This is a genomic window from Rhizobium hidalgonense (assembly GCF_005862185.2).
In the GTDB taxonomy this organism is placed as follows: domain Bacteria; phylum Pseudomonadota; class Alphaproteobacteria; order Rhizobiales; family Rhizobiaceae; genus Rhizobium; species Rhizobium hidalgonense.
This window is the reverse complement of sequence record NZ_CP054028.1, coordinates 967,203-1,024,873: the sequence shown is the minus strand read 5'-3', so window position 1 is coordinate 1,024,873 and position 57,671 is coordinate 967,203. Positions and strand designations below refer to the sequence as shown.

At 59.4% G+C, this 57,671-nt stretch carries 54 protein-coding genes and 4 pseudogenes (2 of these 58 cut by a window edge); 26 read left to right on the top strand and 32 right to left on the bottom strand.

The annotated features are described in order from the left end of the window. Both FFM81_RS26035 and FFM81_RS26030 read left to right on the top strand, forming a co-directional pair. Positions 1-678, top strand: the 3' portion of a protein-coding gene (locus FFM81_RS26035; RefSeq protein ID WP_138386194.1) for a cytochrome c oxidase assembly protein. It extends 204 nt beyond the left edge of the window; the window shows 678 of its 882 coding nt (coding positions 205-882); its start codon lies beyond the left edge, outside the window; it ends in the stop codon at positions 676-678. A 46-nt stretch (positions 679-724) separates the two neighbouring features. Next, on the top strand, positions 725-1,078 hold the full coding sequence (locus tag FFM81_RS26030; RefSeq protein WP_173883883.1) for a c-type cytochrome: 354 nt from the start codon (positions 725-727) through the stop codon (positions 1,076-1,078). A 5-nt stretch (positions 1,079-1,083) separates the two neighbouring features. Here FFM81_RS26030 and FFM81_RS26025 read toward each other — a convergent pair whose 3' ends face one another. The 3 genes from FFM81_RS26025 to FFM81_RS26015 all read right to left on the bottom strand — a co-directional run bounded on the left by FFM81_RS26025 (position 1,084) and on the right by FFM81_RS26015 (position 4,068). After that, positions 1,084-1,929 (bottom strand): c-type cytochrome, encoded by an 846-nt coding sequence (locus tag FFM81_RS26025; protein WP_246401253.1) that lies wholly within the window; start codon positions 1,927-1,929, stop codon positions 1,084-1,086. Between the two features lie 244 nt (positions 1,930-2,173). Next, positions 2,174-2,701: a DUF4142 domain-containing protein gene (locus FFM81_RS26020; RefSeq protein ID WP_138386191.1), complete on the bottom strand. Its 528-nt coding sequence runs from the start codon at positions 2,699-2,701 to the stop codon at positions 2,174-2,176. A gap of 776 nt (positions 2,702-3,477) precedes the next feature. Then, positions 3,478-4,068, bottom strand: a complete 591-nt coding sequence (locus FFM81_RS26015; protein ID WP_138386190.1) for an SOS response-associated peptidase — start codon at positions 4,066-4,068, stop codon at positions 3,478-3,480. Positions 4,069-4,376: 308 nt separating this feature from the next. Between FFM81_RS26015 and FFM81_RS33350 the strand changes: the two are divergent. Then, a pseudogene (locus tag FFM81_RS33350) lies at positions 4,377-4,830 on the top strand (SOS response-associated peptidase family protein). Here FFM81_RS33350 and dinB read toward each other — a convergent pair. The 18 genes and pseudogenes from dinB to FFM81_RS25925 form a co-directional block, all read right to left on the bottom strand. After that, positions 4,827-5,915: a DNA polymerase IV gene (gene dinB / locus FFM81_RS26010; protein WP_138386189.1), complete on the bottom strand. Its 1,089-nt coding sequence runs from the start codon at positions 5,913-5,915 to the stop codon at positions 4,827-4,829. The pseudogene FFM81_RS33350 and the gene dinB sit on opposite strands and share 4 nt — an antisense overlap. 136 nt (positions 5,916-6,051) lie before the next feature. Further along, on the bottom strand, positions 6,052-6,330 hold the full coding sequence (locus FFM81_RS26005; protein ID WP_138386188.1) for a hypothetical protein: 279 nt from the start codon (positions 6,328-6,330) through the stop codon (positions 6,052-6,054). Between the two features lie 9 nt (positions 6,331-6,339). Continuing rightward, the gene (locus FFM81_RS26000; RefSeq protein ID WP_138386187.1) at positions 6,340-6,636 is read right to left on the bottom strand and encodes a DUF982 domain-containing protein; all 297 of its coding nucleotides are present in this window, start codon (positions 6,634-6,636) and stop codon (positions 6,340-6,342) included. Positions 6,637-6,709: 73 nt separating this feature from the next. Next, a complete protein-coding gene (locus tag FFM81_RS25995; RefSeq protein WP_138386186.1) occupies positions 6,710-7,183 on the bottom strand; it encodes an Hsp20 family protein in 474 nt (157 codons plus the stop codon). Between the two features lie 460 nt (positions 7,184-7,643). After that, a pseudogene (locus tag FFM81_RS25990) lies at positions 7,644-7,781 on the bottom strand (aldo/keto reductase); the annotation flags it as partial. Between the two features lie 85 nt (positions 7,782-7,866). Further along, positions 7,867-8,457, bottom strand: coding sequence for a cysteine hydrolase family protein (locus tag FFM81_RS25985; RefSeq protein WP_138386184.1), 591 nt, complete (start codon positions 8,455-8,457; stop codon positions 7,867-7,869). A gap of 54 nt (positions 8,458-8,511) precedes the next feature. Next, positions 8,512-10,104, bottom strand: a complete 1,593-nt coding sequence (gene ggt, locus FFM81_RS25980; protein WP_138386183.1) for a gamma-glutamyltransferase — start codon at positions 10,102-10,104, stop codon at positions 8,512-8,514. 33 nt (positions 10,105-10,137) lie between these two features. After that, entirely contained in the window at positions 10,138-10,830 is a 693-nt protein-coding gene (locus FFM81_RS25975) for an ABC transporter permease (protein WP_138386182.1), read from the bottom strand. Continuing rightward, the gene (locus tag FFM81_RS25970) at positions 10,827-11,540 is read right to left on the bottom strand and encodes an ABC transporter permease (protein WP_097535927.1); all 714 of its coding nucleotides are present in this window, start codon (positions 11,538-11,540) and stop codon (positions 10,827-10,829) included. Before FFM81_RS25970 ends, FFM81_RS25975 begins: the two co-directional genes overlap by 4 nt. 74 nt (positions 11,541-11,614) lie before the next feature. Continuing rightward, positions 11,615-12,466, bottom strand: coding sequence for a transporter substrate-binding domain-containing protein (locus FFM81_RS25965; RefSeq protein ID WP_138386181.1), 852 nt, complete (start codon positions 12,464-12,466; stop codon positions 11,615-11,617). A gap of 92 nt (positions 12,467-12,558) precedes the next feature. After that, positions 12,559-13,230, bottom strand: a complete 672-nt coding sequence (locus FFM81_RS25960) for a GntR family transcriptional regulator (protein ID WP_138386180.1) — start codon at positions 13,228-13,230, stop codon at positions 12,559-12,561. Positions 13,231-13,329: 99 nt separating this feature from the next. Further along, a complete protein-coding gene (locus FFM81_RS25955) occupies positions 13,330-15,000 on the bottom strand; it encodes an amidohydrolase (protein WP_343073720.1) in 1,671 nt (556 codons plus the stop codon). Positions 15,001-15,058: 58 nt separating this feature from the next. Beyond that, positions 15,059-16,546 (bottom strand): aldehyde dehydrogenase family protein, encoded by a 1,488-nt coding sequence (locus FFM81_RS25950; protein WP_138386179.1) that lies wholly within the window; start codon positions 16,544-16,546, stop codon positions 15,059-15,061. After that, positions 16,546-17,934, bottom strand: coding sequence for an NAD(P)/FAD-dependent oxidoreductase (locus tag FFM81_RS25945; protein ID WP_138386178.1), 1,389 nt, complete (start codon positions 17,932-17,934; stop codon positions 16,546-16,548). The genes FFM81_RS25950 and FFM81_RS25945 overlap by 1 nt, the downstream gene beginning before the upstream one ends. Next, positions 17,931-18,728: an ABC transporter permease gene (locus FFM81_RS25940; RefSeq protein ID WP_138386177.1), complete on the bottom strand. Its 798-nt coding sequence runs from the start codon at positions 18,726-18,728 to the stop codon at positions 17,931-17,933. The genes FFM81_RS25945 and FFM81_RS25940 overlap by 4 nt, the downstream gene beginning before the upstream one ends. After that, positions 18,725-19,576, bottom strand: a complete 852-nt coding sequence (locus FFM81_RS25935; RefSeq protein WP_138386176.1) for an ABC transporter permease — start codon at positions 19,574-19,576, stop codon at positions 18,725-18,727. Before FFM81_RS25935 ends, FFM81_RS25940 begins: the two co-directional genes overlap by 4 nt. A gap of 4 nt (positions 19,577-19,580) precedes the next feature. Next, entirely contained in the window at positions 19,581-20,621 is a 1,041-nt protein-coding gene (locus FFM81_RS25930) for an ABC transporter ATP-binding protein (protein WP_138386175.1), read from the bottom strand. 70 nt (positions 20,622-20,691) lie between these two features. Then, complete coding sequence (locus FFM81_RS25925) at positions 20,692-21,798, bottom strand: ABC transporter substrate-binding protein (protein WP_138386174.1); 1,107 nt, start codon at positions 21,796-21,798, stop codon at positions 20,692-20,694. Between the two features lie 154 nt (positions 21,799-21,952). On the opposite strand from FFM81_RS25925, the gene speB reads away from it, so the two are divergent. The 12 genes and pseudogenes from speB (at position 21,953) to FFM81_RS25870 (ending at position 35,419) form a co-directional block, all read left to right on the top strand. Beyond that, a complete protein-coding gene (gene speB, locus FFM81_RS25920; protein ID WP_138386173.1) occupies positions 21,953-22,999 on the top strand; it encodes an agmatinase in 1,047 nt (348 codons plus the stop codon). A 94-nt stretch (positions 23,000-23,093) separates the two neighbouring features. Further along, positions 23,094-24,017 (top strand): LysR family transcriptional regulator, encoded by a 924-nt coding sequence (locus FFM81_RS25915; RefSeq protein ID WP_173883849.1) that lies wholly within the window; start codon positions 23,094-23,096, stop codon positions 24,015-24,017. A 145-nt stretch (positions 24,018-24,162) separates the two neighbouring features. Continuing rightward, on the top strand, positions 24,163-25,110 hold the full coding sequence (locus tag FFM81_RS25910) for a LysR family transcriptional regulator (RefSeq protein ID WP_246401251.1): 948 nt from the start codon (positions 24,163-24,165) through the stop codon (positions 25,108-25,110). Positions 25,111-25,208: 98 nt separating this feature from the next. Beyond that, positions 25,209-26,396: a polyamine ABC transporter substrate-binding protein gene (locus FFM81_RS25905; RefSeq protein ID WP_246401249.1), complete on the top strand. Its 1,188-nt coding sequence runs from the start codon at positions 25,209-25,211 to the stop codon at positions 26,394-26,396. 54 nt (positions 26,397-26,450) lie between these two features. Further along, positions 26,451-27,491, top strand: coding sequence for an ABC transporter ATP-binding protein (locus FFM81_RS25900; protein WP_246401246.1), 1,041 nt, complete (start codon positions 26,451-26,453; stop codon positions 27,489-27,491). A 5-nt stretch (positions 27,492-27,496) separates the two neighbouring features. Continuing rightward, a complete protein-coding gene (locus FFM81_RS25895; RefSeq protein WP_246401244.1) occupies positions 27,497-28,387 on the top strand; it encodes an ABC transporter permease in 891 nt (296 codons plus the stop codon). A 2-nt stretch (positions 28,388-28,389) separates the two neighbouring features. Next, complete coding sequence (locus tag FFM81_RS25890) at positions 28,390-29,187, top strand: ABC transporter permease (protein ID WP_138386170.1); 798 nt, start codon at positions 28,390-28,392, stop codon at positions 29,185-29,187. Between the two features lie 121 nt (positions 29,188-29,308). Next, positions 29,309-31,765, top strand: coding sequence for an aminotransferase class III-fold pyridoxal phosphate-dependent enzyme (locus FFM81_RS25885; RefSeq protein ID WP_425504978.1), 2,457 nt, complete (start codon positions 29,309-29,311; stop codon positions 31,763-31,765). Positions 31,766-31,776: 11 nt separating this feature from the next. Further along, the gene (locus tag FFM81_RS25880; protein ID WP_138386168.1) at positions 31,777-32,748 is read left to right on the top strand and encodes an acetylxylan esterase; all 972 of its coding nucleotides are present in this window, start codon (positions 31,777-31,779) and stop codon (positions 32,746-32,748) included. Between the two features lie 724 nt (positions 32,749-33,472). Further along, positions 33,473-34,309: an alpha/beta fold hydrolase gene (locus FFM81_RS25875; RefSeq protein WP_138386166.1), complete on the top strand. Its 837-nt coding sequence runs from the start codon at positions 33,473-33,475 to the stop codon at positions 34,307-34,309. Between the two features lie 167 nt (positions 34,310-34,476). Beyond that, positions 34,477-34,617 (top strand): annotated as a pseudogene (locus FFM81_RS32875) (RidA family protein); the annotation flags it as partial. 88 nt (positions 34,618-34,705) lie between these two features. Next, a complete protein-coding gene (locus FFM81_RS25870; protein WP_138386165.1) occupies positions 34,706-35,419 on the top strand; it encodes a gamma-glutamylcyclotransferase in 714 nt (237 codons plus the stop codon). A 65-nt stretch (positions 35,420-35,484) separates the two neighbouring features. Here the strand turns inward: FFM81_RS25870 and FFM81_RS25865 are convergent, their stop codons facing one another. After that, on the bottom strand, positions 35,485-36,384 hold the full coding sequence (locus FFM81_RS25865) for a LysR family transcriptional regulator (protein ID WP_138386164.1): 900 nt from the start codon (positions 36,382-36,384) through the stop codon (positions 35,485-35,487). A gap of 116 nt (positions 36,385-36,500) precedes the next feature. On the opposite strand from FFM81_RS25865, the gene FFM81_RS25860 reads away from it, so the two are divergent. The 7 genes from FFM81_RS25860 to FFM81_RS25830 all read left to right on the top strand — a co-directional run bounded on the left by FFM81_RS25860 (position 36,501) and on the right by FFM81_RS25830 (position 43,651). Then, positions 36,501-37,433, top strand: coding sequence for a VOC family protein (locus tag FFM81_RS25860; protein WP_138386163.1), 933 nt, complete (start codon positions 36,501-36,503; stop codon positions 37,431-37,433). Positions 37,434-37,743: 310 nt separating this feature from the next. Further along, positions 37,744-38,433: a hydrolase gene (locus FFM81_RS25855; RefSeq protein WP_003567821.1), complete on the top strand. Its 690-nt coding sequence runs from the start codon at positions 37,744-37,746 to the stop codon at positions 38,431-38,433. Between the two features lie 64 nt (positions 38,434-38,497). Continuing rightward, positions 38,498-38,785, top strand: coding sequence for a XapX domain-containing protein (locus tag FFM81_RS25850; protein ID WP_003567820.1), 288 nt, complete (start codon positions 38,498-38,500; stop codon positions 38,783-38,785). Next, positions 38,785-40,767 carry an amidohydrolase gene (locus FFM81_RS25845; protein ID WP_138386162.1) on the top strand — a complete coding sequence of 661 codons (1,983 nt, stop codon included), beginning with the start codon at positions 38,785-38,787 and terminating at the stop codon, positions 40,765-40,767. Before FFM81_RS25850 ends, FFM81_RS25845 begins: the two co-directional genes overlap by 1 nt. Before the next feature lie 161 nt (positions 40,768-40,928). Further along, the gene (locus FFM81_RS25840) at positions 40,929-41,372 is read left to right on the top strand and encodes a DoxX family protein (RefSeq protein WP_138386161.1); all 444 of its coding nucleotides are present in this window, start codon (positions 40,929-40,931) and stop codon (positions 41,370-41,372) included. Beyond that, complete coding sequence (locus FFM81_RS25835; protein ID WP_138386160.1) at positions 41,369-42,967, top strand: MFS transporter; 1,599 nt, start codon at positions 41,369-41,371, stop codon at positions 42,965-42,967. The genes FFM81_RS25840 and FFM81_RS25835 overlap by 4 nt, the downstream gene beginning before the upstream one ends. A 387-nt stretch (positions 42,968-43,354) precedes the next feature. Beyond that, positions 43,355-43,651, top strand: coding sequence for a type II toxin-antitoxin system TacA family antitoxin (locus FFM81_RS25830; RefSeq protein WP_138386159.1), 297 nt, complete (start codon positions 43,355-43,357; stop codon positions 43,649-43,651). 118 nt (positions 43,652-43,769) lie between these two features. On the opposite strand, the gene FFM81_RS25825 is transcribed toward FFM81_RS25830, so the two are convergent. Continuing rightward, complete coding sequence (locus FFM81_RS25825) at positions 43,770-45,050, bottom strand: DUF3422 domain-containing protein (protein ID WP_138386253.1); 1,281 nt, start codon at positions 45,048-45,050, stop codon at positions 43,770-43,772. 545 nt (positions 45,051-45,595) lie between these two features. Here FFM81_RS25825 and FFM81_RS25820 point away from each other — a divergent pair. After that, positions 45,596-47,023: an aldehyde dehydrogenase family protein gene (locus FFM81_RS25820; protein ID WP_173883847.1), complete on the top strand. Its 1,428-nt coding sequence runs from the start codon at positions 45,596-45,598 to the stop codon at positions 47,021-47,023. On the opposite strand, the gene FFM81_RS25815 is transcribed toward FFM81_RS25820, so the two are convergent. Next, positions 47,017-47,946 (bottom strand): LysR family transcriptional regulator, encoded by a 930-nt coding sequence (locus tag FFM81_RS25815; RefSeq protein ID WP_003567812.1) that lies wholly within the window; start codon positions 47,944-47,946, stop codon positions 47,017-47,019. The two genes, FFM81_RS25820 and FFM81_RS25815, sit on opposite strands and share 7 nt — an antisense overlap. Before the next feature lie 286 nt (positions 47,947-48,232). On the opposite strand from FFM81_RS25815, the gene argE reads away from it, so the two are divergent. The 3 genes from argE to FFM81_RS25800 are packed head-to-tail and all read left to right on the top strand — an operon-like array spanning position 48,233 to position 50,673. Further along, positions 48,233-49,357, top strand: coding sequence for an acetylornithine deacetylase (argE, locus tag FFM81_RS25810; RefSeq protein ID WP_097536560.1), 1,125 nt, complete (start codon positions 48,233-48,235; stop codon positions 49,355-49,357). A 9-nt stretch (positions 49,358-49,366) separates the two neighbouring features. Further along, positions 49,367-50,290 carry a 2-hydroxyacid dehydrogenase gene (locus FFM81_RS25805; protein ID WP_138386158.1) on the top strand — a complete coding sequence of 308 codons (924 nt, stop codon included), beginning with the start codon at positions 49,367-49,369 and terminating at the stop codon, positions 50,288-50,290. Positions 50,291-50,319: 29 nt separating this feature from the next. After that, complete coding sequence (locus tag FFM81_RS25800; RefSeq protein ID WP_003567805.1) at positions 50,320-50,673, top strand: cupin domain-containing protein; 354 nt, start codon at positions 50,320-50,322, stop codon at positions 50,671-50,673. Positions 50,674-50,958: 285 nt separating this feature from the next. Here FFM81_RS25800 and tnpC read toward each other — a convergent pair. The 8 genes and pseudogenes from tnpC to FFM81_RS25760 form a co-directional block, all read right to left on the bottom strand. Next, a pseudogene (gene tnpC, locus FFM81_RS25795) lies at positions 50,959-52,546 on the bottom strand (IS66 family transposase). Between the two features lie 51 nt (positions 52,547-52,597). Next, complete coding sequence (gene tnpB, locus FFM81_RS25790; protein ID WP_003584440.1) at positions 52,598-52,951, bottom strand: IS66 family insertion sequence element accessory protein TnpB; 354 nt, start codon at positions 52,949-52,951, stop codon at positions 52,598-52,600. After that, complete coding sequence (gene tnpA / locus FFM81_RS25785) at positions 52,932-53,363, bottom strand: IS66-like element accessory protein TnpA (protein WP_104827070.1); 432 nt, start codon at positions 53,361-53,363, stop codon at positions 52,932-52,934. Before tnpA ends, tnpB begins: the two co-directional genes overlap by 20 nt. 253 nt (positions 53,364-53,616) lie before the next feature. Next, a complete protein-coding gene (locus tag FFM81_RS25780) occupies positions 53,617-54,060 on the bottom strand; it encodes an Lrp/AsnC family transcriptional regulator (RefSeq protein WP_003567803.1) in 444 nt (147 codons plus the stop codon). A gap of 19 nt (positions 54,061-54,079) precedes the next feature. Then, positions 54,080-54,865: a homoserine kinase gene (locus FFM81_RS25775; protein ID WP_138386157.1), complete on the bottom strand. Its 786-nt coding sequence runs from the start codon at positions 54,863-54,865 to the stop codon at positions 54,080-54,082. Positions 54,866-54,894: 29 nt separating this feature from the next. After that, positions 54,895-56,292, bottom strand: a complete 1,398-nt coding sequence (locus tag FFM81_RS25770; RefSeq protein ID WP_025418501.1) for an aspartate ammonia-lyase — start codon at positions 56,290-56,292, stop codon at positions 54,895-54,897. 11 nt (positions 56,293-56,303) lie between these two features. Continuing rightward, on the bottom strand, positions 56,304-57,182 hold the full coding sequence (gene dapA / locus FFM81_RS25765; protein ID WP_138386156.1) for a 4-hydroxy-tetrahydrodipicolinate synthase: 879 nt from the start codon (positions 57,180-57,182) through the stop codon (positions 56,304-56,306). Positions 57,183-57,232: 50 nt separating this feature from the next. After that, positions 57,233-57,671, bottom strand: the 3' portion of a protein-coding gene (locus FFM81_RS25760; protein ID WP_138386155.1) for an aldehyde dehydrogenase family protein. The gene runs 974 nt beyond the window's last position; only the last 439 of its 1,413 coding nucleotides appear in the window; its start codon lies off the right edge, out of view; it ends in the stop codon at positions 57,233-57,235.

Sequence of the window (57,671 nt, the reverse complement as noted above, 5' to 3'; positions counted from 1 at the left end):
CGTATCGTTTGTTATTTCGCCGGTTTGTTAACACTGACTGTCGCTCTGGTCTCACCGATCCATTGGCTGGGAGAGCACCTCTTCACCTTTCATATGGTCGAGCACGAGATCATCATGGCCATAGCGGCTCCTCTTCTCGTGCTTTCTCGACCCGCTGCAATGTGTGTGTGGTCGTTGCCAAGGTTCGCCCGGCGCTGGACATCGCAGGCATTCAATGCTTCTCCGGTCCGTGGGCTTTGGAGTCGGTTTACCGGCGGGGTCACCGCCACGGTCGTACATGCGGTTGCAATATGGGCTTGGCATGTGCCGATGCTGCTCGACGTATCGGTGACGAATATCGCGATGCACAGGCTCCAGCACCTCTCCTTCTTCATCACCGCGCTTATATTTTGGTGGGCGGTCATATGGCGTAGCGAACGAGGTGCTGCTGCGTGGCATCTGTTCGTTACGATGATGCACACCAGCGTACTCGGAGCTTTGATCGCTCTCTCCCCCCGGGTCCTTTATGTCGCGCAGACAGCCAGTGCACCCGAATGGGGATTGACGCCGTTGGAGGATCAGCAGATGGCCGGAATGTTGATGTGGATCCCCGCTGGCACGGTCTATGCGGGCGCGGCGATCTTCCTGCTGTCAATGTGGATCAGGGATTCGGGAAGGGGAGGTGCCAAACTTGTCTAAGACCTCATACCTTACAGCGGTCGGCGCAATCGCCCTGCTCGTCTCGATGGCGACCGGATTTTTAACGACGCAATATCTCAGTAGCCGCAGCATCCGGTATCAAAGTGCAATTTCGATGACTGGCGGGGATCCTGAGCGATCGCCCATGATATTTCGCCGATACGGTTGCACGGGCTGCCATACCATTCCCGGAGTGCCGGGTGCCGATGGACTGGTCGGGCCTGCGTTGTCCGGTCTGTCGGGGCGGGTCTATATTGCCGGCGTGCTGCCGAATACGGCGGACAATCTCGAACGCTGGATTGTTTCACCGCAAGAGTTTTCGCCACGTACCGCGATGCCGGCGACTGGGATAAATTCCACGGAGGCCAAAGATCTTGCCGCCTATCTTTACACGAATTGAGATCGCTAAGGGTGCGGCGTGAGCCTTGGCGCGAGCGACTTGATATAGCGAGCTATCGCTTTTCGGTCGCTTTCGGGAAGGCTCTTGGTGTTGATGACGACATCGGCCATGGACGATCCCACGCGCCCATGTGTCGGCGTATTGCCGGTCGTCAGCATCTCTTCGATCTCCGCCTCCGACCAGCGGCCAATTCCAGCGGGAGTAATATTTGGTATGTACCCGGTCCCTTGTTGCTCGGGACCACCGGCAAAACGAGTATCGGATTTTATTGCACCGAGCATATTTCGGGTGGAATGGCATTCGGCGCAGTGAGAGAGCGTTTCGACGAGATACCCACCCCGATCGTGAACGGCATCACCCGTGAGGTTTGCGTTCGACGCCCCTTCTCGGAAGAATAGAATTTTCCAGAAGCCAATCGAGCGGCGGACTGCGAAGAGGATTGTTGGATGGTGGGGTGGCGCGCGTCCGGTCACCGCAGGAAGCGACTTGAGGTAGGCATAGAGATCCTTGATGTCTGCGACGGTCATTCCGGTGTAGCTTGCATACGGGAATGCCGGATAATAGTGCTTGCCGTCTGGAGATACCCCAGCAATAAGCGCGTTTCCCAGATCCGCGACATCCCAGTTCCCGATCCCGTCGGTCGGGTCCGACGAGATATTTGGCGGTCGAAATGTCCCAAATGGCGAAGCCAGCGCCAACCCACCACCCAGTCGAAGGCGATCAGGTTGTCCGGGCGTTGCATGGCATGAAGCACAGTCTCCGGCGGCAAAAACATCCTTGCCTCGCCCGGCATCTCCAACTCCCGCCAGCCGGGGATCGTTCGCGGAGAAAATTGGCGCGGGAGCTGTCATGACCCACGCCACCGCAGTCCCTAAGGAGGCAGCGCATAAGATCGCGGTTATCCAGAGAGCGATCCTCATGATGGTCCCGATTTCACTTTAGCAGGCTTGCCGGCAATGAAAGTTGAACCGATGTAAGTGCATCGAGGCTCCGATACAGGTACCGCCAGACGGTGTTCTTCGAGATTGGGTTTTTCGATTCCGACTGGCGGCGAACCGGCGTTCAAGAGTCGAAAACACCGAAGCCCCATCTGACCTATTTGTTGAGCTCGTTCGCCATCTGCAGATGATGCTCCAGAGCAGGTCGCGTACTTGCAGCCCATGCCTTCAGCTCCGGGTTGTCCCCTTCGTCGCCATAGCGCTTGAACAGATCGACCGCGTCTTCGTGGGCAGCTTCCTGGTCTGAGTGATATTGCTTGTTGAAGTCGTCCCCCTGCAGGCCGTTCAGCTTGTCGAGCATGCTCTGCTGATCGGACGTCATTGCGCTCGGAAGCGTGGCTTTGACCTTGCCGCCGGACACCAGCGCCTTGAGCTCGTCGGTGGTCTTCTGGTGGTCGGTGACCATTTGCTGGGCGAACGCCTTGGTCGCATCGTCGCCGCGCTCGACGGCAAGCTTGCTGGAGGCAATTTCAAACATATCGCTGGTGGCTGCCTCCTTGACGAAATCCTCGGTTTTTGGCGGGACGCCGATTAGGGAATTGACGCCGGTTTTTTCGGCTGCCGATTGTGCGAAGGCGGGAACGGCAAGCGAGAGAGCAAGCGAGACGATAGTAAGGCGGTTCATCGAGGTCTCCTTGGTTTGTCTACCGCTAACTTTTAGATCGTCTGAGAGTTCCCGTTGTCAGCCCGAATTCCACGTCTTGACGACGCTGATGTTGTTGTTCGCTCAAAGATGGCACATTTAGTGCTAACGTTGGGCCGCAGTAACACTCACCGCTCGTTTGGAGCCTACGAAAAATCTGCTCAAGATGGGTTCGTGCGGCAGGAATAGATAGGTCAGAGTGTTCTGGCGTTCGGGAACAATGCGCTCTCGCGGCGTAAGCACACTGGGGCGTGCGGAATTTGTGAGACAGCCATGCACTTCGGTAGTCAACCTCTGTGCGGCTCACTGACTGGTTGCAATCGTCAGACAGGCGACCACGATACTTCGTCTAACGCGGTCAGGCGCGGATCGACCCCGCGCCTGAAACCTGCTCGCAAGAGAGCCTCAAAGAGGCCGAACGGTCTACTTAGTATTCTTGTGGCTCTGCTCGCCTGCCTTTACATGCTGCTCATGGCTGCCGCCCTGCTTGCCAGAGGAGCTTGAACTCTTTTCCGACGCGCTTTTGCTGCTGGCGCCCGACTTCGAGCCGCCTTTTGACTGTGATCCGCTTGTAGATGGCATTTTACACTCCTCCGTACGAGATCGGGCTTGATCTCGAGTAGTCAACTTCAAATCTGTTAAACTGTTCCGCGTCTCCAAACGCGGCGGGAGCGTTTCCAATCTCGGCAAGTCGGCGAAGCTGAGCGCATGGTGGAGGCGCTGCGCGCGCACGATCGTCGCATTCGCGCTGTTCTCGCTCAGCCGACCTGCTCCACAGAAAGGCTTCCCAGGGGGAGGGGCTTGATCAACGATCTGGCGGAGACCGCTGGATCGAGCCACGCTCGCCATGCGTCGCGTTCCAGAATGACAATCTGACGGTCATGGTATGGCGCAATGTCCGGTCCCGGCTCCATCGTTAGCATGGTGAAGGCTTGGCCCACCTCCGGCGTGTCGCGCCAGATGCCGGCTACGCAGAAGATCGGCTCGTCATTCTTGGTGAACAGCCACTTGTCCTTGCGCTTCTTTTTCGGATCCTTGGAATCTGTGAACTCATAGAAGCCATCGGCGACGATAAGACAGCGATTGGACGTGAACTCCCGACCTTCCGATCGAAAATTGTAGACCGGCCGCTTGTTCGGCCCCGGCCAGCTCCAGCGCCGCTGCACGAGCTCGGCCTCGTCCTGGGCTCCCTCGATCGTCCGGACGATAGGACCGAAATCGGTGATCTTGATGTCCTCTCGAGCCTGGAGGTTCGGCGTCCCTTCGCCGGAGCGGATATTGATCTTCAGGTCGGCGAACTCCTCGACAACCGAGGCGACATCCACCATCAGCCGATAGTCATTGCACATTGCTCTTTCCTTCGAATGAAATCTCATCCTCGCAGCTGAGCCGCGTCAGATGCAATATGTGCTTGGATTGCACGCTCTCCAGCAGGACGAGCAGATCCGCGGCGTTCTTTGTCGGCAGGCCGCAAGCGGCCAACCTTGTGATTAGCGTGGTTTGGCGCCGAGGATTGCGGCTCCATCTCGAGCGTGTCGCATGGCCATCTGAAGTTCGGTCTCACCGACGCGCATTCAAGGAGATTAAACAGCTTTCCATCATTGGCACGATCATCAGATTTGTCCAACGAATTTGTTCTTGATATGTTTCATCCGTTATGAAAGCGACGGTTTTCCAGTCCGATGCACCTCGATGAGCGCCGCATCATCGTCGAACGCGTGACGAAGATGTGGAGATGGTGGAACTGCCTTGGCAGTTGCGCCCCCGCGATGGCGGACTGCGTGCCGAGAACATCGTCCGGATAAAAGCGTGAGCGTTTCGCCCCACCGCTTCCTGGTGCCGGCTTCGGAGTTTCGCCACAAGAAGTCCAGTTTTTCGCTTGCCAATAGCGACCGGTTCTTTTTTGGGAATCTGGCGGCACGCGAATGAGAACTGGTCGGAAGGGCCTATGCCATCCTGACGGTCGGGGCGAATGTTGACATCGCGCCGTTCCACGATCGGCAGATGGCGGTGCTCAACGGCCCGGCCCGAAATCCTCCGGCCCCTGTTGGCAGGGACGTTCCGAGTGAAGCACCACGCGGGCCGGCGCTCCGCCGATGCTGGCGGTCTAGAGGGCTAACCGCAACTGCGGCTCCGCGACAGGTGCTCGCCGTTCCAGCGAGGACAGGGTGACGCCGAGCAGACGGATGCCCTTGCGCGGCGGGAAGATCGGCGCGAGCAGCACGCCGATTATATCCTCGAGATCGGTGATTGCCGGCAGGGGTACTACAACCGTCTTGCTGCGGGTGATCTGCGTGAAGTCGGCATATTTTACTTTTAAAGTCACCGTCTTGGCGCCGATTTCATTGGCCTCGCAATAACCCCACACCTTTTCGATCAGCGGCCGAAGCCCTTCGCGGGCCGGCTCATAAGCGTGGACGTCCTGCGAGAAGGTATCTTCCGCGCCGACGGATTTGCGCACCCGGTTCGGCTTGACCTGGCGCTCGTCGATGCCGCGGGCAATGCCATGGAAATACGGTCCCGACTTCCCGAAATGTTCGACGAGGAACTCGAGCGTCTTCGCCTTGAGGTCGGCACCGTTATCGATGCCGAGCCGATGCATCTTCTCGGCCGTAGCCGGTCCAACGCCATGGAATTTCTTGACGGGCAGGGCCTCGACGAAGGCCGGCCCGTTCTTCGGCGTGATCACCGCCTGGCCGTTCGGCTTGTTCAGGTCGCTGGCCATCTTGGCGAGGAACTTGTTGTAGGAAATCCCGGCCGAGGCATTGAGCCCGGTCACCTGCTTGATCCTGGCCCGGATTTCCGTCGCGATTTCGGTGGCGATCTCCATGCCTTTGAGATTCTGCGTCACGTCGAGATAGGCTTCGTCGAGCGACAGCGGCTCGATCATCGATGTATATTCGGCGAAGATCTGGAGGATCTGCTGCGACACCGCCTTATAGACGTCGAAGCGCGGCGGCACGAAGATCAGCTCCGGACACTTTCTCTTCGCAGTCACCGATGGCATCGCCGAGTGGACGCCGAATACGCGCGCCTCGTAGCTCGCTGCTGCCACCACGCCGCGGGCGGCCGATCCGCCGACGGCAATCGGTTTGCCGCGCAATTCCGGATTATCGCGCTGCTCAACCGACGCATAAAACGCATCCATGTCCACATGAACGATTTTTCGGACGCGGGTCGAGTTCATATCGTTCATGGCGGCTTCAGCGATGGCGATGGCATCGGCTATTCATGCCGAAACAAAAAGAGAACATAGCAGGCTTCGCCATGATTTCAACCGGCAATCAAACGGCTCACAAAGGCGAAACGGGCCGCGTAGGTACGCGGCCCCATCAGATTTCGTAGCGCCGGTCGAGTTCCTCAAGCGCAGAGCAAACGTCATCGATCGAAACGGGCTCGGGCGTTCCTGGAATATGACGCAACGCCGGTCTTGAATCGAGCGCGTAAAAGTCCGATGCCCATGCCGCGAGGATTGCTCGCTTGTCGTCGGCTGAAATCGCAGGCGCATTCACCACATCCATTGGCCGCCGAAAATTCAGCCCTTGCGGCATGAGGACTGTCGGTCCCGTTGTGACAGCGCTGTTGATGATCTCCTGCACCACGGCAATCATCGGTACACCTCAACGCACGTGAGGGTCCCTGTCGCGCCGCAGACGGGAGAGTCCGATGGCGTCGACATCTGGTGCCAGCAGATCGTGTTTTTCGGCAAAAGCGGCGAACAGGCCACGCGCGGTTTCTGCTTCGATTTCACCCCGCAACGCAGCGCCGCATGCTTTGAGCGCTATGGAATGCGCGGTGTCTCTCTGCGCCGCCGGCCATTCGCTCAGATGTCGGTAGGCGTCCATCACTGAACGCACTTTTGCCGGAAAACCAAGACCGACAAGAATGGATATAGGCTCTCTGAACATATCGGACATCGCTCTCTCCTTCCTGAACCCGGATGTCGATGGGTGCCGTCGCAACGGCGCCCTTTTCAGTGGACGGCGTGGATTAAGCCGCTTTCTGCGCTTCGATCTGAGGCGTCGCTTCGGACCTCAGTGCCGCCGCACTTTGGATGGAGATTTTCCGCGGCTTTAATGCCTCGGGAATCTCGCGAACCAGATCGATCGAGAGGAGGCCGTTGCGCAAATCGGCTCCGTCGACGCGGACATGATCGGCAAGCTCGAACCGGTGCTCGAACGGCCGGGCGGCAATGCCGCGGTGTAGGTAGCCGTCCGCAGGAGCTTCCGGCTTCTTGCCGGTCACTGTCAGCAGATTGGACTGGTAGGTGATGTCGAGATCGTTCTCGGCGAACCCGGCCACCGCAATCGAGATCCGGTAACTATCATCGCCGGTCTTGACAATGTCATAGGGTGGCCAATCGCTGATTGAGCGGGCGCGCTGGGCGTTCTCGAGAAGATTGAAGACCCGGTCGAAGCCGACGCTCGACCGGAACAGCGGTGCGTAGTCGTAAGATGTTGCCATAGCCATATCCTCCTTGAAGCAACATGGGTACGGAAGCGCCGAAAGTCGGCGCTCCCAGCAAGGCCAGCCCTGTCGTCAGCGGTTGGCGGCAAACGATTTGGTTTCCGGAAATGTCGGTTTCAAGAGTGTCGTTGGAAAAAATTTCGACTTGCTTTCAGCGACCGCTGCTCAACCCAGCGGCGCCCACGACAATTGCAGCCGACTCCACGACCGGCGCCGTCGCATCCGCCGTGGTTTAGGGCGCAAAGGCGGTTTATAACAACAGCCTGTTCAAAATGCCTGATCCGAATGGTCGCCTCAGGCATGATGAGCACTTCCGTCAGAATTGTTATCGGCAAAGCAGAAGATGTTAGCATACGGACCTCGCTTTTGCGGTTGACTTCAACGCTGCACGGCTGGTGCCGGATTCGCTTGAGCCTGTTCGAGGCTTCTGCGACGCATTCGTGCCGGAGCGCGGTATCGCCGTGTCGATGGCGTTGAAACCGTGATCGACAAAGGCATCGAGCAGACGAAATCCTGTCTGCTCATCGACGTTCCAGCCGAAAACATTGCCGCCAAATACCAGGGGAGCGATGGAAAGGCCGGGTTGGCCAAGCATGCATTTGATTATGACCTTTTCTGACGTGGATATGAGTTTCGGACTTCGACGGCGTGGCCGACCGACCGCACTTCCTGCTAGTTGGTTAGATTTCTCGTGCGGCAAGCGATTCCGCTGTGGTCATGACTCTTGCGAAGCCCGCGGACAGTGTCGCGGTTGTGCCTGCCTTAATTGCCTCCTGCGTCGCCGTTTCCGACAGGTCGGGGCATCCGGTCGCATCGAGGAGGAAATCGACGAAGAAGTCGAGATCGTGGCCGTGCCTCGCCGTGGCCTCGCAGCAGAAGTTGGTCATGAACCCGGTCACGACGATCCGGTCTATCGACCGTTCCCGCAGCATTCGGTCGAGGCCCGTGCCGACGAAGCTGGAATAGCGTTGCTTGCTGATCGTCACGACACCGGCGGGAATCTTGAGCCGCGGGTCGTCCTCGACCTCTTCGGTGCCAGCGGCGAATCCAAGCTCGCCGGTCTCGCCGGTGAAATCGAACATGCGGCCGGCATCCGAGCCATCGGCGCGATGGACGTGGCGGATATGAACGACGAGATCACCCGCGGCCGCAGCCGCTGATATGATAGCATTAATGTTGGAAATCACTTCGGCATTGCCTGCGCAGTGCAAGGGCGAAGTTGGGTCGGTATAGACTTTCTGAACATCAATCACGAGAATTGCACGCGCCATACCTTTTTCCTTCTTTAGCCTGAGCCTATTCCATCCGCGCCGGGACGGTAACGTCTAAATTCCAAGCGCAATTCCGTCTTTCCGCGACTCCGATGCGCCGGTCAGGGTGCCATTCTCCCAGTCGATTCGGATCGCTTGCGCGCCGCCGATTGGGTCTTCTGCGGGCGAGAAGGTAAAGCCCCGCCGTTCGAGCTCGGCTTTGATCGCGCCATCAATCGTGTGCTCGGCCTCCACACGTGTTCCATCGGATGTCGGCATCACGCGTGGCAGATCGATTGCCTCCTGCATGTCCATGCCGTAATCGAGGACCTTGGAGATCAGGTGGGCATGGCCGAGTGCCTGATAGTAGCCGCCCATTACGCCGAACGGCATCTCCACCCGGCCGTCACGCGTCACCATGCCTGGGATGATCGTGTGCAGCGGGCGCTTCGCGGGTCCGACACGGTTCGGGTGGCCAGGTTTGAGCGAGAAGCTTTGGCCGCGATTGTGCAATATGACGCCGGAGCGTGGGGCGACGAGGCCAGTGCCGAAACTGTCGAAGATCGAGTTGATGAAGCTTACGGCATTGCGGTCGCGGTCGACGACCGAGATATAGACGGTGTCTCGGTGAAGTGGCATTTCGAACGGCGGCAGGTCGATCAGCGCCCTCTCCAGGTCGATCATTGCCGCGAGCCTGTCGGCCAGCGCGTCCGAGAGTAGCTCGTCTACCGGGACATCCGCCTTGTCCGGATCGGCGATCCAGGCATCACGGGCAGCATAGGCGAGGCGCGTCGCCTCGATCTCGATATGCAGCCGATCCGGCGATTGCGGGTCGCCCTTAGCGTCGAAGCGGCTGAGGATGTTGAGGATCAGGAGCGCGATGATGCCCTGGCCGTTCGGCGGGCATTCGTGGATGGTATAGCCGCGAAAATCGGTGGTGACCGGGGTCACGTATTCACCACGCGCATTGGCGAAGTCCTCCATCGTGTGGAGCCCGCCGAGCGAATTCAAATATGACACCATGTCCTGGGCAATCGGACCTTCGTAGAATGCCGCACGACCCCCTGCAGCAATGCGCTTTAGCGTTTCCGCCAGTTCCGGCTGTCGATGCACCTCGCCGATGGCAGGCGCACGCCCGCCTGGGAGGAAAATCCGTGCTGCCGTCGGGTCGGCGGCCAGCACGTTTTCCTCGATTGACCAGTCGCGATGAACGCGGGGCGTGATCGCGTACCCTTCCTCGGCAAAGCGGATAGCCGGTGCCAGCACGTCGCCGAGGGGAAGCCGACCGTGATCGGCGTGGAGACGTGTCCAGGCATCGATCGCTCCCGGGATCGTTACTGCTGCCGGCGACTGGCGTGGAACCGCCGTCAATCCGCGCTCTTCGAACCAGCCCGCTGTCAACGCCGCAGGCGTACGCCCCGAGCCGTTATAAGCGATAACCTTGTCCGATCCGTTGGCTGCATAGAGCACGAAACAATCACCGCCGATGCCAGTCGAGCCCGGTTCTACGACGCATTGCACCGCGCAGGCGGCAATCGCGGCATCCATGGCATTGCCGCCAGCCTCCATGATCTGCAGTGCCGCAAGCGTTGCTGAAGGATGCGACGTCGCCGCCATGGTATTCCGCGAGACTGCAACAGACCGTGTCGGCTTCTCGAAGTTGCGCATTTGGTTCATTCTCCTTGCCATTGTTGGTATGACTCAGGCCCGCGCCCGGTAAGGCGTAAGCCAGGCTTCGATCGCATTGAGCGCCGAGATGATTGTAAAGTTGAGGGTGAGATAGATGGCGCCGGCTGTGACGAAGACCTCGACGGCACGATAGGTCTGCGAAATCAGCCCTTGGGCGATGCCGGTGACTTCCACGAGCGTAATAATCGATGCAAGCGACGTCCCCTTGACCATCAGGATGATCTCGTTGCTGTAGCTCGGGATCGCCTGGCGCAGGGCCAACGGCAGGACGACGAGACGCAACGTGAGGTACCGTGACATGCCGGAAGCTGTAGCAGCCTCGACAAGGCCGCGCGGCACACCCTGTATCGCGCCGCGCAGGATCTCGCTTCCATAGGCGGCTGTATTGAGGCTGAGCGCAATGATGGCGCACCAATAGGGCTCGCGGAACAGCCACCAGAGCCCGATCGCCTGGAGCGTTAGCCGAAACTGGCCGAGGCCATAATAGATGAGGAAGATCTGCACCAGTAGAGGCGTACCGCGAAAGACCGCGACGAAGGCGCGGATGGGCCAAACCACGAACCGGTGATTGCCTTGCTGGGCAAGCGCCAACAGCAGCGCCATGATGAAGCCGATGCTGATCGAGGACGCGGCAAGCTGCAGGGTAAGCGGCAGGCCGGCGAGCAGGGCAGGGATGATTTCAAGAAAGAACGCGAGGTCGATCATGCGTGGACCATGCCCCGCCAAGCCCGGGCCTCGCCATAGCGGAAGACCGAGGCGGTCACGACGGCGATGACGAAATAGAGCCCGGCCGCCGCAATATAGAAGATGAACGGCTCTCGCGTCGAACCTGCGCCGATCTGCGCCTGGCGCATCAGCTCGACCAGTCCGATCACCGAGATCAAGGCCGAGTCCTTCAGCACCAACTGCCAGACATTGCCGAGCCCCGGTAGGGCATGACGCATCAACTGCGGCACGACGACGAGGCGCAGCGATTGAAACCCGGACAGGCCAAGCGCCTTGCAGGCGTCGAACTGGCCGAGATCCACAGCCTGGTAGGCGCCGCGATAGACCTCTCCCTGATAGGCGCCGGATATGATGCCAATCGCCAGGACGCCTGTCGCAAAGGTGGGCAGGCCGACGAAGCCGGCGCTGCCAAAGAACTTGCCAATCTGCGTGAGGGCGATGCTGCCACCGTAGTAAAGCAGATAGATCGTCAGCAGATCGGGAATCCCCCGGAACACCGTGCCATAGGCCTTGGCAAGTCCCGCCGGAACAAGACGCCGCGATAGCCTGCCGCCCGCGGAGAGCGCGCCGAATACGGCACCAAGGAGAAAGCCGAGAACGGATAGGGCAAGCGTGACACCGGATGCGACAAGCAGGGCGGCGCCCCAGCCGCCCTGTCCGAAGCCGAGGAAATGCAAGATATAGGTCATGTGATTCAAAAGCCTTTCAGCGCGCTGCCCGGCGCAACGGCTCGCGCCGATCTGCCGGGCAGGTCCGCCCGCGCCTACTTAACCGGCGTTACATCCGTCTTCACCCACTTCTCCGAGATGCGCTTGATGGTGCCGTCGGCGATCGCCTCGTCGATGGCTTTGTTCAGCATGTCCTTGAGCTTGGTGTCTTCCTTGCGCAGACCGGCACCAGTTCCGAGGCCAAACAGGCCACCCACGAAGCCGGGTCCCGCAACGGTGTAATCGGCGAATTCGGGCTTTGCGAGCGTTGTCGCAAGCGCCGTTTGCTGCGCGAACAGCGCGTCGATGCGGCCGGCCGCCAGATCGAGGTCATGCTGCTCGGTGGTCTTGTATTCACGGATCTCCACCGTGTCGCCGAAATATTTCTTCACGAATTCAAGCATTGCCGTTGCCGCCTGGACGCCGACAACCTTGCCCTTCAGCAGCGGTTTCAGCTTCTCGATTGCGGCCATGGATGCAGCCTCGTCGTCCAGATTGAACTTTTCGCCGGAAAGACCCAGTTTGCCCAGTTCACTGTCCTTCGCGACGGCGAAACTACCGGGATCGACGGCATAAGGTTGCGTAAAGTCGATGGTTTCCAGCCGCTTCTTCGTAATGAACATGCCGGCCATGATGACGTCGAATTTGCCGACCTTCAGCGACGGGATGAGGCCATCCCAATCCTGCGCGATGATCGTGCACTCGACTTTCATCCGTGCGCAGAGATCGTTGGCGAGGTCGATCTCCAAACCGTCGAGCTTGCCGTCGGCATTCGTGAAGTTCCATGGCGCATAAGCGCCCTCGGTCGCAATTGTTATGGCCTTTGGCGCGTCCTGCGCCAACGTGGGCTGGCCAAAGCCGAGCATACCGAGTACGGCCGCGACCGCGGCCAGGCGATGAATTTTCATGTGGTTCCCCTTTCATAGGCTGATCTAGCTGTTCCCGTCGCCTGCATCCGGTCTGTCGCCGGCTCGAGGCATTCCTGTCCGGCCGGTGTTGATCACCGGCTCGGAGTCACGAACTCGGCAAGCATTGGTGCTGTGCCGAGAATATGATCCTGCATCACCAGTTCTGCGTGGCGCGCATTGCCGGAACGTAAGGCCGCAATCACAGCGGCATGTTCTTCGCGCGCCGACACAGGCTTTTCGACATAGTCGAACCAGATGCGCATATAGGGTTCGATCACCGCATGCAGCGCCGAAATCTGGTGGATGAGCTTGGGTCTGCGGCTCAGCGCGCAGATGCGGCCGTGAAATTCCTGATGGCGCGCCACCCAGTCGCTGCCGCCGCTGTTCCCCGCGCGTTCCATGCGCTCAAGAAGGCGATCGAGTTCCTCGAGTTCCTCTTCGTCGATCCGCGGCATCGCCAACCGGACGGCAAGCCCTTCCAGCACGGAACGCATTTCGAAGATCTCATAGAGCTCATCGACCGTAAGACCTGCGACAATGCAGCCTCGATTGGGACGCAGAACCACGAGCCCCTCTGACGCGAGGCGTCGAAATGCCTCGCGCACCGGCATCCGGCTCATGCCGATCTCAGCCGCAATATCCTCGGGGATCAAGCGTTCGCCCGGCTTGTAGCGGCCAAGCCGAAGAGCTCGCTGAATATGCAGATAGGCCTCTTCCTCGGCAGTGGAGGCATGCTTCCCAAATGAGGCGACAGAAGAAGACATCAAAACACCTGGCTTTTTGTATCCACTTATCCAATCATCAGCGTCCCTCTTCGTCAAGCTTCCCAAACGGTGATTTCAGGGCAGGCGAGGGTTCTTGGCTCACGCTGCATAGGTAATCTGCCCTCCGCAGATGGTGTAGCGCGGCGCAACGTTGTCCATCTCGGCGGGGTCAATGGCCTGAAGGTCGTGGTCCCAGACCACGACGTCGGCGACGAAACCCGGTTTCAGCTGGCCTTTCCAGCTTTCGGCGAATTCGGCATAGGCGCCCCGGACCGTATAGGCATCCAGCACCTCCATGAGTGTCAGCCGGTTGTCCGGCTGGTCGTCGGTCCAGGGCTTACGGGTCATGGCCGAATGCATCGACAGCATCGGCGACACCGGAGAGACCGGCCAATCCGTCGAGAGGATCAGGTCGATTCCGGCGTCCCTGATGGCACGCCAAGCGTATGAGCGCGCCCAATTCTCGCGGCCGATGCGCGACAGCGTCGGTTCGAGCGGCAGGCCCATCTGCCCGGGTGGAACAGTGGGCTGCATGGAAGCGACGATCTTGAGATCCGCCATGCGGGTGAGATCGGGAGCGCGCACCACCTCGATATGCTCGATCCGGTGGCGGCTGTCGCGCTTTCCATTGCTCGCCTGCGTCGCAGCGTATCCGTCGATCGTCCTGGCGACCGCGCCATCACCAATGGCATGGACCGCGAGCTGCAGGCCGCGCTTGTCCGCCTCGATACAGACGCGCTCGAAAGTGGCCTGGTTGAAACGCGGCTCACCCTGCCAACCCGGCCGGTCGGCATAATCGTGGTGCATGACGGCAGTGTAGGAATCGAGAACACCATCCATGAACATCTTGACGGTCCCGGAATTCAGCCACTCGCCCTTGAAGTCGGCCTGCATCTGCGCGGCCTTGTCCAACTGGGTGACGATGTCACCACCGGTATAATGGAACGGAACGCGTCCCCTGCAGATCAGCCCGCCCTCGGCCTGGATTTCCGACAGCAGCTCCAGCTGGTAGCGATTGCCATCCATGTTCTGGAAGCTGGTGATCCCGTGCGCCGCAAGGTGCTGAAGTCCACGCTTCAGAAGAGCGCGGTCATAAGCTCGGTCCGCAGGGCTCGGCGCCGGGTCGGGTTCGCCGCCGGTGCTGAGGCCCAGCAGATCGCGGCCGCCATTGGCGCCGAGGGCGATGACGTCGTCGAAGGCATAATGTTCGCGTAGCTCACCTGTCGCCAGGCCGTCCTCGCCCATCACGATCTCATTGCCGGGTGGAAGGGTGCGGCCCTCCAGAATGCCCGCCTCTGTCAATGCGACCGTGTTTGCCCAGATCGTGTGGTGGTCCGGCGCCATCACAGCCAGCGGTCGGTCCGCCAAAATCGAGTCGAGAACGTGGCGGTCCATACCCCCGCTTTCGGCGAGAATGGTGTAGTCGCACCCATTGACGAGCAGTAGGCGCTCGGTCGCCTTCGATGCCGCGTAAGCCAGTATCGCCGCCTTCATCGCCTCATATCCCTTGACTTCGAACAGCGAGAGTTGGTCGAGTTCGCTCGATCCGCCGAACAAGTGGATATGGCTTTCATTCATCCCGGGCGTGACCGTTGCACCACCTGCATCGATCACATGAGTTGCGGAAGCGCGATAGGCGGCAATCTCGCGGGCGCTGCCCACGGCCAGAATGCGGCCGCCGGCGATCGCAATCGCTTCCGCCGTTGGCTGGTCCGGGTTCATGGAGAGAACGCGGCCGTTGGTAATGATCATTTCTGCTGAAGCGGTCACACTGTTTCCTCTCAAAGGTATACGACGGATCGACGTCGTCCTGATCGCCAAAGGGCGCTCAAGACGCACTGGTGATGTGTTTGACTCCGCGATAGGCTGCTAATCCCCATGGGCCGAGTTCACGACCGATGCCGCTCGCCTTGAATCCACCCCAGACGGTGTTGGGGAAGATCATCTGGGGCGTGTTTATCCAGACATGGCCAGCGTCGAGGCGGCGTGCCACCGCCGCCGCTGTCTCGCCGTCGGTTCCGACGACGGTGGCGGCCAGTCCGAAGTCGGTGTCATTCGCCAGGGCGACCGCCTCGTCGGTGTTGCTGAAACTACGAATCGCGAGCACCGGCCCGAAGATCTCTTCTCGCCACATAGGATGGTCAGTGGGTACGTCGCGGTAGATGGAGGGTTTGATGAAGAAGCCCTCCCGGCCAGTGATAGCTTCGCCGCCTGCGATGCAGTCCAGCCCGTCGACGCGTGCCTTCTCCAGAACGGCCGCCACCTTGGCAAACTGCTCACGGGTCGTCAGCGGTCCAATTTGCGCGCCGGGATCTTCGTAACCGGCCACCAGAAGCTGATTGGCCTTGGCAACAAGGGCTTCCGTGAAGTCGTCGGCGATCGTGTCAGCGACGAGGAGACGGGAGGTTGCCGAGCACATCTGGCCGCAATTGAAGAAAATCCCCGCAGCAGCAATCTCAACCGCCTGGGAAATATCCGCATCACCGAGGACAACGATGGGGGATTTTCCACCAAGTTCGAGCGACACGGGAACAACGCGCTGAGCGGCTGCCGTCATGACCCGACTGCCGGTCGCGTTCGACCCGGTGAAGGAAATCTTCCGGATGCGTTTGTCGGCGCACAATGCTGCGCCGATATCGCCGCCGCCGGGCACGATGTTCAACACACCGGCCGGAAGGCCGACCTGCTCTGCCAGATCGCCATAGATCAATTCCGCCAGCGTTGTGAATTCCGAAGGCTTCAGGACGGCGGTGCAACCTGCCGCCAGCGCCGGCGCCAGCTTCCATGCTGTCGTTACCATCGGGAAGTTCCAGGCGACAATCAGGCCGACCGGCCCGATCGGCTCGAAGTGGGTGGCGCCCGTTAACGCACCGTCTGCCAACTCTACGGGCTGGCCCTGCTGGGCGTCCAGATGGTCGGCGAGGCCGGCATAGTATTCAAATGTCGCGGTCGCATCGTCGACATCGATTTCAGCCTCGTATCGCGGCTTTCCGTTGTTGAGTATCTGCAGGGCGACAAGGTGGGACTTCCGTTCCTTCAGCCTCTTGGCGATCGCACGCAGAAAGCCGGACCTCTCGCGACCGCTCGTCCGCCTCCAGTCCTCGAAGGCCCGCGCAGCCGCCTTGCTCGCCTCCGCCACCTGCTCGACGGAGGCCGGCGTGAAGGTCGCGAAGGTTTCGCCGGTGGATGGATCGACGGATAGAATGGACGCTGCACCATGCCCGGCATGCCAGCGGCCATCGATGAACACGCTTTCCGGACGGTCAAGAAGAGCAGAGGGGATGTACAGATTGGGCGGAAGGGAGAATGTCGTCATTACAGCGGGAACCCCATTTTATGGACCATGTTTATCCAGTGTTTGCGCCATCCGCCCTTCTGGTCGACATCGTCGAGTGCATGCATAGTCAGTTTCGCGCCTATCCAGCGGAAGGGTTCTGGGGGGATCCAGTTCGGTAAAGTCCGGGCGAAATCGAGGTCCAGATCAGGACCCGATTTCCCATCCAGAATGTCAAGTCCGATGGACGCGCCAAAGCGCGTTGCCGTGACGCCAAAACCGGAATAGCCCCCTGCATAAATAGCTTTGCCCCCGTAATACCGCTGAAAATGCACGGCAAGGCGCATGGTGAGGTCGATCGGACCAGACCAGGCATGGGTGAACTTGATGTCTGCGAGTTGGGGGAAAGTGGTAAAGAAGTTGCCCGCGAGCCGGTCATAGGTCTCGATATTGCGATCGTCCGCTGGGTCCGGGTTGTTATTGAAGAAGTAGCCCACGCGACCCCCGAAGATAATCCGGTTGTCGCGCGTCAGCCGCATATAATTCAGCTGCGTTCGAGTGTCGTAGACGCCTTGGCGATTCTTCCAGCCAAGCCTCGAGAGTTGCTCTTCTGTCAGCGGCTCGGTCGCCAGAACGCGGTCTCGTGCCGACACGATGCGCGTCTTGATGTTCTTGTGGCCTGCATTCCAGGCGTTGGTAGCAAACAGGACCTTCGGAGATTTGATCTGGCCGTCATGCGTGACGATGGTCAACATTGTGCCATTGTCTTCCACAACGGTCATCGGCGTGTGCTCATAGATGCGCACGCCCAGATTAAGCGCCGTTCGCTTCAGCCCCCAGGCTAGCTTCGCGGGGTGCACAATTCCGCTGCGCTCTCTCGACCACATGGCGCCTTCGAAGAGCGGCGAAGCGAGTTCCGCTCGCGTTTCCTCGCGATCCATCAGAACCACGTCGTGGCCGTAACGCTTGGCGAGATCGAACTCTTCGCGCAATTTGCTCATACCCGAGGGGCCCACGGCCACCGTCATCTCGCCCGACCATTCCAAATCCGCATCGATCGCATGATCCTGGATCGTCTTCGTCCAGCCATCGAGGTTGTCCTTGCCAAGTCGCTCGAGCGCTGGCAGATCTTTGGGAAAGATGCGGCTTGCGTTGGAGAGTCCATGCATCACCGAGGTGGAAACGATACCACCCGGTCTCCCGGAAGCACCGTGGCCGACCTTGCCGGCCTCAATAATGATGACATCCCGGCTCGGATTCGCCTGTTTGGCCAGAATGGCGGCCCAGAGTCCGGTGAAGCCGCCGCCGACAATGGCAAGGTCCGCATCGGTACGCCCCACGAGGTGTCTTTCGCTATCGGGAGCGAGCGGGTTGTCGAGCCAGAAGGGATAGAGCGTCGCATCGGCCAATGCCTTAGGAATTGCAGTCATTTTGTGTGTGCTCCCAGCAATTTCGGGAGGTCCCCAAAACGCGCGACCAGCGAGAAGATGACGATGGTCAGGATGACGAAGAAGATCGAGGCGGAAGCCATAACGGGCGTGTAGCCGTAGCGGAGCGAGTTGAAGATCCGCATCGGCAATGTCTCCAGAACGGCGCCGACCGTCATGTAGGCAATCAGATATTCGTTCAGGGAGACGACAAAGGCGAAGGCGAAGCCGGAGATCAGGTAGGGCCGAACCAAGGGAAAGACGACGGTGCGCAGAATTACGCGGTTGTCGGCACCCATGGTCGCGGCAGCTTCCGGCAGGCTTGCGTCGAGGGTGCTGAAACCAAGCGTCAGGGAGACGAGCGGCAGGGACACGAGAAAGATGCCGTGACTGACGATGACGGTAAAATATTGCCCATAGAGGCCGGTTTGGGTCCAAAAGGACAGGAAGCCAAGCGCCGTGATCACCGGCGGCAGAAGAAACGGAGCGAGGCCGATCGTGGTGACGACCTTTACCCAGCCCAGCCGGTAGCGCCAGATGAACCAGGCGATCGGAAAGGCGATCACGACGGCGAAGGCGGCGGAGGATGCCGCGATGATCGCGCTGTTGAGTATGGCGTCTGACCAGTCGGACGAACGGAAGAGATCTCCATACCAGCCCAGATTGAACCCCTGCGGCGGGAAGGTCAGCGACTTCTTCTCGTTGACGGAGACGCCGAACACGACGAGCAGTGGCGCTGCCATTATGATGCCGAGCAGGCTGAAGGCAATGCGGCGAAGGGAGACCTGGCTTATCATGCGCGCTCCTTGCGACCGAATTGCACGACGGTGATCACGATCAGAAACGTCACGATCACCAGGAACACTGCAAGCGTTGCGGCGAAGGGGATATTCGACTGCACAAGCGCCTGGTCGCTGATGGCGACCGACAAGGTCCAGTGCTGGGGACGGCCCAGGATCTGGGGCATCAGATAGGTACCGAGCGTGAAGACGAGCAGCATGAGAAAGGTCGTGACAATGGTGTTGCGCTGCATGGGCAGCACGACGCCGAAGAAGGTCCCAAGTGGCGACATGCCGAGCGTTCGTGCGGCTTCCTCGATATGCGGATCGACCCGCGACAGGATCGGATAGAGCACGAGAACGGCATAGGGGAAAGCAGTGTAGACGACACCAGCCACGAGAGCCGCGAGGCCTGGCGTATAGGAGGCCGGCTTATCGATGAACCCGATGAAGACGAGAAAATTGCTGATCCCCGCCGTGCGCGACAAAAGTGTCGACCAGGCAAAACCGGTAATCGATTCAGACAGCGACAGGATTGAAAGCAGGAAGATCAGCCAGCAGATCTGCGTTGCCCGCGGTGCATTGACCAACAGGTAGGAGAAGGGAAAGGCGATGACGATCGCGATGGCGGCTACGCCGAAGGCCAAGCCGAAGGTCGCTAGGAGCAAACCCATGAAGAAGGGACTGAGCAGGCGCTGGTAGTTCGCAAGCGTCAACGTGGTTTCAGAGGCGCCAAAGCTTGAATTCTCATGAAACGACGTCAGGACCATCGTGCCGAAGGGCACCACAAAGAACACGACCAAAAGCACTGCTGGTAAGATGATCGGTAGATAGCCTGCAATTGTTCTCGGACTTGAAGCGTTCATCGGATCACCTCAGAACAACGCAGGTGGCGCCGTTGACACGAACGTGGACGGGCCGACCCACTGTCAGACCGCTCTCGTGCCGAGAGGGGAGGGCGACAACAACGTCCTTTTCCATGCCCTCGACGGCAACGTTGACCTCGATCCCGGACCCTAGGTGGCGCGCGAAGGCAATATGGCCGAAGAAGCTGCTGTCGTTGGCCTCGTCGTGAAGTGCCAGATCTTCCGGGCGGACAGAGAAGGTGAAGGCGCCCGACGCCGGCGCATCGCTGATGGTGACGGTGCCGCCGGGGACGCTGACCCGCCCGGGCGACACGACACGGCCCTCGATCAGGTTTGCCGCACCGATGAAATCCGCCACGAAGGCGTTAGCCGGGTTGCGGTATATCTCAAGCGGCGGAGCGACTTGCTGGATTACGCCGCCGGACATCAGCACCACCAGGTCGGCGGTCGTCATCGCCTCCTTCTGGTCATGCGTGACCAGAAAGGTCGTAATGCCGAGCTCCTGCTGCAGGCGCTTGAGCTCGACCTGCATCGCCTCGCGCAGCTTGGCATCAAGCGCCGACATTGGCTCGTCGAGGAGGAACAGTTTGGGTTTGAGTGCCAGGGCGCGGGCGATTGCTACACGCTGGCGCTGGCCACCTGAAAGTTGCGTGATGGACCGGTCGGCCACGCCCGGCAGGTGAACGAGAGCAAGAAGCCTTTGCACCTCGGCCTTCTGGACATCCTTCGACGCCCCGCGAATGCGCAGGGCGAAGGCGATGTTCTCACCGACGGAGAGATGGGGAAAGAGCGCAAGCGACTGGAACACCATACCGAAATCGCGCATGTGCGCGGGTACGTTTGTGATGTCACGCCCGTCGAGAAGGATCTGTCCCTTCGTCGCATCCTCTAGGCCCGCGATGATCCGGAGCAGTGTGGATTTTCCGCAGCCGGATGGCCCCAGAAGGCACAGGAATTTCCCATTCTCCACATCGAGGGAAATGTTGCTCAAGGCGGTAATGGGCCCATAGGCCTTGTTGATTTCGCGGATAGCCAGTCCGGACATGTCGTTCCTCCGGCAGGGCGCGCCAAACCGTCGCCTGCTTTAAGGTTGCTCGCGGGAATGCAGTGGGGGGTCAGCCCTGCTGCATCTCTGTCCAGACCTGATTGATGAATTCCGTCTTGAGAGCCTGCATTTCGTAATGCGGCCTTACCGGATCGATGTTGGAGGAGACGGAATCGAATTCCTCGTCCGTTAGATCCATCGTTGACCGTTCGACCACCGGCGCGCAGCCGAGTTTACGGGCGAGCTTCGCCTGGGTCGAGGGCTGCGACATGTAGTCCATATAGACATAGGCGAGATTGAGCGAGGAAGCCGCAGCCTTCGTGACCGCCCACGTGCCGTAGTCATAGATGCCGCCTTCGATGGGCATGGTGGACCGAACGTGGAAGCCGTCCCGCACCGCCAACCTCGTCACGTCGTGGAAATACTGGCCCATTGGGATTTCACCCGATTTCAGCGCCTGTTCGAACTGGGCCTCGTCGCGATACCAGAGGCGGACATTCGGCTTGAGTTCGCCGACCTTGGCGCAGGCTTCCCGGATACCATCGTCGGTGTCGAGATGCTTGATACCGCCAAAATAGACCTTAGCGGCCACTTCAAGGAGGTAGGAATTACCGACATTGGCCAAAAGCCCCAAGCTGTCCTTGTATCTCGGGTCCCAAATGTCCTTCCAGGACGTTGGGGCTTTCGGGTAGACGTCGGTGTTGGAAACCAGCGTGACATACCAGCTCGTGGCACCGATCGCGATGATCTCGCCGTTGCTATTCTGGCGGACCAGAGCCGGCTTGATGTATTTAATGTTCGGAATCTTCTTCGGGTCGAGTGGTGCCCAAAGCCCGGAGTACGCACCCCGGATGACGGGAACGCCCGCCATCATCGAAATATCAACCGGCGACTTGCCCGCTTTGGCTGCCTGCTCAAGTTGGATCAGCCAGACCTCGCCGGTGGGCTCACCCACGCTTTCAATTTGAATGCCGGTAGCCGCCGTAAAATCCGGAAAGATCTCTGCGTCGAACGTATCCTGGAAATAACCACCGTAAAGGCCGACGCGCAGCTTTTTTTCCTGCGCCCGTACGATATTGGGGAAACCGGTGACGAGAGGCGCCAGACCGAGACCTGACAACCCCTTCAGCACGCCACGTCGCCCGACGGATCCCTTTGCGATGTTTTCAATAGACATGACGTTCCCCTGCTTTTCGTATTGATTAGCGGAGATGGTTACCGATCACGCGGCGTGAATACATTACAATATCCGCGCGATCACTTCGGGAAAATCCGAACTACTTCTATGCTTCCTCCCATTAAGGTCGCCATGTTCAAGGGAGATTTTATAAGTGGTAGACCAAGCGCATCTCGACGCACTTCGTGGCAAGTATGGAGACGCCTCCGGCGGTGACATTTTCGACCCGCATTTTCGGGAGGTTGCCCAGTCGCAATTCAGCGGTGGCGACAAGCGTAAATGGCCGTTCGCCGGCATTCCGACACTCCTCGACGCCCGTAGTTTGCCAGAGGGCCAGGACAATGCCGATTTTGGCGGACTGGATATCGCACTGGTCGGCGTGCCCATGGATCTGGGCGTGACTAATCGTAACGGAACGCGCTTTGGCCCGCGCGCCCTACGCACAATCGAGCGCATAGGCCCCTATGACCATGTCATGCGTACGTCTCCGATGAGCAAAGCCAAAGTCGCCGATATCGGTGACGTGCCATTGCTCAGCCGCTTCGATCTCGCCCAGTGCCACAAGGATATTGAGGCTTTCTATCGTCGCCTCGTTGTTGCGGGGGTGCGGCCTCTCAGCGTGGGCGGCGATCATTCCATCACGTCGTCGATCCTCAAGGCGCTCGGTGAAAAGGAGCCGGTCGGTCTCATTCACATCGACGCCCATTGCGATACCGCCGGGCCTTACGAGGGAACCAAGTTTCAGCATGGAGGGCCGTTCCGCCTGGCCGTTCTGGACGGCGTGCTGGACCCGCGCCGTACGATCCAGATCGGCATTCGTGGCCCAGCCGAATATCTGTGGGAGTTCTCCTATGAGAGCGGCATGACCGTGATCCACGCCGAGGAAGTGGGCGAGGCAAGCCTGCCCCGCCTGATAGAAAGAGCACGCGAGATAGTCGGCAACGGCCCCACCTATGTCTCGTTCGATATCGACAGTGTGGATCCGGGCTTCGCTCCGGGTACGGGGACCCCAGAGGTGGGTGGCCTGCAGCCGCGCGAAGTGCTGCAGATCCTGCGCGGCCTGAATGGGCTCAACATCATTGGTGGGGACGTGGTCGAGGTCGCGCCGCAGTATGACTCAACGACCAACACGGCACAGATAGCCGCTCAGGTCTTGCACACGATCCTGTGCCTCATGGTCAATAGGGGTCAGGGGGCGTAGCCGCGTCGAAGCAGTCGCAAGTTCAAATCATATGAAGCCGCCACTCGCTCCTCTGAGTGCCCGCGCGTCCGCGGCCGGGGGAGTTTGCGATCCCATGCGTTTGGTGCAATCTATCGTAATGAAGATATCAGGATCCGACCTTCACTTGCTACGGGTATTCGAAAGCGTCGTTCGCAACGGCGGCATATCTGCCGCACAAATGGAGCTTTCGCTCAGTCAGCCCACCATCTCCAATCATCTCACGGCGCTCGAACAACGCGTTGGCGTCAAACTGTGCGGACGCGGACGTCGCGGGTTTTCCCTGACGGAAGAAGGACGTCGCGTCTACGATATCAGTCTCGAGCTGACCGGAATGCTGGACGCGAGCTCGGCGCGTCTCTCCGGCCTTCGAAGCGCCCTGTCAGGAAGGGTGAGTGTTGGTATCGTCGACTGCATGGCGACCGATCCGCGTCTGAAGATCTGCGAGGCGATCGCGGAGGTCTCTCGGGTTGCGCCGGAAATTGAGCTCAACCTGAAGATCATGCGGCCGAACAACATTACGAGGGCGGTCGCTGAAAACGAAGTCGATATTGGGATAGGCGGCTCCAGCATTAAAGTCGCAGGCCTCGTTTACCGCAACCTATACCGCGAGGAACATGCCGCTTTTTGCGGGGCCGTTCACCCCCTCTTCCACGTCGCTTACGACACTATCACAAGTCCCGATTGCTACGCCTATCCCTGGGTTCACCGCGGCTATTGGAACGGTAGCAGAGGTCACCGCTTCGCCAATTCTGTTCTCAACAGCGTAGCCTTCGACATCGAGGCCGAGACGTTGATGGTGCTGTCAGGAGCATTTATCGGTGTCCTTCCGGTACACTATGCGAGCGTGTTCGAGGAGCAGGGTCGCCTGCGCAGACTTCCCGTATCTGAAGAGGATTATTTCGCCGACATCGAACTCGCCACACGCGCGGGAGAGCAGGCCGCCAATGTCGGATATGTGGCTGACGCGATCGTGAAGGCGCACGAATTACATTTGTAAACCTCAATGTATCAGTTTTTCGATTGGTATTCTTGATATCGCCGCTGTCGATCTAGCTTAGCGCCCAAGCGGGCTGAGCATGGGCGCCACAGCGACCAGTCCACGGCCGCGTATTGATCGCGCGAAGCGATGAAGGAGGCTGCAGATGCTGAAATGCGAAGGCAACGCGCGTAACCAGATTTCGGTAGACAACGCCGACATCCGCCTCATTCGCATCTTCATCAGGGTCGTGGAGGCCGGCGGTCTGTCTGCGGCCCAGGCTGAACTGAACCTCTCCCTATCTACGATATCGGGCAAGATAACGGCGCTTGAGGAGAGGTTGGGCGTGACGCTCTGCAAGCGGGGGCGGAGCGGCTTCCAACTCACTGACAGCGGACGTCTGATTTTTGAGGAATGCCAGCGGCTTTTCAGCTCCCTGGACCAGTTCGGCCGCAAGGTCTCGGGGTTGCGATCCAACCTCAGCGGCAACCTCGCCATCGGCCTCGTCGACAATACCATTACGGACCCGCAGTCGCCGCTGGTGGGGACGATTGCCAAACTCACTGACGTCGCGCCGGCGCTCCACCTCACCATTGAGGCCAAGTCGCCGGGCGAGCTGCTGCGCGACGTCGTATCGCGAAAGCTCGACCTCGTCGTCGGCAGTTTCCCGCGCATGGCACTGGGGCTCGCCTATATCGATCTTTACGACGAAGTGCAGAATTTCTACTGCGGCGTGGGTCACCCTCTGTTTTCCATGCCGGACGAGAACATCGACATCGAGGAGGCGCGGACACACCGGATTATCGGGCGCAACTACTGGGCCGCGCGGGACATCAAGATTTTCGCGATAAGCAGTCCGCACGCGACCGTGTCTAGCATGGAGGCCGAGGCTTTCCTGATCCTCTCGGGCTGCTATCTCGGCTATCTACCCGAGCACTATGCGGCCCAGTTCGTCCGCGCCGGCCGGATGCGAGTGATCCGGCCGAACCTGTTTTCCTACAAGGCCAAGTTTCAGGTCGCGACGCTCGAGGACTGGCAAAGCCGGCCGATCGTGAGGACCTTTGTCGATGTCATTAAGAGCGCGACGAACAAGGGGATGGTCCGAGCCGCATAGACCAATCCCCTGTGATACGTGACGCAGTCTTCCTACTGTTAGATCATGAACATTGTTGAAGAATCCCGGTCCTTCACTTCGCGAAATTGCGAACAAAGGTGCCCGAATTATACTTTAAACGGATAGCGATCGAACATCAGACCATCTCAAATCGTCTGAAGATATTTTGTCGGGAGGGTTCCGTGAAAAGATCGCTGTATCAGGCTCTGAGCACACTCGCGGCAGCAGGTTCGCTGCTGCTCTTTTCGACTGCCGGTGCATATGCGCAGCAGTTGTTTATCTACAATTTCTCCGATTATTTCGCACCGGACACGATCAACAACTTCGTGAAGAAGTCCGGCATCGATACCCGGGTTGATTTTTACGATTCCCTCGAAATACTTGAGACACGGCTTCTGGCCGGCGGCAGTGGATTTGATGTCGTCTTTCCAAGCTCAACCGTCGGAGAGCGGCTGATTGCCTCCGGCGCATTGCAGCCGATCGACAATAGCAAACTCAAAAACTACGGCAACCTGGATCCAGAGCTTCTCAAGCTGCTCGGCCAGCACGACCCTGGCAATAGTCATCTCGTCCCGTATATGTGGCTGACGACGGGGATCGGCTATAATCGCGCCATGATCGAGCAGAGGCTCGCCGACGCGCCTGTCGATAGCCTGGCAATGGTGTTCGATCCGAAGATCGCTGCCAAGTTCGCGGATTGCGGTATAGGCATCGTGGACGCGCCGAATGAAGTCATCCCGATCGCGCTGAACTATCTCGGCCTCGATCCCTATTCCGCCAAGGAAGAAGATCTGCAAAAGGCCCAGGATCTGCTGATGGCGCTGCGGCCGAACATAAGGCATATGCAGAGCGGCAAGCTGATCGCCGACATGGCGTCCGGCCAACTCTGTGTGGCAATCATGTGGAGCGGTGACGTGGGGATCGCGGCCGCTCGCGCCAAGGAGGCCAATACCGGTCAGGACGTCCGCTATTCGCTGCCGAAGGAAGGAACGCTCGTCTCGTTCGATACGCTGGCCATTCCCGCCGATGCAGCCAATGTCGAGCAGGCGCTGCAGTTTATCGATTACATCCTCGATCCCAAGGTGATCGCTGATATCAGCAACACCGTCTTCCTCGCCAGTGCGAATGCCAAGGCCACGCCGCTCGTGGATCCCGCGATCACCACCGACCCCAATATCTACCCCTCTGACAACGTCCGGGCGAAGCTCTTTAGCGATCGCTCCCTGCCTCCGCGTCAAACCAGGGAGCGGACCCGGGTCTGGACCACCTTCCGCGCCGGCAACTGAGCGTAATATTTGGGAGCGGTGAAAGTGCAGCAGTCTTATTTGACGGTTACGAGCTTGAGCAAGTCGTTTGGCGGCTTCGTTGCCGTCAACGGCGTGTCGCTTGACATAGGCAAGGGCGAGTTCTTTTCGCTTCTGGGGCCCTCCGGTTGCGGGAAATCGACGCTGCTCAGGATGATCGCGGGTTTCGAGAGTCCCACGTCAGGGCGCGTGCTGCTCGACCAATCCGATGTCACCATGCTGCCAGCGGAAAAGCGGCCGACGAACATGATGTTTCAGTCCTATGCCCTCTTTCCGCATCTCACCGTGGCAAAGAACATCGGATTCGGTTTGGTTCAGGAGCGCCTGCCGAGATCCGAAATCGACAGTCGCCTGGCGGACGTCACCCAGAAGCTGCAGTTGAAGCCCTTGTTGGACAGGAAACCCTCGCAGCTTTCGGGAGGCCAGAAGCAACGCGTGGCCCTGGCGCGTGCTCTGGTCAAGCGCCCGAAAGTGCTTCTGCTGGACGAGCCGTTGGGCGCACTAGACAAGAATCTCCGCAGCGAGACCCAGGACGAACTCGTGCGCTTGCAGAAGGAACTGGGCCTCACCTTCGTCATCGTGACGCACGACCAGCATGAGGCAATGACCGTGTCCTCGCGCATCGCGATCATGGAGTCGGGCCGCGTGCTTCAGGTTGGCTCGCCGGAGACGGTGTATGAAGCCCCTGTCTCCCGCTATGTGGCGAAGTTTCTGGGCGAGGCCAATCTCTTCGACGTTGCGAGCGCTCGCGCGGAGGCCGGACAGGCAAGGCTCACGCTGGCGGGCTTCGATGGGCAATTTGGCGCGAGGCTGCCTGCGGGCGTTTCGCCGGAGGGTCCGCTCTGGCTCTCAGTGCGACCGGAAAGGGTTGAACTCTTCCGCAGCGGCGAGGGCATTCCCGGCGTGGTCGAGGACATCACCTACACCGGCGCTCAGCGACGCTATCGCCTGAGGCTCGCGACGAACTCGACACTCGACGCGCTCAAGGTCAACGTCGGCAGCGGCGACGATTTCGCCGTTGGGGACGCCGTTGTCGCACGGTGGCCGGATGACGCCGCTCATCTGCTCGGGGAGTGATCCGAATGATCGCCCCCTCCAATTTTCGCCTGAACCGGAGGACGCTTATCCTCCCGCCATTCCTCTGGCTCGGGGTTATGTTCCTCCTGCCGACCATTCTGGTGCTGGCTATCGCGCTATCATCGACACGGGTCGGTATGCCTCCGTATGAACCGCTCTTTACGTGGGAGGGCGCCCAGCTTTCCATCAGGCTCAACTTCGAAAATTTGGAATTCGTCCTCCGCGACGGGCTTTACGCAAGGGCCTACCTGAACAGCCTGAAGATCGCGCTGATCTCCACGATCGTCACGCTTCTTGTCGCCTATCCGCTTGCCTACGGCATCTCCCGCTGCCGCTCCCCTTGGCGTTCGATCCTGGTCTTCCTTGTAATCGTGCCTTTCTGGAGTTCGCTGCTGATCCGCGTCTACGCCTGGATGGCCATTCTCAGCAATGACGGTCTGCTCAATGTCCTATTGCAGAGTGTTGGCGTGATCGATCATCCGCTGCAAATCATGAACACACAGACGGCGATCTATATCGGCATCGTTTACACCTATCTGCCCTTCATGGTTTTGCCGATCTACTCCAACCTTGCAGGTGCCGATCGCACCCTTCTCGAGGCCGCGCGCGACCTTGGATGCAGCCGCTTTGGCGCATTCTGGCGTGTCACCTTTCCCCTGAGCTTGTCGGGTGTGGTGGCGGGATGTGCACTGGTCTTCATCCCCGTTGTGGGTGAGTTCGTGGTGCCGGACCTCCTCGGCGGCGCCGATACGCAAATGATCGGGAGGACGATCTGGATCGAGTTCTTCAACAACCGGGACTGGCCCGTTGCCGCAGCGGTTACGGTGCTGTTGGTGCTGCTTCTCGTCATCCCGATCACGCTGCTGCAATCGCAGCTTTCCAAAGGGAGAGTCTGAGGATGACAGTCTCAACCGGACCGAGCCGGTTCAATCGCCTGTCGATCGTCATCGTCATGGCTTTCCTTTATCTGCCGATCATGATTCTCATAATCTTCAGCTTCAACAAATCGAAGCTGGTGACCGTGTGGGGCGGCTTTTCGACCCAGTGGTACGCGTCCGCCCTTTCAAACGCGGCACTGCTCGATGGGGCGCGGGTGAGTTTCACCGTAGCAGCGGTCTCGGCGACGATCGCTACACTGCTGGGCCTGTTGGCCGCGCTTGTCATGGTGCGGATACGGCGGTTTCGTGGCAGACAGCTCTTCACAGGTCTGCTCGCGGCACCCATGGTCATGCCGGAAGTGGTGCTTGGCGTGTCGATGCTCCTGATGTTCGTGGCCCTCGGCATCAATCGCGGTCCTCTGACAATTATCCTAGCCCATGCGACATTCACCATGTGTTTTGCAGCGGTCGTTCTCCAGTCGCGACTGACGGAGCTCGATCCGTCATTGGAAGAAGCGGCGAGGGATCTCGGCTGCCCGCCAGCAACGGCTTTTCTGAAGGTCGCCCTGCCGAACATCCTGCCGGCACTGACATCGGCGTGGCTGCTTTCCTTCACTTTATCGCTAGACGACCTCGTCATTTCGAGCTTCACGACAGGGCCGGGTGCATCGACATTGCCAATGAAGATCTACTCGCAGATCAAGTTCGGGGTCACGCCCGAAATCAATGCAGTATCGACCATAATCCTCGGCATTGTGGCGCTGGGCCTTCTGATCGTTGCACTCACCACCAGACGCGCGGGGGAGGACTTGCATTGATGCCGATGCCGTTTGCTGGGCGAACATCGGCAGCGCCGGGAATTTTGCAGGCTTCCGAAGCGCACTGCCCGTCTTAAGACCTCCATGAGAGATCGTTCTGAATAGATCACGAGGTAAATCGGTGAACATTCCATCACAGTCGAAACAGGGAGCGACCGATGCCTTGCTTGCGAGCATTGCAGCGCCAGACCTTCCCCTCGCTTTAGTTCAGACTAGAGTTGCCAGCATTTATGGCCTTACTGGCACATGGCGTCGCTTGGGCGGGGAACGGGAACAGAATTTTCGCCTCGTGACCGACGATGGACAGCAGTTCGTCGTCAAGGTGGCGTCGATCGAGGAACCAACGGAAAGCTTGGAATTCCAGATCGAAGCTCTCGATCATGTCGCGGCGATCGATGCGCGCTTGCCTGTGCCGCGGGTCACGCGGACCTTGCAGGGCGAGCCCATGGGAAGCATCACCGACGAGAATGGTCAGATCCACATGCTGAGGGTTTTGAGCTTCCTGCCGGGGCAAACCCTGTTCAACCGGATCAAGACGTCCGGTCGCCCACTGCAGGCCGCCGAGCTGTTGACGCTTGGCTCGATGAGCGGACGCCTGGCGCGCGCGCTGCAGGGGTTTCACGGGCGAGGGGCGCCGAAGAGCATGCCGTGGGACCTGAAAAGCGCTCCCCTGCTGCTCGATCGGTTGCTGGTCCATATGCCTGAACGGATCAGGCCGGTCGCTCTGGCGCTATTGCCGGATCTGGCTCAGGCGGTATCGGAGCACCTGCCGAAGCTTCGCGCACAGGTCATCTACAACGACTTTCACGAATCCAACATTCTCGCGGAATTCGACCCCGTTTTCAACGTCCAGGGTGTCATCGACTTCGGTGATATGGTTTACGGACCAGTTGCGCAGGATCTGGCCGTCGTGATCGCCTCGCTGATCCACTGGACACCGGACCCGGTCCTCGCGGCAACCTGTCTTGCACGGGGTTACCAGCGCTTCATGCCGCTGGAGGCGGAGGATCTTGCCGTTCTGCGCAGGCTCGTGCTCGCGCGCCTGCTGCTGCAGGTCGGCATCGTGGCCTACCAGTCGGTCAATGGCCTGGATACGCCGCTCGACAACCTGCAAAGCTGCTACATGGGCGCCATCGAACGCTTCGCCCAGGTGACGGATGCTGCTTTTGTCGCCGGAATTCTGCCGTCAGTCGTGCCCGCGAGCGCGCCGGTCGCAGCTATTCCGCCTGTCTCCATGCCGCCTCTGCTGCAGTATCGCGAATCCGTGCTGGGCAAGACTTATACATTCTACAACGAACCACTTGAGCTCGTACGTGGCCGTGGCTCCAAGGTTTACGACGCGTCGGGCAAGGAATATCTCGACTGCTACAACAATGTTGCAAATCTCGGACACTGCCATCCCTATGTGGTCGATGCCCTCACGCAGCAGGCGAGTACGCTCAACACGAACTCGCGCTACCTGCATCGCGAGATCGTCAGGCTTGGCGAGCGGCTGTCCACGACACTGCCGCCACATCTCGATACCTGGATCTTCGTATGCACCGGCTCGGAGGCAAACGACCTGGCCGTGCGCATGGCGCGCGCGGTATCGGGCAAAGAAGGCATCGTCGTTACCGAAAACAGCTATCACGGCAACACCTCGATCGGTGCGCCGCTGTCGTTGATCGACTATGATGCCAGCGACCGGCCCGACTGGGTGGAAACTGTGCCGCCACCAAACCTATACCGAGGCCTCTACAGATATGGCGACAATGACGCCGGCTCGAAATATGCCGGCCATGTCGATCAAGCAGCGCGCGTCCTCGCCGACAACGGCAAGGGGATGGCGGGCCTGTTGATCGATTCCATTTTCGACGCGAACGGCGCGCTCGTCCCCCCGCCGGATTATCTGTCGCAGGCATACGCCAACGTCAGGCGTCACGGTGGGCTGACGATCGCCGACGAAGTCCAGATGGGCTTCGGGCGCTCGGGAACCCACATGTGGGGCTTCCAGGCCTTTGACGTGGAGCCGGACTTCGTCACCATGGGCAAGCCAATGGGCAACGGCCATCCGATTGCAGCCCTTGTGACCCGGCGCGAGATTGCCGCAGCCCTGCAAACAAGGGGCGGCTACTTCAACACCTTCGGTGGCAACACGGTCTCGGCGGTCGTGGGCAATGCGTGTCTCGATGTGCTCTGGGGAGAGGATCTGCAGGCCAACGCGCGAAAGAGCGGGGCTGTCTTGAAAGAAGGGCTCGATGACCTCATGAAGCGGCACGAGCTCGTCGGCCATATCCAGGGACGCGGTCTTTTCCTCGGCGTCGAGCTTGTCACGGATCGCATCACGAGAGCGCCTGCAAAACTGGCTGCCCGCTGGGTTCGCGAGCGGATGAAGGCGCTCGGCGTTCTCGTCTCATCCACCGGGCCGCTCGGCAACATCATCAAGATCAGACCACCTCTTGTCTTCAGTGAAGCCGATGCCGCCAAGTGCCTTGAAGCTCTGGAGAACGCCCTCTCGGAGGTGCCTGCCGAGCTTCGCCAGAAGATGTCTGAGCAAGGGAACGGTCACCTCTCTCACCATTCACCTCAAACTCGCTGAAGGAGGCGAACATGCCGATTGCCGATCTCGTACATCCCGAATTGGGCGCTTATGAAAGCAAGGTTGTGATGCCTGACGACTTCGTTGAGTTTTGGGCGTCCACGATCGCCGAGGCGCGAAGCGCGGGCGGGGCTGTCGACCTGAGAAGAGCCGAGACCTCGCTGAAGGTGGTCGAGACCTATGATGTGACTTTTCCCGGTTTCGGTGGTCATCCGATCAAGGGGTGGCTTATCATGCCGGCCATACGAGAAGGGCGCCTTCCGCTCGTGATCCAGTATATCGGTTATGGCGGCGGCCGAGGCCTGCCACACGAGCAGTTGCACTGGGCGGCCTCCGGCTATGCTTATTTCCGCATGGACACACGTGGTCAGGGCGGCGAATGGAGCGTCGGCGATACGGCAGATCCGGTCGGCTCCACGGCAGCCTTCCCCGGCTTTATGACGCGCGGCGTTCTTGACAGGAACGACTACTATTACCGGCGGCTTCTGACCGACTGCGTGCGCGCTGTCGATGCCCTGATCGATCTGCCGTTCATCGACGCCGAGCGTATTGCCGTCTGCGGCGACAGCCAGGGCGGCGGGATGTCGATCGCCGCCGCTGGTCTTGACCCGCGCATAAAAGCCGTCATGCCGGATGTACCTTTCCTGTGTGACTTTCCGCGTGCCGTCCAGGTCGCGCTCCGGGAACCCTATACCGAGATCGTGGGGTTCCTGGCTCGGCATCGCGACAAGAAGGATAGAGTCTTCGATACGCTAACCTATTTTGACTGTGTGAATTTTGCCCGGTTTTCGAAAGCGCCGGCACTCTTCTCCGTCGCCATGATGGACGAAGTCTGTCCACCCTCCACAGTGTACGCGGCGTTCAACGCTTATGCAGGGGACAAGCGGATGGTTGAATACGATTTCAACAATCACGAGGGCGGCCAAGCCTTCCAAGAGCGACAGCAGATGGCATGGCTCGGCAGCATCTTCAATATCGGGTAGAAATCGGGCTCCGATGGGTGGGTGCCTCGTTCAAATGGTGATCAACGTCTCCATTCCGGCAATCAAATGTCGCCGGGGGCGTCCACCAGCCGTCGTTTGCAAGACGTTGCGCGTAACAGAACTCTGACCGATCAGAAGCGCGATCTGATGTGGCGGTATCGAACGCTCGGAGGTCAGGCTAGCGCGGGCTCTAACGAGAAGCGGTCAGTGTCCTCAAGCCGGGCTCGGTCATACTCGAATATCATCGTGTCGGCACCGCGCACGCGATTACTACGTGCAAGCCCGATCTCACGTGTGTGGCCGTGTAGGTCGAGATGACCTTCTTTGGCGCGAGTGTTCCAGATACGACTTCCAACATGGTTGCGATCATCTGCCGGACTGTCGTCGACCAAGATCAAGTCATCTTTGCCGATGGATGATCAGGTTTGCTTAACAAGGCCGGTCCGGCCAGATCCCTCTCATTATTTCATACGAGGCAATAAATTAGAAATCATTCTCGCAATTGTGGAGGTGAGGATGTGACGGCAATATCACCTCTGTCAGACGAACAAAGCGTCGTCTGAACTTTTTTGATAACGAAATCACAGGACGGAGATGACCCAGCCTCGTTATTCCATAGGTCGCCGAGACGCATTGTTATCCGCCGCAACAGGGGCCATGGCAATTCAACCTCTCTCAGCTTCGCAGCCAATGCTGCAACTAACTAATCGAAGGAACCGAAACCATGGCATATGTAACCACCAAAGACGGCGTTGAAATCTTCTACAAGGACTGGGGGCTCAAGGATGCCCAGCCGATCATGTTCCACCACGGATGGCCGCTATCGGCCGACGACTGGGACGCGCAGATGCTGTTTTTCCTGTCGAAAGGTTTTCGCGTCGTCGCCCATGACCGCCGTGGCCATGGCCGATCCGCCCAGGTGGCCGATGGTCACGATATGGAACATTACGCAGCAGATGCCTTTGCCGTCGTCGAGGCGCTCGACCTGAAGAATGTCGTCCATATCGGTCATTCCACCGGCGGCGGCGAGGTCGCCCGCTATGTGGCCAAGCATGGCGAACCTGGCGGACGCGTCGCCAAGGCCGTTCTCGTCTCGGCAGTGCCGCCGCTGATGCTCAAGACTGAGGCCAATCCCGAGGGCCTGCCGATGGAAGTGTTCGACGGTTTCCGCTCGGCGCTTGCCGCCAACCGCGCGCAGTTCTTCCGCGACGTTCCGGCCGGACCCTTCTACGGTTTCAACCGAGAAGGCGCCAAGGTGCAGGAAGGCGTGATCCAGAATTGGTGGCGTCAGGGCATGATGGGCGGCTCCAAGGCCCATTACGACGGCATCAAGGCCTTCTCCGAGACCGACCAGACGGAGGACCTGAAGGCGATCACCGTTCCCACTCTCGTCTTGCATGGTGAAGACGACCAGATCGTCCCGATTGCGGACTCGGCGCTGAAGTCGGTGAAGCTTCTGAAGAACGGTTCGCTGAAGACCTACCCCGGCTTCTCCCACGGTATGTTGACCGTTAACGCCGACGTGCTGAACGCCGACCTGCTGGCCTTCGTCCAGGCCTGAACGCTCCGGTCGACGGGTGCGGCCTCCCGCGCACCCGTCGCCTCACGTACCAAAAGATCCACAGGCGCTCGGGGCACTGCCCTCTTCGTTAGGAATCCACCATGACCAACAACCCAACGCCAAAACGGTCGCCAGTCGCGGCGTCGCCCGGCAACGCGCCTTCGGATACGGCGTTCGCGGCAGGTTCGACGGTTCGCAGGCAAATGTACGACACGGACATGCCGCAGTGCGCCAGCAACCTGATCGGGGGGGTCGCGCTGGCCTTTGCTGAACAGATCGTCGAAATCTCATTCCGTACGGTGTTAGACGGCCGGTTGAATGATCAGGCGACAGCTACGCCAAGAACTGCCGGATGCTTGGTCCTCCGGAGCCTATCTCGTTGAAACGATTGCCACCATGCGAAAAACATCCACAGCCAGGACTCAGGTGCCGGTTGCCATGCAACTGACCCCGGACCTCGTAGCCAAAACCTTCAAGCTTGTTGAGGACGATGGCCCAGAGCCGAACTGGACGCCGATCTCGCCTCAGCAACTCGATGAGCTCGTCAACAGAGTCGAGCAGGAGGCCTGTGACGAGGAGATATGGGTGTTCGCTTATGGATCCTTGATGTGGAACTCTGGCTTTGAAGTGGCCGCAAGTGACGATGCCGTTGCTTACGGGTGGCATCGTGCGTTCTCATTAAGAATAGAACGGCTAAGGGCCACCTCCGATGCGCCGGGTCTCATGCTTGCGCTTCGTCCAGGAGGGAGCTGTTCTGGCCTCGTCCTCAAGCTCTCCTGCGAGACGAAGGAGCAGGATCTACGTACGCTTCTGGCGCGCGAAATCCGATATTCTGAGGTTTGCGACATGGTGCGATGGATTTCGGTGAAGACGCCAAAGGGTACACGCCGCGCACTGACATTTTGGGCGAGCACGAAGCGCTCACGGATCACGGAGAAGATACCACTCGACGACGCCGCAGTGTTGATCGCTCAGGCATGCGGACCGGCGGGATCGTGCGCGGAATACCTGCATCGGACGGTCTTGGATCTGGCGGACCGGAACATCTTCGATCGAAACCTGTGGCAGCTACAGCAAATGGTCGCCGCAAGACTACGGGCACTTCCTTAGGACGGTTCAACCTAGGAGAATGTGCACGTCTCCTGCAGATCCGGGATGATACGCGGCGGTATACGTCAATCCAACATGACCATGTGGGCCGCGACCTGCTCTTCGAAGAACTTCGAGAATGAAGCGATGCGTGGTGGGAGCGCTTGGTACGGCGGGTAAAACAGCGTCAGCCACAGGTCCGGCGGCGCCCATCCCTTGAAGACGTGAACGAGACGACCGCTCCTGACGTGATGGGCGATGTTGAATCCTGGAAGCAGCGCGACACCGGCACCGTCGGCGGCAATGTCCGCCAGTACCTCGCCACTGTTGGCGCTGAAGGCACGACCCGCCGAGATCGTGACACTTGAGCCGCCGTCGGACAAAACCCAGTTCTCGCGCCGGCTCTCGCCACTATAGGCGAGGCAGTCGTCCGGCTTCAATTCGTTCGGATGATGCATATCGGCGAAACGGCTCCCTGGGGCCGCGACCAGGATGCGTGGCACCACCCGGATCTTCCTCCAGATCGTGAATTTGTCGGAAGGCTGTGATGATATACGGATCGCCAGGTCATAGTCATCGTCGACGATGTTTACCAACCCATCGGACAGCGAGATCTCGAAGCTCATCTTAGGATACCGCTCCTTGAATCCTGATAGGATCGGCGGCAAAACCGTCTTGCCGAACCATGTCGGCGCACTTATCCGCAGCCGGCCCTCGTCAGCCTTATGCGTGTTCATAACTTCACGACGAGCTTCTTCGAGCGTCTTCACCGCTGGTTGGATCTGCGCGGCGAAGATCGCGCCGTCAGTCGTCAGCGAGACCTGCCTCGTTGTGCGCACGAAGAGCTGCACGCCAAGTTCCGCCTCGAGCGCTGCAATCGCGCGTGTGACGGCCGCGGGCGTCATGTCCAACTCACGGGCGACCTGGGCGAAATTTCGTTTCTCGGCTGCGAGCAGGAAGGTTCTGAGGGCTTTATAATCGTTCATGTCATTGTTTCAAGATTTGCAATTCAATCGAGAGGAATATTGCAATACCGGATGGCGATCAACGGGCGTAGTTTTGAGATTAACAATTTCATCAACGCCGACTGAAAGGCATCTCCATGATCAAGGACATCAAGGGACTTCACCACGTGACTTCGATGGCATCGGACGCGCGGCAGAACAATCGCTTCTTCACCGATACGCTCGGCCTGCGCCGCGTAAAGCAAACGGTCAACTTTGATGATCCCAGCGTCTATCACCTCTACTACGGTGACGAGACAGGCTCGGCCGGGACCGTGATGACCTATTTTCCGTTCCCGAACATGATGCTCGGCCGCCCCGGTGTCGGCGAAGTGGGCGAGACCCAGTTTTCCGTGCCGAAGGGTTCGCTGAAGTTCTGGCAGCATCGGTTCGCGACCCAGGGCATGGGCGGGCTAGAAAGGGACACCGTCTTCGGCGCCGAGCGTCTTCGCTTCATGGGGCCGGACGGCGACAGGCTTGCGCTGATAGAGGCGGGCGACGACACGCGCGCTCCATGGCTGGCGGATGGAATCCCCGATGATGCGGCAATCCGCGGTTTCGCCGGCGCAAGATTCAGTCTGCACGACACCGCTGCAACGGAGGAACTGCTCGGCTTCATGGGCTACCAGCGCGCCGAGAAAGAGGGTGACGTGACCCGCTTCATTATCCCCGGCGGCAATGGCGCGGACAGGATCGAGCTGGCAGCGTTGCCGAAGACGCCTTTCGCGCGCCAGGGAGCAGGTTCGGTTCACCACATCGCCTTTGCCGTCGAAGACCGCCAGACGCAACTCGAAGTGCGCAGAGCGCTCATGGATACAGGCTATCAGGTCACGCCCGTCATCGACCGCGATTACTTCTGGGCCATTTACTTCCGTACCCCCGGAGGCGTGCTGTTCGAGGTCGCCACGAACGAGCCTGGCTTCAACCGGGACGAGGACACGGCGCATCTCGGCGAGGCTCTCAAACTCCCAAGCAGATACGAGGACTACCGCGATGAGATCCAGGCCAACCTCGTGTCACTGACGGCATGAGCAGCAACAGACAATGCCGCGATAAGAGCGCCGCGTTCCGAAAGGGGGCGCGGCGCTTGCCTTTTCAGCGGCGCAGTCCAGTAATTGTTGCAAATATCGCAATTCAATAGAAATTCTTATTGCAATTCCGTGCCCGTCGGCCGCGCGCTAATTGTGTTTTCAGCAGCCAAGACAACGAGTGAGCGGCTCCGAGACGGATCCAGCAACTTCAAGGATTGCAGAACGAGCGTCGCACGGGCGTCCGATCAAATGCTGCTGCCTATTTATAACGCCGCAATAGGCGGTCCAAACAACCGAAGAGGAAGTGACCATGTCCAAGCTTCAAGTCCTGACCCCGGCAAACAGCCAGCTCATCTTCATCGACCAGCAGCCGCAGATGGCGTTCGGGGTCCAGTCGATCGATCGTCAGACGCTGAAGAACAATGTCGTCGGCCTCGCCAAGGCCGCCAAGATCTTCAACATCCCGACGACGATCACCACAGTCGAGACGCAATCCTTCTCGGGTAACACGTATCCGGAACTGCTTGCCGTTTTCCCGGAGAATGACCTCCTCGAACGCACCTCGATGAACTCCTGGGATGACCAGAACGTTCGCGACGCGCTGGCGAAGAACGCCGCCGAGGGCCGCAAGAAGATCGTCGTCTCCGGTCTGTGGACCGAAGTCTGCAACACGACGTTCGCGCTCTCGGCGCTCCATGATGTTCCGGAATACGAGATCTACATGGTTGCCGATGCTTCCGGCGGCACGTCCTCGGACGCACACAAATACGCGATGGATCGCATGGTGCAGGCAGGCGTGATTCCGGTCACCTGGCAGCAGGTCCTGCTCGAGTGGCAGCGCGACTGGGCTCGCAAGGAGACCTACGATGCGGTCACGACCCTCGTAAAGGAACATTCGGGCGCTTACGGCATGGGGATCGACTATGCCTACACCATGGTTCATGGCGCAGAAGAACGCGTCAAGCATGGCAAGCGCATCGGCCCGAACCCCGCAAAGTAGGGGCCTGATCAGACCGCTCCGATAACCCGTTGGAGCGGTTCTGTCCTCAATCGGAGAACATCCCATGAAACTCTATCTCCTATCGCTTGGCGCTGGCCTGCTCGTCGGTATCGTCTACAGCCTGCTCAACGTCCGATCACCAGCACCACCCGTCATTGCTCTGGTCGGCCTTCTCGGAATTCTTGTCGGCGAACAGATCATTCCCTTCGCGAAGACGCTTTGGAGAAGCGAGCCGGCGGCCATCTCATGGCTTCATCAGATCAAGCCGCACATGTTCGGGCACCTGCCCAAGGGTGGCGATCGCAGCAACATTGCTTATCAGGCAAAGGCGACTGTAGAGGAGCAAGGCTGATGACGACGCGCCGATCTTTTCTCGGAGGTGCATCGAGCTTGGCCTTCTCGAACCTCTTCTCACCAGCGAAAGCTGCCGATCCCAACCAGACCGGAGTAGACACCATGCATTCCGACCTGATCCTCCACAATGGCCGCGTGACGACCCTTGACCGGACCAATCCGAATGCAACGGCAATCGCCATCAAGGATGGGCTGTTCCTCGAAGTCGGATCCGACAGCGAGATCCTAACGCTGGCCGGTTCCGGCACTAAGATCATCGACCTCAAGGGCAAACGCGTTCTGCCCGGCCTGATCGACAACCATACTCATGTCGTTCGTGGTGGCCTGAACTACAACATGGAACTGCGCTGGGACGGCGTGCGCTCGCTCGCCGACGCGATGGACATGCTGAAGCGCCAGGTGGCGATCACCCCCGCGCCGCAGTGGGTTCGCGTCGTGGGCGGGTTCACCGAACACGAGTTCGCCGAAAAGCGCCTGCCAACCATCGAGGAGATCAACGCTGTCGCGCCCGACACGCCGGTGTTCCTTCTGCACCTCTATGACCGAGCGCTGCTCAATGGAGCAGCTCTCCGCGCTGTCGGCTACACCCGAGACACGCCGAACCCACCCGGCGGCGAGATTACCCGGGATGCCAACGGTAACCCGACTGGTATGCTGCTGGCCAAGCCGAATGCAGGTATTCTCTATTCGACACTTGCGAAAGGCCCGAAGCTTCCGTTGGACTACCAGGTCAACTCGACCCGCCATTTCATGCGCGAGTTGAACCGCCTGGGCGTGACAGGCGTGATCGACGCAGGTGGTGGTTTCCAGAACTATCCTGACGACTATGAGGTCATTCAGAAGCTGTCCGACGGCAACCAGATGACGGTTCGTCTCGCCTACAATCTCTTCACCCAGAAGCCCAAGGAAGAGAAGCAGGACTTCCTGAACTGGACCCAGTCCGTCAAATACAAGCAGGGCAACGACTACTTCCGCCACAACGGTGCCGGCGAGATGCTTGTCTTCTCGGCCGCCGACTTCGAGGATTTCCGCCAGCCCCGTCCGGAAATGGCCCCGGAAATGGAAGGTGAGTTGGAAGAGGTCGTCCGCGTGCTGGCGGAAAACCGCTGGCCCTGGCGCCTGCATGCCACTTATGACGAGACGATCTCCCGCGCCCTCGACGTGTTCGAGAAGGTCAACAAGGACATTCCACTCGCGGGTTTGAACTGGTTCTTCGACCATGCCGAAACCATCTCGGATCGCTCGATCGACCGTATCGCCGCGCTCGGCGGTGGCATCGCTACACAGCATCGCATGGCATATCAGGGCGAATACTTCGTTGAGCGCTACGGGCACGGCGTTGCGGAAGCGACACCGCCAATCAGGAAGATGCTCGACAAGGGCGTGAACGTCTCGGCCGGAACCGATGCCACCCGCGTCGCCTCCTATAATCCATGGGTCTCGCTGTCGTGGATGGTGACTGGCAAGACGCTCGGCGGAATGCAGCTCTATCCGCGCGCCAATTGCCTCGACCGTGAGACGGCGCTCAGGATGTGGACCGAGAAAGTGACCTGGTTCTCCAACGAGGAAGGCAAGAAAGGCCGCATCGAGAAGGGTCAGTTCGCCGATCTCGTGGTGCCGGACAAGGATTTCTTCTCCTGCGCCGAAGACGAGATCTCCTTCCTCGTTTCGGAATTGACAATGGTCGGCGGCAAGATCGTTTACGGCGCGGGTGAATTCAAGGCGCTCGACGAGAACGACGTCCCGCCCGCGATGCCGGACTGGTCGCCTGCCCGCAAGTTCGGCGGTTACGCGGCCTGGGGTGAACCGGAAGGGGCAGGCGCTCGTTCGCTGCGGCGCACCGCGATCTCTACATGCGGATGTGCGAGCAATTGCGGCGTCCACGGCCACGACCATGCCGGCGCCTGGACATCGAAGCTCCCGATAGCCGACCTCAAGGGCTTCTTCGGCGCTCTCGGCTGCTCCTGCTGGGCGGTCTAACGAACATTCGGCTCGGGCGTTCCACCGGCGCCCGAGCGTCCTCCATAATTGCCTATTGTGCAATTAAATCGAAACGATTGCTGCAATTGTTGGTAACGCGGTAACCAGCCAATATCGCTTCATCGAACGCAGCCGCTCGCGGCGAACAAGCAGGAGCCGATATGACCTACCAATCCCAACTACCCAACACATCACGGAGCGGCGCGGCACGCGTCATCGGATCGCCTGCCGTGCGCACGGCGTCGCTACTGGCTCTTTGCGCAGCCTACATACAGGGTCCGCTCAGCAAGATCGTCGATTTCAATGGCGCACTGGCTGAAATGGATCATTTTGGTCTGCACCCGGCCCCGCTCTTCGCGGTCGCGGTCATCGCAGTCGAGCTAACGGCGTCCGCTATGGTGGTCTCGGGTTTCCGGCGGTGGGCGGGCGGGCTCGCGCTTTCATGCTTCACCCTCCTTGCAACCTTCATCGCCCTGCGCTTCTGGGAGATGGCACCTGGGATGGACCGCATGATGGCCACCAATGCGTTTTTTGAGCACCTCGGCCTCGCAGGCGCCTTCGTCTTTGTTGCAGCATTCGACCTGACAAAGGGACCAGGCGCATGAGCGCCCCAAAATCATCCGCGGGAACCTTCGCGCCCCTCGCACAGCCCGTGTTCGCTGTCCTCTGGATCGCCACTGTTCTGGGCAACACCGGAAGCTTCATGCGCGATGTCGCAAGCTCCTGGTTGATGACGGACCTGTCCGCGTCGCCGGCGGCAGTCGCCATGGTCCAGGCTGCCGGAACCCTGCCGATCTTCCTGCTGGCCATTCCCGCAGGCGTTCTCACCGACATCCTCGATCGCCGCAAGTTCCTGATTGCCGTCCAGGTGCTGCTCGCCTCTGTCAGCATCGCGCTGATGGTTCTCTCTCAGACAGGCATGCTTTCCGTCAGCGCGCTGATCGGTCTAACCTTCCTCGGCGGGATCGGCGCTGCGCTGATGGGGCCGACCTGGCAGGCGATCGTGCCGGAACTGGTGAAGCGCGAAGACGTGAAGAGCGCGGTGGCGTTGAACTCGCTTGGCATCAATATCGCCCGTTCAATCGGGCCTGCTACCGGCGGCCTGCTTCTTGCAGCCTTTGGAGCCGGGATCACCTATGGCGCGGACGTCGCCAGCTACATCGTCGTGATCGCAGCTCTTGTCTGGTGGCCACGGGCCAAGAACTCCAACGATGCGCTTCAGGAGAACTTCTTCGGTGCGTTCCGAGCCGGACTCCGCTACACCCGCTCGAGCGAGCCACTGCATGTCGTGCTTCTGCGGGCCGCGATCTTCTTTGCCTTCGCCAGCGCGGTCTGGGCTCTTCTTCCGCTCGTTGCCCGACAACTGCTTGGTGGTGATGCGAGCTTCTACGGCATCCTGCTTGGCGCGGTCGGTGCTGGTGCGATCGGCGGAGCCTTCGTTATGCCGAGACTGCGCGGACGCTTGAGCTCGGACCACCTGCTTCTCGGCTCCGCGCTTGTCACAGCAGCCGTCATGGGTCTGCTTGCTCTCGCTCCACCGAAGTGGGTTGCGATCATCGTCCTTCTTTTCCTTGGGGGAGCGTGGATCACGGCGCTGACGACGCTCAACGGCACAGCTCAGGCTGTTCTTCCGAACTGGGTGCGTGGTCGTGGTCTTGCTGTCTATCTGACCGTCTTTAACGGTGCGATGACTGCGGGAAGCCTCGGCTGGGGTGCAGTCGGCGAAGCTGTCGGCATCCAGTCCACCTTGCTCATTGGAGCGGCCGGTCTGGTTGTCGCCGGGTTCGTCATGCACCGCGTGAAGCTTCCCACAGGCGACGCCGACCTGGTGCCGTCCAACCATTGGCCGGAACCGCTTGTTGCCGAACCGATCGCCCATGACCGCGGCCCGGTTCTAATCCTGATCGAGTACAGGGTCGAGAAGCAGCACCGGACAGCTTTCCTACACGCGATCGATCATCTTTCCAGGGAGCGCCGCCGTGATGGTGCCTACGGATGGGGCATCACCGAGGACTCGGCCGAACCCGAGAAGATCGTCGAATGGTTCATGGTGGAATCCTGGGCTGAACATCTTCGCCAGCACAAGCGGGTCTCGAACGCCGACGCCGATCTGCAGGGCAAGGTTCTGGCTTACCATCTCGGTCCTGAGAAGCCCGTCGTCAGGCACTTCCTGACGATCAGCCGGCCGGCGGCGGCGTAACACCGAAGTAGGAGGTGGCAGCTACGGTCGCCGCCTCCAGCCGAGACGCCGGCAGTCGTTCCCAAAGGATTGTGCACTGCTGGCTAAATATAGATTGCCGACAGATGTACCTCTTCGTGCGCCTTGCGCAGTGCGTCTGGACGCACGCCTGACGAATCCATTGCGAGCGGAGCCGATGATATGCCCGATCGGATCGCGACGCCCATTATGAGCCTAGACGCCGCATGGTCCGCCGTTCCAAGCAGTTGCCGCCAGCGCCGACGCGATGCCCTGGCGGCCGTTCCCAGTGAATACGCATTGCTGAGAATTCGGAGACCGGGCGGTTCTCGTTAAGGACATTGTAAAGATGTTGTCGTTACGCCATGTAGGTGCAAACAGGAGTTTGCCATGCCGACCTCACATACGAGCAAAAGCTCGGACGCAAGGATACCTTTGAATATGCGCATCAAGCCTGCGACACGCAACTTGATCGATCGCGCCGCTGAGCTGCTTGGTAAGACGCGAACGGATTTCATGTTGGAAGCTTCCGAGCGCCGAGCCGAGGAAGTGCTGCTCGACCGCACTATCTTCACGGCAAGCCCCGAAATCTATGCTGAATACCTTGCCCGGATCGATGCACCCACGCAGCCCAATGAGCGTTTAGCACGCACCATGTCGACCAAAGCACCGTGGGATGAGGCGTGACCCTCAGCGCACCGGGGCTGCGACGTCGCTGGTTGAGCTGCGCTCTGCCGTAACCGTGAACTATTCTCCAGGCTACCTTAACGCGTGTTCTACGCTGACTTTATCAGCGGCGCTGGCTCTAGTGCTCTGCCTTTAAAGCATGCTTGACGCGGAGGATAGTGATCGCAACAGCTCCCACCACCACTGGAACAGCAACAAGCATGATCACCGGATCGACGTGGAACCCCGCATGGTCTGACGTCTCATAGATAAATTTCAGCAAACTCAGCAAATAGTAGCTAATCGCAATGATCGAAAAACCTTCGACGGCGCGCTGGATTTTAACTTGGGTCGCAGCTCGATCAGCCATTGCCTGGATCTGTGTCGCGTTCTGGAACTCAATCTCGACCTGAATTCGGGTCTGCAGCAGATCGAGCAGGTGCATCGTCGCTCCCGATAGGTGCTCGAGCCGCAAGACAGTTGCCTCGCAGGTACGCACAGCAGGCTTGAATCGCCGCTCCACGAAGGTACCGAAACGTTGGAAGCCGGGGACATGAGTTTCCCGCAAGAGGGCTATTCTCTCCTCAACGATTTTGGCGTAGGCCGCGGTTGCTCCGAACCTGTTTCTGGTCTCGGCAGTGGCCGAGATGATATGCGACGAGAGAATTGTGATCTCCTCAAGCAACTGCTTGTGCTGATGCGCAGGGGTTCGCAAGTTGCGATTGGTCAATTGAACGAGTTCCGCATCGTACCCGCCGAGAAGCGGGGCGAGACGTCGCGCCTCTGGCAGGCCAAGCAGTGCCATCGACCGATAGGTTTCGATTTCGAACATGCGGCGTACCATACGCCCCAAGCGATGCGCATTCAGGTCCTTGTTGAAGAGGATGATTCTGCTTGAATTATCTCCGCGGACGCGAAAATCGGAGCAGACCTGCGCCGACCCACCACCGATCGATGACGCGGCGGTATCACCGAAATCGAAGCTTTTCAAAACCGCTCCCAGTTCGTCAGGGGGCGTCCCCAAGACAAGGATACTGGCGTGGCAAATAAGCCGAGGGGAGTCCAATCCTGCCAGCCGCGCAAAATCATCTTCCACCAGATCAGATTCGGGCCAGCGCTCAGGCTCTGAGTCCAATTTTCGTAGGCGAGTAATCGTCACGAACTCAGTATGCCGCTCGACCCTGACGGAAATCTCACCATCGGCTTCAAGGCTATCGTGAAACTCCTTGATCGCCCCATCTAACGGCATGAAAGCAACGTGCTCGACGATCGCCGGACCGTTGAAATAAATTGACGGGCGAGCGTGAAGCTCAGAGTTGAAGTCTTCTGTCCGAGGTCCAACAGTAGCTGGGCTGGAGACGTATCGTCGCGCAGCAGCCGCCGGCGCCGAAACTGCTTCATCTGCGCGATTTGAAGTCAAGGCCATCTTCCCCACCCCACTAAAACATCAATCGGGCAACCTGTATGAACCGAACGCGATCAACTTAAAAGCCTGGTCCGGCGTATCGTCGAGCGATGTGAACCTTTTTATCCAATCGATTGGCTCTCTTCTCATAGCGGAGGAGAGAGGCCGCTCCCAACTTGCTTGAACTCACTCGCGTATCCACTGGCTATGGCATGCCATGTATGCCCACTCATCAAGCTTGCTCAGCTACGGGCCTGTCGAACATTGGTGTCCGGCCCTTGTTTGGTTGATACGAGACGCTTTCAATTTACACGCTTCTTCCAGCTCTCGAGGGCATAAGCATCAATGGAAAAAACCTATCAACGTTTCGAGGAAGAGCAATCGAGGGGCGTTAAAGTACCCCGGCGGCACCTTCGATTTTCGAGGCCGGCAGACGAGTTTTGTTAACACGTTCCTTAAGCAACCGTTCATGCAAGGTAAATTGTCATCTTCGCATCTTTCCTGGCATCTTCACCAGGGCAGCTCGGACTGGCCGCACCGTTATGACTCGAGGTGAAATTATGCTGACCGAACGCGAGGATCAGTTTTTCGTTGGCGGTAAATGGCGCCAACCTGTTGATGTAACCCGTCTGCCTGTCGTCAATCCCGCCTCGGAGGAGGTTGTTGGGCATATTGCTGCGGGCGGTGCTAATGAGGTCGATCTCGCGGTCGCCGCAGCGCGCCGGGCCTTTTCCACCTTCTCTCAAGCAACGGTGTCGGACAGGCTCGGTCTGCTCCGCAGGATGCATTCTCTCCTGAAGGAAAGAGCGGAGACATTCGCACAAGCCCTTGTCATGGAAATGGGGGCGGCCGTCAGTTTTGCGCGGGCTTCTCAGGTTCCGTTTGCCGCCGAGCACATTCGCGTTCAGATGGAGATTCTCGAAAAGTACCAGTTCACGACGGTTGATGGATGCACCGCAACCGCCAAGGAAGCGATCGGGGTTTGTGCGCTGATCACACCCTGGAACTGGCCACTTTACCAGATCACGGCCAAGGTCGCTCCCGCGATCGCAGCGGGCTGCACCATCGTCCTCAAGCCCAGTGAGCTGTCACCTTATAGCGCACTGCTCTTTGCCCAACTGATGCACGATGCCGGCACTCCGCCGGGCGTATTCAATCTGGTCAACGGTACTGGCGAGAGCGTAGGCGCAGCGCTCGCCAGCCATCCGGACGTAGACATGATTTCCATCACCGGTTCCACCCGCGCAGGGGTACTCGTCGCGCAGGGGGCCGCACCGACTGTGAAGCGAGTGGTTCAGGAACTCGGCGGCAAGTCACCGAACATTTTGCTCGCCGATGCCGATTTCAGCGCGGCGGTAGCGAAGGGCGTGCTTGCCGGTATGCGCAATGTCGGCCAGTCGTGCAGCGCCCCGACGCGCATGCTCGTGCCCGCGCATCGGCTCGGCGAAGTGGAGGAACTGGCAAGCGCCACTGCGCGTGCCATCCGCGTCGGTGCGCCGCTTGACCCGGCGACGGAGATGGGTCCAATCGCCAATCGTGCTCAGTTCGAACGGGTACAGGTCATGATCCAGGCCGGTATCGATGACGGCGCCAAGCTGCTGTGCGGCGGACTGGGCCGGCCGACCGGCCTTGACAGCGGCTTTTTCATACAACCAACGATCTTTTCCGAGGTGACGCCCGACATGCGGATTGCTCGTGAAGAAATCTTCGGTCCCGTCCTTTCGATCATGCCCTACAAGGACGAGGAAGAGGCAATCGCGATTGCTAACGACACCGTCTATGGATTGGGCGCCCATGTTCAGTCTTCAGACCCGGAGCGGGCACGCCGGGTCGCCACTCGCATTCGTGCCGGCCAGGTCCATATCAACTATCCGGCTTGGGACGGAGCGGCCGCCTTCGGTGGCTACAAACGGTCGGGCAACGGCCGCGAGTATGGCGTATACGGGCTTGAAGAATATCTCGAGACGAAGTCGATCCTCGGTTATTGACCAAGCTTCTCCGCAGGATCGGCTCTCCAGGGCAATGGTTTCAGCGACTGGCGAAGCATTGTCAGAAATGCGGCAGTGCGCGCGCTTCGTCCGTGCCGCGATCCGAGGATGGCGACGATATCGGCCGAGGGCAGCTTCCAATTGGGAAGTACCTGCCTCAGCCGTCCGTCGGCGAGGTCTTCTGCAACCGCCCATTCGGAGCGCATCATGATGCCCTGACCCGCCAGCGCCCAATCCCGAATAACGGCGCCATCATTACTCGACATGACGGGGTTGACGCGCACTGTCGCAGTTTCCTGCCGTGATCCCCTAAACCGCCAGAGCGTTACGTCCTCCTCATTCTCGCGAACCACAAGGCAGCGATGTCGCGCCAGATCGGCGGGCGTAGAGATGGGCGCAGCCGAAGCGAGGTATTCGGGACTTGCGCAGAGAATCCGGTTGTTCGGCGCCAGCGTCGTCACCACTTGATCCAGATGCGCGGACGCTCCGATGTGAACAACCACCTCATAGCTGTCAACGATCAATGCCGTGGGATGGTCGGACAGTTGCAGGGTAGCGGTGGCACCACAATGCTCTCGAGCAAACGCCTCCACGACCGGGGCCACATAGATCCTACCAAAACCGTGAGGTGCTGCGACCCTGAGGTGCCCGCGGACCGCACCCTTGCGATCAGCCAAGGCTTCGGCAAGCGAGTCTATGGCATCGCTGACGATGACGCTGTGAGAAGCGACCAATGAGCCCTCTTCGGTAAGACGCAGGTGGCGTCCGGAGCGGTCGATCAGCCTCACCCCGACTTTCTCTTCAAGCGCGCGCAGCCGCTGGGTCACCGCCGGAGGGGTGACATTCAGCTTTCTCGCGCTTTCCGCGAGAGATTTCGAGCCTGTGAGGACCGAAAAGAAGGCGAGATCGTCAGACGTGAGCATTAACCGTCACCTGAAGCCATCATTCATGACCCATTAATTGCCATCTTTATGGTTCTGCGGCAAGGTGAGTTTCAAGTCGGAGATCGGGTTATGAAGTGGCGACGTCGACAGACCCTGTTTCTGGTCGCCATGACCAAGGGTAGAAAGCTGGCCCGCCTAGTATTGATAGGGCGCCCGCCATCGGAGACGGCGCGGAAATCGGCATGTGTGTCCGACCGCGGCGCTGTCGCCCATCGGCTGTGCGCGGTGGCGTGCGCGTAGAGCCGCCGATAAGGGAGGACCTACGATGAATGTTAAGGACATACTGGAGCAGCTGGTCGGCTTTCCCTCCGTCGTCGGGACTCCGAACGGCGATATCGTCGCATGGGTGAAGACCTATCTCGAAAGTCATGGCGCCACCGTGACTGTCTTGCCGGGGCCGGAAGGGGATAGGGCAAACCTGTTCGCCACGATCGGCCCCAAAGATGAGTCCGGCTATATTCTTTCCGGGCATATGGACGTCGTTTCGGCCTCCGAACGGACTTGGACGTCGGATCCCTTCCGACTGCGGGCTGAGGGAAATCGGCTTTTTGGCAGGGGCGCCTCCGACATGAAGGGGTTTCTCGCCGCCGCGCTTGCCGGACTTCCCGCTATAGCGAAAATGCCATTGAGGCGCCCGATTCACTTCGCATTTTCGTATGACGAGGAAGCTGGCTGCCGCGGCGTACCGCATATGTTAAAGCAGATCGGGAACCTGTGCGCTCCTCCATTGGGAGCAATCATCGGTGAACCAAGCAGTATGGTGGCGATCCGCGGGCACAAGGGAAAGGCCGCCGCCCGCATCGAGATCCATGGCACGACCGGTCATTCGTCGCGCCCTGATAAGGGCCTGAACGCCATTCACGCCATGACTGCGGTGATGGGTGCGACGCTGAAGACCGTTGATGCCTTGAGAGACAGCGCCTTAGATCAGAACTTCGAGCCGCCGTATTCTACGCTACAGATAGGAACGATCACAGGCGGACGCAGCGTCAACATCATCCCGGATGTCTGCATCATGGAATTGGAAGCCCGCGCCGTGCCCGGCGTATCGCCAAAAGTTCTCCTGGAACAGATCAAGACAACGGCCGAGGCTTTGGCGAAAGACGGTTTCCGCGTCACGTGGGAAACCAGCAGCACCTATCCGGCGCTTTCGCTTGATGCCGACACGTCGCTCGCTCGGCTAATGGAGGAACTAACCGCAGCACCGACCGTGGCTGCCGTGAGTTACGGGACGGAGGCCGGACTCTATCAGGCAGCCGGCATCGACGCGATCATCTGCGGTCCCGGGGACATCTCCCGCGCCCACCGCGCTGACGAGTTCATCCGCCTCGACGAACTGGCTGCCTGCGAAGGGATGATCCTGCGGCTTGCCAAAACGCTGCAACAGTAGGAGAGCTTCATGGTTTTCTGGTTCAATTCGGATCGAGAAAGAGGTCGCGTCTTCGCCGAAGCTTTTGCACGCGACCTGCCCGATCTGCCCTTCGTGATGGATATTTCGGAGCGCGATCCGGACGAAATCCGGTACATTCTCACGTGGACCGCGCCGCCCGACCTCCATCGTTTCAGGAACTTGAAGGTTGTCTTCTCGATCGGCGCCGGCGTCGATCAATTCAAGCCAGAATCGCTTCCCCCAAACGTCATGCTCGTCCGGATGGTCGAGGACGGTATCGTGCGGATGATGCAAGAATATGTCACGCTCGCTGTGCTCGCCCTGCACCGCAAGTTGAAGGCCTATATCGAACAGCAGGCTGATGCCGCCTGGCTCTCGCTTCCTGTGCGACAAGCTGGCAAGCAGCGGATCGGCATCCTTGGCCTTGGCATGCTCGCCCAGGCCGTTATTGAGCGACTGAAGCCCTTCGGCTTTCCGCTTGCCGCCTGGAGCCGCTCGAAACGACAAGTGGATGATGTTGATTGCTATCACGGCCCGGAGGGCCTCACGCCGTTCCTTGCGCGCACAGACATCCTGATCTGTCTCCTGCCGCTGACCCAAGAGACACAAGGACTACTCGACGCCGGGGTCTTCGCGACCCTTCCATCGGGCGCGGCGCTCGTCCACGTGGGGCGCGGCGCGCAACTCGATCATGACGCGCTGCTTGCGGCTCTCGATGATGGACATCTGTCGGGTGCGGTCATCGATGTCACCGAACCTGAACCCTTGCCCCCCGAACATGGTTTCTGGAGGCACCCGAAGATCATCCTGACGCCGCACATCGCGAGCGTCACGCAAGCAGAAACGGCGGCCCGCGCCGTCATCGACAACATCAAACGCCTTCGCAACGGTCTCGACCCGATCGGGCTCGTCGATCGCGACCGCGGTTATTGAAGCTGCAACCAGGAGAGCAAGGAGAAAACATGTCCCTCCTCAAGACCATAGTACCCAACAGCACCGAAGCGCCTCGCGAGTCCAAGCCGGGGCCAGAACGCCTGATCTCCGGCGATCCCTCGTTCAAGAGCTGGCCCCAGGACGTTGCGCGAGACGATATAATTCACACCGGCGTCTGGGAAGCGACACCGGGCCTGACGCGCTCCGTCAAGGGAGAGACATTCGAGTTCTGCCACATCCTTGAAGGCATCGTGGAAATCACCCCGGACGGTGGTGAACCGGTGACCTACAAAGCAGGCGACAGTTTCGTGATGAAACCCGGATTTATCGGCACCTGGCGCACCGTCGAAACGGTCCGGAAAATCTACGTCACTGTCAACTAACCAATTTCGCCGCCTTCGTGCGCGCGTTGCGACTGATCGGCCCTGCACAACAACGAACAGTAAATCGGCGGAGAAGCGTTTGCTCTCCGCCGATGTGAGGGCGCCGACGCGAATGTCGGAGCCGAAGACGTGGGATTCAACATATGATCGGCAAGGGGTAGTCCGCTCGCCGATGACAGGCCGGCCACCAGTCTGGGACTCTCTTCATTCGTAAGCGCGATTTTCGCTGCACGTTGACGCCAACCGGTTGATTGGCATCGGATCAACGTTTGGAGCCGTATTGTGTCAGGCGGCTTCGGTTCTGGCGAAGTTGAACGGCAGCAGGTCGACGATGTCGGCCCTTTCGTCCCGCTGCGGCAACTCAGTGAGCACGTAGCGCAGCCAGGCGAGTGGGTCGACGCCACAGGCGCGGCAAGTCAGCATCAAACTGTAGACCACTGCTGGCCTTGGCTCCGTCGGCGGTGTCGCTGAACAGCCACGATTTTCTTCCGGTGGCAAAAACTCTGATTTCGCGTTCCAGAATGTTGTTATCGATCGGGATCCTGCCGTCGCTGGTGTAGCGTGTCAGGTAATCCCATTGGTTCAGGGTGTAGGAGACGGCGTCGCCGAGCTTGGTATCCGGCACGATCTTCGGCGCGATGGCGTCGAGCCACGCCTTTAGGGCCTTCAGGACAGGCAAGCTGTGCTGTTGGCGGAAACGGCGAATGCAATCAGCCGTCGTCTCACCGGCATCTGGGGTTTTGTCTCTTGCCTGCTTTTCAATCCGGTAGAGCTGCTCGAAGAACCGGAGTGCCTGTTCCGGCGGTCCGCCTCCATTCTTCCGGGTTTTGAGAGCCTCGACGAAGCGCCGTCGTGAATGAGCCATGCATCCGACATGAGTTGCGCCATGCAATGTGCGCCACGCGGTGTAGCCATCGGTCACCAATATGCCGCGGTAGTCACCGAGGAAGGCCTGGGGGTGGATCTGGCCTCGGCCGGGCTGATAATCGAGCAGTACGATTGGCTGGTCACTATCCTCGCCACTGCGATAAGCCCACATATACGATGTGCTGGTGGCCTCCTTGTCCTTTTCCTTCAGGACCTGGACTGTGGTCTCATCGCCATGAATGAGAGGCTTCGATCGCAGCCGCAGTTTCAGAGCGTCATAGATGCGATGCAGATGCTTCTCGCTTGAACCGATGACCCAGTGAGCGAGAGCGCCGCGGCTGATCGGCACGCCGGCCCGCTCAAATGTCTGCGCCACGCGATAGAGCGGTGTGCCATCGACGTATTTGTGGACGAGCGCGAAGGCTAGCGTCGAAGCGGTAGCGATGCTGCCCGGCAGGGGCTGCGTCGGCATCGGTGCGATCACGACGGGTGTGTTGATCCCGGTGCGGTCGCAATGGCGGCAGGCATATTTGAACCGGACGTTCTGCAGGACCTTTGCCTTGACTTCGATATGAAGCTGCTCGGTAACGGCCTCGCCCATGCGATGCATTTGACTATCGCAGCACGGGCAAGCCTTCTGATCGTCGGGAAGGTCATATTCGACACGCTCACGCGGCAGGTCTTCCGGCAGAGGTCTGCGGCCGCGCTTTTTTCCCACGGCGCTCTCGACCGCCGGCAGGCCCGTGTCCGGCAGATCGACAACGTCATCACCGTCGCCGCTGTCATCTTCGTCGGCAGCCTCTTCGGCTTCGTTGAAGAGGCGATCAACGTGCTTTTCGCTGCGGGGTGCAAAGCGATGCAGCTTTGCAAGCGCCAACTCCTCCTCAAGCTTGACGACCCGCTGCCAGAGCGCTTCCTTTTCGGCTTTGAGCGCAGCGATTTCGGCAGCATTGGCTGCCAATTGCGCCATCAGTTCTGCAATGCTCGGTTCGCCGGTGCGAGTCATCAGATTCTTGAATCTGAACCGCCCCTGCGCGTCAATCGCTATTCGCCATCCTCAGCCGGCGATCTGATACTGCCGCACCGGATGGCGGATCATCGCATCGATATCGATGCCGTCGAGAATCCAGTGGAGCTGTTCTGTCGTCAGCACAACGACCGGCACCTCGCGGCGGGGCCATCTGAACTTGTCCTCGGTCAACCGCTTCAGGATCAGCACAAAGCCGGACCGGTCGAAGAACAAAAGCTTCACCCGGTCACGACGGCGATTGCAAAAGGCAAAAACCGCAGGAGCAAAGGGATCCAGCGCCATCGTCTCCTGGACCAGGACAGCAAGGCTGTTGATGCCGGCCCGAAAGTCGATCGGCTCGCGATGCAGGTAAACCTTGAGATCAGCGCCAAGTCTGAACATGACCCAGCGCTCCGATGATTGCCGTCAATGCATCTACGTCACCGCATTCCAACGTCAGCTTCACGCCGTTCGGCAGTGACGCGCTCACCTTCGCTGGAGAGGGCAGCGGCCGGTTCCTCTCTGCTTTCCGAGGCAGCTCTTCACCAAACTCAAACTCGTCGCTGGCCGCGGTGATTTGCACCGGAATAAAAGACGATGTCGAAGACGGCGGCGACGCAAGGGGCTGGGTATGTTTCCGTATCCACTTCCAAACGAGGTTCGCGTTGACCCCGTGTTCGCGCGCGAGTTTCGATACCGATGCGCCAGGTTCAAGGCAGGCCGCAATAAGGCGGTCTTTCGAACTTTGATCGAAACGGCGTCTCCCATTCCGACCGACCAGCCGCACGGCAAGTTTTTGACCTTCTTCCATCACTTGGTGTCCACCTATTTTGGTGGACACCTCATGCCAAAGCTCACTCAATTGCAGAAGGTGCGGGGAAAATCGCGCTTTCCTTCATTCGAAGCCCCATGAGGTGAACAACAGCTCGGATCGGCCTGCTTGCTGGAATGATCATAGTCCGCTCGCACAGAGCTATGGTGGCCCATTTTGCGCGTCCGCCATTAGAGTCCGGAGCCGGGGCAGTTGTTGGGCGGACACCTGCCCCTTTTTCACCGATCACACCGGATTATCTTCGGATTACAGAGGATAGGGCGAACGCAGTCAGTGTGTCGCGCACGCCGGGCATCTCGGCGATCAATTGCCAAATCTGCCGGATGCGGTCGGCCTCGGGGGACTCGACCCGCACGAGGAGATCGAAATCACCGGTCATAACGTCGCAAGCAACGACTTCTGGGATCTTTCGTAGCGCCTGAACGACTTCGCCGCCCCGCATGCGATCGTGCCGATAGACGAAAATCAATGCGGTTGTGACGTTTTGGCTATTCCCTCCATCCCCGGTGAGGATTGTATATCCCTTGATGAAGCCTTCTCGTTCGAGACGTTCGATTCGCACCCGCACGGCGTTGCGAGAAAGGTTCACCTTCGCCGACAAATCCGCGTGCGAGATACGGGCGTTGGCCTTCAATTCGACAAGTATCTGTTCGTCAGTTCGATCGAGAAGATATTTCATGGATATTGAGCTGGGCCGCTTAACCTAGAATGTCGGGGGTTACGGACCGATAAGCTAACACGGCGATTTCCGGTAGTAATGTTCTTTCCTTCTTGCTCGAAAATCGCCTTGATGTCGAAGCCATTATGAACCCTGGCAGCGCCTTTTTTTCCGCATCAGTCAGGCTGCGGACTCCCTGATACCCCTGCAGCAGCGCTCGCGCCCGCTCTTTGTTCAGCTCTCCATTGATCTCGCCGGCCCAACCGACAAGCGCATCAGCAAGCTCCGACACCAGCGAGTCCTCGTGCCGAAGCCTGAAATTGATGACCCCGCTGACGTCTTCTCCGAGGAAAAAGACGTTCTCCTGGACCAATGCGCCATGAATTGCGCCAGTGGGAAGATCCGTCGATTTGCACTTCGCTTTTCGTTCTAAGACAGTGTGCATTTCAGCCATCACGCGGCCCAGACTGAGGCATTTTGCCGGGTTTGCAAATGTGGGTGAGGCGCCGGGTACGAAGCTGACGATGGCAACCAATCGACCTGCGGCCCGAGACGTGGCGTGGCCGTCGACAGTGCGTAGCGGCTTCGGGCAGGGGACGCCATGTCGATAAAGCGCCTCCATAGTTTCGAAGGCCCTTTCCAGATCTGAAGGTTGGGCTCCGTTCTCGAATAGTGTTACGATGAATTCGCCTTCCCTCGTCCGAAACAGATAGGTCGTCTCGCAGTCGCCGTCCGCGATGCCAATCACCGACAGAAGCGACGTCAAGCCATAAGCCGCGGTAATGAGTTGGCGATCTTCGTCAGAAAGCTCAGTAAAAACAGCCATTTCAACCCCTTATGTGGCCGATGCACGCATCAGAAATTTGCGAAGGCCGCGCTACCTTCAAAGAGCTCTTCAACTTGACCGGAGGCTAGGATGCCTTCCTCTTCCACGACCTGCCGCAGCCCCCGCTTTTCGGTCAGGGCTTTCTTGGAAAGCTGGGCTGCCTTACTGTAGCCGATTAGCATCGCCAACGGTGTCGCTAGGACAAGAGACTGATCGAGGAGGTCCTTGCAACGGTCGACATCAACTTCAATGCCAGCGACGCACCGCTGCTTAAAAATTTCCATGCCCCGCGTCAACATCCGCATGGACTGTAGGATGTTGAGGATGATTACCGGCTCCATCGCATTGAGTTGCAACTGCCCCGCACTTGCCGCCAGGGTGACAGTAAGATCATTTCCGATAACCTGAAATGCGATTTGGTTCATCATTTCCGGAATGACGGCGTTGACTTTGCCGGGCATGATCGAGGAACCGGCCTGTACAGGCGGAAGTCGGATTTCTCCCAAGCCGCCCCTCGGCCCACTGCTCAAGAGCCGCAGATCATTGCAGACCTTTGTCAGCTTCACAGCCATCCGCTTGAGGACACTTGAGATGGAAACGAAGCCACCGGTGTCGGACGTGGCCTCAATCAGATTTCGAGCTCGGATGAGCTGGATACCGGAAATCTGTGTGAGGTGGGCGCAAGCCGCGGCTGGAAAGCCGCGGGGGACGTTGATCGAAGTTCCGATCGCGGATCCGCCGAGATTAACCTCTTTCAACAGCCCGGAAGCGGACTGCAGTTGGTTGATATCTTCGTCGATCAGCTCGGCGAACGCATCAAATTCCTGCCCGACTGTCATTGGGACGGCGTCCTGCAACTGAGTGCGGCCGACCTTCAGCACAGTCGCATATTCATTCGCCTTGGCGCGGAATGCTTCGCGCAGCCCGACCTGGGACTCGATCAACCCTTCGCAAGCACGAAGAATGGTCAGACGCAGCGCGGTCGGATAGACATCGTTTGTCGACTGGGACAAGTTCACTTCATCGTTCGGATGAAGCTTGTCATAGTCGCCCACATTCGCACCGAGCTTCAAGAGCGCCAGGTTCGCAACAACTTCATTCACGTTCATGTTGGTGGACGTTCCGGCGCCACCCTGCATCATATCGACCGGGAAGTTCTCATCAACGCATTTCAACTCGATGAGCTCATCGCAAGCCTCTGAGATCGCCGACGCTTTCTCCGCTGACAGAAGGCCAAGCTCGGCGTTTGCACACGCGGCCGCTTTCTTGACCATAGCCATAGACTGAATGAGTTCGGGGAAGTCTTTCAGGCGAAGGCCTGAAACGGTGAAGTTGAGCTCGGCTCGCCGCGTATGGACACCGTAGAGAACGTCACCGGGGATAGGGAGGGGGCCGATCAAATCGGTCTCTATGCGTTCAATTCCCATTCACCGCTCCCCTAGTCCAGAATTCCGGCGTGGCGCATGGCATGAGTGATAACCTCTTTGACAGGCTGGCTCACCTCCACGAGGGGGAGGCGGAGGTCACCGCGGATCTTCGAGAGTTGCGCCAGCGCGAATTTCACCCCAGCCGGGCTGGTCTCGAGGAATAGCGCGCGATGCAGGGGCATCAGTCGATCTTGAAGAGCCAGTGCTGCCGCGAAGTCGCCTTTCAGGCATGCCCGCTGGAAGTCTGCACACAGCCGGGGAGCGACGTTCGCGGTCACGGAGATACAACCGTGGCCGCCGTGGGCCATGTAACCCAGCGCCGTGCCGTCTTCGCCGGTGAGAAGATTGAACTCATTGCCGCAGGCCATACGCTCCAGCGACGGGCGCAAGAGATTGCCTGTCGCGTCCTTGACACCCTTAACGTAGGGACAATCTCTAAAAATCCGGGCAAGCGTTTCGACTTCAATATCGATCACGCTCCGACCCGGGATATTGTAGACAATGATCGGAGCCGTAGCTTCAGCGTCGATGGCCTTGAAGTGCTGATAGATTCCCTCTTGGGTGGGTTTATTGTAGTAGGGCGCGACGATCAGCAAACCGTCCGCGCCGGCCTCCTGTGCGTGCCGCACGAAGCTGATCGCTTCCTCCGTGCTGTTGGAGCCGGCGCCAGCAATCACCGGAACGCGACCGTTCGCTGCCGCGACCGCGAGTTCCACGACTTGCTTGTGTTCGGCATGGCTGAGGGTCGGGCTTTCCCCCGTTGTTCCGCAGGGGACGAGCCCTGACGTGCCTTCGGCGATCTGCCATTCAATGAGGCTGCGGAGGGCAATCTCATCGACTTTCCCATCGGCAAAAGGGGTGACAAGGGCAGTGATGGATCCGTTGAACATCTTGACTTCCAAAAACGACGATGGGTTCAAATTGGCGCCGGCGCCGGCGATCAGTGCTGCAGCGACGTGATGCAGACGACCTTCGGCTGGGTCATGTCCTCATAAGCAAAGCGAACGCCTTCGCGCCCCATGCTGCCGTATTTGAATCCGCCAAACGGCATTGCGTCGAACCGATAGTCGGACGACTGGTTGATCATGACACCGCCGGCATCGATCCGCTTGGCGGCCTCCAGAGCACTGGCAAGATCGTTGGTAAAGATCCCGGCATGGAGGCTATATTCCGGCGTGTTAGCCAACTCTATTGCCTCTTCAAGTTCATCGAACGGCTGCAGCATGACGACCGGGGCGAAGACTTCCTCATTCAGGACGTCGCACGTGGCCTGCACGTTTTCCAGGACGGTCGGGGGATAGAGTGTGCCTGCTGGCTTGTGACCGCAAAGCAGCGTCGCGCCGGCAGCAATTGCTCGTTCCACCATGGCGGCGGCGCGG

Coding starts and splice junctions, on each gene's coding strand:
- FFM81_RS26030 (WP_173883883.1), top strand. CDS start 725: ATGGCGACCGGATTTTTAACGACGCAATATCTCAGTAGCCGCAGCATC.
- FFM81_RS26025 (WP_246401253.1), bottom strand. CDS start 1,929: ATGACAGCTCCCGCGCCAATTTTCTCCGCGAACGATCCCCGGCTGGCG.
- FFM81_RS26020 (WP_138386191.1), bottom strand. CDS start 2,701: ATGAACCGCCTTACTATCGTCTCGCTTGCTCTCTCGCTTGCCGTTCCC.
- FFM81_RS26015 (WP_138386190.1), bottom strand. CDS start 4,068: ATGTGCAATGACTATCGGCTGATGGTGGATGTCGCCTCGGTTGTCGAG.
- dinB (WP_138386189.1), bottom strand. CDS start 5,915: ATGAACGATATGAACTCGACCCGCGTCCGAAAAATCGTTCATGTGGAC.
- FFM81_RS26005 (WP_138386188.1), bottom strand. CDS start 6,330: ATGATTGCCGTGGTGCAGGAGATCATCAACAGCGCTGTCACAACGGGA.
- FFM81_RS26000 (WP_138386187.1), bottom strand. CDS start 6,636: ATGTCCGATATGTTCAGAGAGCCTATATCCATTCTTGTCGGTCTTGGT.
- FFM81_RS25995 (WP_138386186.1), bottom strand. CDS start 7,183: ATGGCAACATCTTACGACTACGCACCGCTGTTCCGGTCGAGCGTCGGC.
- FFM81_RS25985 (WP_138386184.1), bottom strand. CDS start 8,457: ATGGCGCGTGCAATTCTCGTGATTGATGTTCAGAAAGTCTATACCGAC.
- ggt (WP_138386183.1), bottom strand. CDS start 10,104: ATGCGCAACTTCGAGAAGCCGACACGGTCTGTTGCAGTCTCGCGGAAT.
- FFM81_RS25975 (WP_138386182.1), bottom strand. CDS start 10,830: ATGATCGACCTCGCGTTCTTTCTTGAAATCATCCCTGCCCTGCTCGCC.
- FFM81_RS25970 (WP_097535927.1), bottom strand. CDS start 11,540: ATGACCTATATCTTGCATTTCCTCGGCTTCGGACAGGGCGGCTGGGGC.
- FFM81_RS25965 (WP_138386181.1), bottom strand. CDS start 12,466: ATGAAAATTCATCGCCTGGCCGCGGTCGCGGCCGTACTCGGTATGCTC.
- FFM81_RS25960 (WP_138386180.1), bottom strand. CDS start 13,230: ATGTCTTCTTCTGTCGCCTCATTTGGGAAGCATGCCTCCACTGCCGAG.
- FFM81_RS25950 (WP_138386179.1), bottom strand. CDS start 16,546: ATGACGACATTCTCCCTTCCGCCCAATCTGTACATCCCCTCTGCTCTT.
- FFM81_RS25945 (WP_138386178.1), bottom strand. CDS start 17,934: ATGACTGCAATTCCTAAGGCATTGGCCGATGCGACGCTCTATCCCTTC.
- FFM81_RS25940 (WP_138386177.1), bottom strand. CDS start 18,728: ATGATAAGCCAGGTCTCCCTTCGCCGCATTGCCTTCAGCCTGCTCGGC.
- FFM81_RS25935 (WP_138386176.1), bottom strand. CDS start 19,576: ATGAACGCTTCAAGTCCGAGAACAATTGCAGGCTATCTACCGATCATC.
- FFM81_RS25930 (WP_138386175.1), bottom strand. CDS start 20,621: ATGTCCGGACTGGCTATCCGCGAAATCAACAAGGCCTATGGGCCCATT.
- FFM81_RS25925 (WP_138386174.1), bottom strand. CDS start 21,798: ATGTCTATTGAAAACATCGCAAAGGGATCCGTCGGGCGACGTGGCGTG.
- FFM81_RS25915 (WP_173883849.1), top strand. CDS start 23,094: ATGCGTTTGGTGCAATCTATCGTAATGAAGATATCAGGATCCGACCTT.
- FFM81_RS25910 (WP_246401251.1), top strand. CDS start 24,163: ATGCTGAAATGCGAAGGCAACGCGCGTAACCAGATTTCGGTAGACAAC.
- FFM81_RS25895 (WP_246401244.1), top strand. CDS start 27,497: ATGATCGCCCCCTCCAATTTTCGCCTGAACCGGAGGACGCTTATCCTC.
- FFM81_RS25890 (WP_138386170.1), top strand. CDS start 28,390: ATGACAGTCTCAACCGGACCGAGCCGGTTCAATCGCCTGTCGATCGTC.
- FFM81_RS25880 (WP_138386168.1), top strand. CDS start 31,777: ATGCCGATTGCCGATCTCGTACATCCCGAATTGGGCGCTTATGAAAGC.
- FFM81_RS25875 (WP_138386166.1), top strand. CDS start 33,473: ATGGCATATGTAACCACCAAAGACGGCGTTGAAATCTTCTACAAGGAC.
- FFM81_RS25870 (WP_138386165.1), top strand. CDS start 34,706: ATGCGAAAAACATCCACAGCCAGGACTCAGGTGCCGGTTGCCATGCAA.
- FFM81_RS25865 (WP_138386164.1), bottom strand. CDS start 36,384: ATGAACGATTATAAAGCCCTCAGAACCTTCCTGCTCGCAGCCGAGAAA.
- FFM81_RS25860 (WP_138386163.1), top strand. CDS start 36,501: ATGATCAAGGACATCAAGGGACTTCACCACGTGACTTCGATGGCATCG.
- FFM81_RS25855 (WP_003567821.1), top strand. CDS start 37,744: ATGTCCAAGCTTCAAGTCCTGACCCCGGCAAACAGCCAGCTCATCTTC.
- FFM81_RS25850 (WP_003567820.1), top strand. CDS start 38,498: ATGAAACTCTATCTCCTATCGCTTGGCGCTGGCCTGCTCGTCGGTATC.
- FFM81_RS25845 (WP_138386162.1), top strand. CDS start 38,785: ATGACGACGCGCCGATCTTTTCTCGGAGGTGCATCGAGCTTGGCCTTC.
- FFM81_RS25840 (WP_138386161.1), top strand. CDS start 40,929: ATGACCTACCAATCCCAACTACCCAACACATCACGGAGCGGCGCGGCA.
- FFM81_RS25835 (WP_138386160.1), top strand. CDS start 41,369: ATGAGCGCCCCAAAATCATCCGCGGGAACCTTCGCGCCCCTCGCACAG.
- FFM81_RS25830 (WP_138386159.1), top strand. CDS start 43,355: ATGCCGACCTCACATACGAGCAAAAGCTCGGACGCAAGGATACCTTTG.
- FFM81_RS25820 (WP_173883847.1), top strand. CDS start 45,596: ATGCTGACCGAACGCGAGGATCAGTTTTTCGTTGGCGGTAAATGGCGC.
- FFM81_RS25815 (WP_003567812.1), bottom strand. CDS start 47,946: ATGCTCACGTCTGACGATCTCGCCTTCTTTTCGGTCCTCACAGGCTCG.
- argE (WP_097536560.1), top strand. CDS start 48,233: ATGAATGTTAAGGACATACTGGAGCAGCTGGTCGGCTTTCCCTCCGTC.
- FFM81_RS25805 (WP_138386158.1), top strand. CDS start 49,367: ATGGTTTTCTGGTTCAATTCGGATCGAGAAAGAGGTCGCGTCTTCGCC.
- FFM81_RS25800 (WP_003567805.1), top strand. CDS start 50,320: ATGTCCCTCCTCAAGACCATAGTACCCAACAGCACCGAAGCGCCTCGC.
- tnpB (WP_003584440.1), bottom strand. CDS start 52,951: ATGTTCAGACTTGGCGCTGATCTCAAGGTTTACCTGCATCGCGAGCCG.
- FFM81_RS25780 (WP_003567803.1), bottom strand. CDS start 54,060: ATGAAATATCTTCTCGATCGAACTGACGAACAGATACTTGTCGAATTG.
- FFM81_RS25775 (WP_138386157.1), bottom strand. CDS start 54,865: ATGGCTGTTTTTACTGAGCTTTCTGACGAAGATCGCCAACTCATTACC.
- FFM81_RS25770 (WP_025418501.1), bottom strand. CDS start 56,292: ATGGGAATTGAACGCATAGAGACCGATTTGATCGGCCCCCTCCCTATC.
- dapA (WP_138386156.1), bottom strand. CDS start 57,182: ATGTTCAACGGATCCATCACTGCCCTTGTCACCCCTTTTGCCGATGGG.